The following is a 49,931-nucleotide window of genomic DNA, read 5'->3' as shown; positions in this document are numbered from 1 at the left end:
GCCTCGAGTGCCGCAACTGCCATTCTTCGATAGCCATGGACCTTTCGAAGCAGACCGAACGCGCCGCGGATATCCACACGCGATCTCTCCAGAGCGGGAGGGCGACCTGCATAGACTGCCACAAAGGAATCGCTCACGAATTGCCGAACATGCAAGGCGTCAACCCGGGATGGCAGATGCCAAAGGAACTGGAAGGCGAAGTCCTTCCCAGCGCTTCAGCGGTGGATGACCTGCGGCGGGCGATGGATAAGGCGCACGGCCGGATGACGAGTGTGAACGTATCAGCTAACTGAAGGTGAAGTTGTCGAAGTTCGAACGCGTTCGGCACAAGCGCTGAAATTGGGAAGACCTCGGCGAAGCACCAGCCGGCGGCCATGGTGTGTGTCACACGACCAATAGCCATATCCGGCGGACGATCGAATAGGTGTGCTCATTTGATCTTTCTCCCTTGGCCGCTTTGGGCGCGGCCGAGCGCGTCGGAAAGCTCGTATCGATGACGATCCAGGTGAGCCGCGGCCGCTCCTTCCGCGGCGAAGAGGTATGGGATCAGTCCGAAGACGGTTCTGAAATGGCGCAAGCGAACGACGGTCCGTGGGCCTCTCGGCTGATGCCTTGACGGGCGACAGAAGAGTTATAATGTTCTCTTGGGAACATTATAACTGAACGAAGTTATAATGAGTTAAAGGAAACATTATAACCGGGACCCTTCGAACTATGAGAGATATTGACCTTGCATTCCGGACGATGTTCGCGGAACTCGCCCAGCAAACTCTTGATGCGCAATGGCAATCGGACTTTCCGCTCGAGGGCCGCTTTGTCACCGTACCGGTGAAGGGCAAAGACTATTTCTATTTCGATGTCCCTACTCCCGAGGGCAAGGATAAGCGGAGCTATGTTGGCCCCGCAGCTGATCCGGTGATCGCAGCGCGTGTCAGGCGGCATCGCGAGATCAAGGGCAACATTAAGGAGCGGCGACGATTGGTTTCTACGCTCCTGCGCTCAGGCGGCATGTCGGCTCCCGATCGGTTCGCCGGCGATGTCACGCAGGCGCTCGCGCATGCAGGGTTCTTCCGTCTGCGTGGCTTCCTCGTCGGCTCGGTTGCCTATGGCTGCTACTCGGGCATCCTCGGCGTCCGATTGCCCAGGACGGCAATGCAGACTGGCGATGCTGACCTAGCTATGGATTTTGCGATCTCGCAGGAGGTGGATGACAGCCTGCCGCCGATCTTAGACATACTGCATGGGGTCGATCCGTCCTTCAGAGCCGTCCCGCATCAGGCAGACAAGGCGCGCGTGACGGCGTTCGTCAACAAGACCAATTACCGGGTCGAATTTTTGACGAGCAATCGGGGATCGGACGAGTATATGGGCAAGCCTTCTCCCATGCCTGCCCTCGGTGGTGCGTCGGCGGAAAACCTGCGGTTCCTTGATTTCCTGATCTACGAGCCCTTGCGGACGGTGCTGCTTCATCGGGAAGGCGTGAGCGTAAACGTCCCCGCGCCTGAACGGTACTCCGTCCACAAACTCATTGTCGCATCGAGGCGGCCCACGGACGCGCTTGGGCGGGCGAAGCGGGACAAGGACCTCCTGCAAGCGGCCACGCTTTTCGAAGCCATGATCCAAACCCGACAGGGCGACCTCCTGGCCGACGCATACCAGGAGGCATGGGATCGAGGGGCCTCGTGGCAGGAAGGCCTTGCGGCGGGCATCGCCCTGATGCCTGATCAGGGCAAGGAGACGCTGGCGGGCGCCCTCGGCGTGGAAGTGAGCGATCTCGGCAAACGGTAGCGGCATGACAGCGGAAATAGTAACGTCGGACAGCAGTGCCAAGCTGCAGCAAGCCTGAAAAGATCGCCCATATGCCGAAGGCGCCAAACACCCAGTCCATACTCATCGTAAACGCAAAGATCACGGAGATCGTCACTACTGAGCTTGCTGTGACGTTGATAGCCTGGCTCAGGTTGACCGCAAAGCCACCGCTCCTGGCCGCGTCAATAACGTTAGCGGCACCATCCCAAGCCGGATAGATCATCGCGTGTAGACAGATAGGTTGAGTTTCACCGACCATCCCACCTCGCCCTCCGCAGCGAGCGCAGGCCATGTAGGCTCGTCTGACCCATGCCCTTCCACCTGGATTGGGAGCTTGGTCCTCCCCGGACTTGGTTGGTGATCAACAGGCGCTAGCCAAATAAGACCTGCAACTTGCCTGTTGGTAAGGGCATCCAGTGCTACCTTCCATGGAAAGGTACCGGCGAGGTGGAAATCGCCTTGCTGCCAGCGTCAGAAACCGTTTTGGTTCGCACCGAGGCAAATTGTTCGCGTGTCAACGGCTTTGAAAGTAGATATCCCTGAAGGTGGTCACAGCCAAGCGAGCCCAACATCTCCCGTTGCTCCTCCGTCTCAACGCCCTCGGCGGTGATCTCAAGCCCCCTCGCACGCGCCATGCTGACCATGCCGACAATGATCCCGTTGTTGCCGCTGCGGCTCAACTCATCGACGAACACCTTGTCGATCTTGATGCGGTCGATGCTGACATCCTGCACGCGGCCGAATGACGAATAACCAGTTCCAAAATCATCGATGGCGAAACGTACGCCAGCCTTGCGAAGCGCCGCGATCGTTCTTTCGCATTGACCAGAACCGTCGAGCAGCAGGCTTTCAGTGATCTCGATTTCAAGCCTGCCCGGCTCGATATTGTGCCGTGCCAAAGTGGAAAGAACCCGAAGCGGGTAAGATTCCAGTTTCAGCTCTGCCGCTGACGCATTCACGGAAACTGGGAGATCATTCCAGGCAGAGATCGTCGCACACGCGTCATCCAGGACAATCAATCCCAGGGCCGTGATCAGCCCGGCCTCTTCTGCAACGGGGATGAAGATGTCAGGACCGAGCAGCCCCTTTTTGGGATGCCGCCACCGTACAAGCGCCTCGACGGAGCACATCTCGCCGGTTGTTGCCGAATAGACCGGTTGATAATGGATTTCGATCTGCGTCTTCGTCTCGATGGCGTGACGAAGATCGTTTTCAAGCTCGCGACGCGCCCGCAGCAGTTGGTTCATGTGATCACCGAAGAGCGCGTACCGGTTCCGGCCGGCGGCCTTTGCGTGATAAAGCGCGATGTCGGCCTGTCGCGTCAGCTCCGTCGGGTCTGCCCGGCCGGCCGCGAGCGCTGCGCCGACGCTCGCTCCAATCGTGGCCAGGGCGCCATCCAGGTCGAACGGCTGCTCCATTGCGTGAACCACGTCCTCAGCGGCTTTCACGAGATCCTGCTCCGTGATCTTTCGCAGAAGAGCCGTGAACTCATCGCCACCGATGCGGCCGACGATCGCGTGCGGAAGCACCTCCCGCAGCCTCTCTGCGACCATCTTTATCAGGCGGTCCCCGGCGGGATGGCCGAAGGTGTCGTTGACCGCCTTGAACCGATCGAGGTCGATGAACAGCACGCCGTGAACGTCTGCCGGTAAAGCGGCCTCGAGTTCACGTTCCAGCGCTTTGTTGAAACTGGCGCGGTTTGCCAAGCCCGTCAGCACGTCATGATGAGCCAGGTGCTGCAACTCGGCGCGGCTTGCAGAAAGCCGCTCGGACCGGCGAAACAATAGCAATCCGAGGACGCTCGTCGCCCCAAAGATGCAGAGGACGCCAGCACCGAGGGCCGGCAGAGTTTCGTTCCGGACGGTGGCGCCGGGGCGGAACGGCGTCCAGCAGAAGTAGCCGATCGTCTCGCGCTTTGACGAGATCAGCGGCACATAGGCGTGCTCGCTATCGTCTGCCTGCGGTGTGAAGTGCATGTCTTCAAACTGGTACTGGCTCCCGATACTGCTCGGGAAGCTACCGTCAAGGAAGCGGACCGCCACATGCAGGTTTTCGTCTCCCGGCCGCTGCTCCAGGTCTCCGCTGTCGGACACGATCGGCTTGACGCTGACGATGGCGGGCCTGCCGCCGACCACGGCCAAGTCGCTCTCACCGATCGACAAGACTCGCTCCGTCACGCCGGTGGTGTCATCCGCAAACAACCGCTGCTGCAGTTGTGCGACCAGCGGGAGGTAAGCCGTCCGAAACTCCTCCAGCGTCACCGATCGGTCGTCTGCCGCCACGAAATGATAGATGTCGGTGCCGTCCGCAGCGAGGACAAATGCCGCATCATGCTGGAAATAGGAATGCATCCAGCTGCCCAGGTTGGCGTCCAGCCAATCGACATCGCGCTCCGCAGTCCGTGTGACCGCATCGTCCCAGACCGTCACGCTCTCCTGATCGTGTGCGATCTCCGTACGCATATTGGAGACGATCAGGGTGACGAGATCCTGTTGGCGTTGCGCGGCGGCTGCATCCATTCGGCCGGCCGACCAATACAAGCTGAGAAGGACGAGCGCGCCGAAGACGACCGAAATAGCGAAAGGAAGCAAACCCCAAAGGAAAAGCCTCGACCGGGAGAACATACCTATGCGACCACCGTTCTTGTTATTTCGAATATCGTAAAACAGGAACACTTAATGTCCCTGCAACGGCTATCGTTCCTGAAGTCTTAATCTCCAGCGGCAATCCGCTCGTCGCAGCTCAAGCGTCCTGCCGCGACCTTCAGACCGGAGCTTCGTCGACGGTCTCGTCACCCGGCCGGCTCAGCATTGCCAGCAATTGCTGCCGATCCCGCAGCCCCATCTGAAACAGATCGATCAGATCGGCTGCCAGCTTGGAGGCACGAGCAGTCTCTTTTTGGAGACCTCGCTGAAGGCAGACCTCATCGAAGACGCTCTGCAGCATCTGGAGTTCCTCCGGTTCAACCGGAGACGCAAAGGAATGATGATTCTGGAGCATTGCGGGATACGGTCACCAGCTTTGTTGGACGCGTTATATAAGTTTAAACCGACGCGTTCCTATCAGCGAACCTTCATGGATCATTTATTGTAGATGGAACGAACAGGTGCTCGATGGACAGCATGCGCTGGGTCGGTTCTGATCGCTTTCCCCGGCTTGGTTCTCAGAAAAAATTGTCCGATACTTGCCCGATGTCGGCTATGGCTGGGCATGCGACCGAAATCGAAATGGTCGCCTGGATCAGGGGCAGAATACTGGGTGTCGCGCTAACTGTTAATGACGGTTGAGTTATTTCCAACGCCGGATCTACGATCGGCATTTGCCCCGATTGTGGATGTCGAAGCCGGATAACGCCCTCGATCGCCGCATGTGCGCCTTCGCCGGCGGTTTCGGGTTGACCTCCCGTCGTCAATACTTCTGCCCGGCAGACCGGTCCTGTCATGTGGCGAAAAGCTAACTATCTCAGCTGCTCAATTTTCCCAAGCCGCTTCGGAACCCTGCTCTACGGACAAAAGTCCAGCGTCGTGCGCAGGGCGAGGGTATTTCAAAAAAAGTCCCCTTCGGTCATCGCTCTGAATCCGCTCGCTGAATCGACGATTCCACCGATCGAGCCCTGCAAAGCTGCCGTACATGCACATTGACTCATTTTCCAGATTAGAACAGATACAGAACATATTCGTTTCTCTCAAGCAATAACAGCTCCCGCGAAGAAGGAGACCATGAGCCAATCCGCCTCAACTGCCGTTCTTTCGGAACTGCGCGAACGCATCGCACATCTGGAAGGTGCCGCCAGCCGCCAGAAGACCGTGCTGCCGTTCGGCGTATCCGACATCGATGACTGTCTTCCGGGCGGCGGGCTCGCCTATGGCGCCATCCATGAGGTGGCGGGCGGCGGCAATGGTGCGGTGGATGGGGCAGCGGCCGCACTCTTCGTCGGCGGCATCGCGGCGCGAACGAAGGGCAAGGTGGTCTGGTGTTTCACCCGCGCCGATCTCTTTGCCCCGGCTCTGGCGCAGGTGGGCTTGCATCCCGACCGGGTGATCTATGTCGAGGCGGGCCGCGAGGAGGATGTGCTGGCAAGCTTCGAGGAGGCTCTGCGCTATGGCGGCCTTGGCGCCGTCGTCGCCGAACTGGTGCGCCTGCCGATGGTCGCTTCGCGCCGGCTGCAGCTCGCCGCCGAAAGCTCCGGCACGATCGGACTGGCGATCCGGCGATGGCGCCGGCAGGCGGAAGCATCGGATTTCGGGATGCCGACGGCGGCGGTGACGCGGTGGCGTGTCTCAGTCCTGCCGTCCGAGCCGCTTCCGGTTCCGGGCGTCGGCCGCGGACGCTGGCGCGCGGAGCTGATGCGGGTGAGAGCAGGGGAGCGCGCGGAATTTGTCATAGGTGCATGTGATGGCCAGGGTCGTATCTGTCTTTCTTCCGACACTGCCGACGGATCGGGTGAGGCGCGCCGATCCTTCGCTACCGGCTGACAAGCCGCTGGTGATCGTCGCCAAAAGCGGCTCCAAGCGGTGGATTTCTGCCGCCGACACCGCGGCTCTGAAACTTGGTCTGCATGTCGGCATGCCGGCAGCCAAGGCGCAGGCGCTGGTCCAGGGTCTGATGATCTTCGATGCAGATCCGCATGCCGATGGTGAGACTTTGGAACGCCTGTCGCTCTGGGCGCTGACGCAATATTCGCCGGTCGTCGCCATGGACCCGCCGGACGGGATCGTCATGGACACGGAGGGCGCCGATCATCTGCAGGGCGGCGAGGAACGGATGCTGTTCGGTCTCGTCAATCGCTTCCGTGCCAAGGGACTGGCCGCCCGCGCAGCGATTGCAGATACTTGGGGCGCCGCGCATGCGCTGGCGCGGGCGACCCGTCGCGAGACAATCATCGTGCCTCCCGGAAAGATCGCCGAGGCTGTGGAGCGCTTGCCGGTTTCATCCCTGCGCCTGCCCGCGGAAATCGTCGCCAGCCTGCGCACCCTGGGCTTCGCCACTGTCGGCGAGCTGGCCGCCACGCCGCGCGCGCCGCTGGTGCTGCGCTTTGGCCCGGAAATCACCCGCCGCCTCGATCAGATGTATGGCCGTCTGGCTGAGCCGATCGATCCGATCCGGCCTGCCGAACTCGTCGAAGTCCATCGCTCCTTCGCCGAGCCGATCGGCGCCGCTGAAACCATCGAAAAATACATCACCCGTCTGGTCCGGCTGCTTTGCCTGGAGCTTCAGAAGCGCGGGCTCGGCGTCCGGCGTGTCGATCTCATCGTCCATCGCGTCGACAATACCATTCAGGCCCTGAGGGCAGGGACGGCAAAGCCGGTCCGTGACGCGGCTTGGCTGACGAAGCTGTTCAACGACCGCATCGAAAACATCGAACCCGGTTTCGGTATCGAGAAGCTGACGCTCGCCGCCATCATGGTCGAGCCGCTGGCGGAAAAGCAGAATGCCTCCTCGCTCATCGAGGAGGAAGTCAAGGATGTCACGCCGCTGATCGATATCCTCGGCAATCGCGGCGGCCAGCGGATCTACCGAGCCGCGCCGGTGGCAAGCGATGTGCCGGAACGCAGCGTCCGGCGGGTTGATCCTACAGCCGAAGAGAAGGGAGAGACCTGGCCGTCGCAATGGCAGCGGCCGCCGCGACTGCTCGCCCGGCCGCAGCTGATCGAGGTGATCGCATTGCTGCCGGACCATCCGCCGGTCTCGATCACCTGGCGGGGCAGGCGTCACCGGGTGGCGCGCGCTGACGGGCCGGAGCGGATCTTTGGAGAATGGTGGCTGAGACGATCGGAGTTTCGGGCGGTCAGGGACTATTTCATCGTTGAAAGCGAGAGCGGTGAGCGCTTCTGGATCTTTCGTTTGGGCGACGGCGTCGATGCCGGAACCGGGTCGCACAAGTGGTACCTACATGGGCTTTTCGCATGAGATACGCGGAGTTGCAGGTCACGACGCATTTTTCGTTTCTCCGGGGCGCCTCGTCGGCCGAGGAACTGTTCGCCACCGCCAAGCTCATGGGCATCGAAGCGCTCGGCATCGTCGATCGCAACAGCCTGGCCGGGATCGTCCGGGCGCTGGAAGCGTCACGGGCGACAGGCCTGAGGCTGGTCGTCGGCTGCCGGCTCGATCTGGCGGACGGCATGTCGATCCTGGTCTACCCGACCGACCGCGCCGCCTATTCGCGTTTGACGCGGTTGCTGACTTTGGGAAAGGGCAGGGGCGGCAAAGCGAACTGCATCCTGCATCTCGACGATGTCGCCCATTATGCCGAGGGCCTGATCGGCATCCTCGTGCCGGACATGCCGGACGAGACCTGCGCCATGCAGCTCAGGAAGATGGCAGAGATTTTTGGGGATCGCGCCTATCTGTCGCTGAGCCTGCGCCGGCGGCCGAACGACCAACTGCGGCTTCACACGCTTTCCAACATGGCGGCGCGCTACCGGGTCAGGACAGTCGTTACGAATGACGTGCTGTTCCATGAGCCGCCGCGCCGGCAGCTTCAGGATATCGTCACCTGTGTTCGCGAGAAGACGACCATCGATTCCGTCGGCTTCGATCGCGAACGTTTCGCCGATCGCCATCTGAAGCCGCCGGAGGAGATGGCCCGCCTCTTCCCCCGCTATCCCGAGGCATTGGCGCGCACGATGGAGATCGTAAGGCGCTGTACGTTTTCGCTCGAGGAACTGGTCTACCAGTATCCCGAGGAAGCCCTGATCCCCGGCATGACGGCGCAGCAGTCACTGGAGCATTATACCTGGGAGGGTGTGAAGACCCGCTATCCGGAAGGCCTGCCGGCCCATGTCGAACAGACCATCCGCCATGAGCTCTGCCTGATCGAGACGATGAAATACGCCCCCTATTTCCTGACCGTCTTCTCGATCGTCCGATACGCCCGCTCCCAGAACATTCTCTGCCAGGGCCGCGGTTCTGCCGCCAATTCCGCCGTTTGCTACGTCCTCGGCATCACCTCCATCGATCCGGAAACCAACGACCTGCTGTTCGAACGGTTCGTCAGTCAGGAGCGCGACGAGCCGCCGGATATCGATGTGGATTTTGAACACGAACGGCGCGAGGAGGTCATCCAGTGGATCTACAAGACCTACGGCCATGACAAGGCGGCTCTCTGCTCGACCGTCACCCGCTATCGCACCAAGGGTGCGATCCGCGACGTCGGCAAGGCCTTCGGCTTGTCGGAGGACCTGATCAAGGCGCTGTCCTCCGGCGTCTGGTCCTGGTCGGAAGAGGTCGGCGAAAAGCAGGTCCGCGACCTCGGGCTCAACCCGGAGGATTATCGGCTGGCGCTGACGTTGCAGCTGGCGCAACAACTGATGGGCACGCCTCGGCACCTCGGCCAGCATCCTGGCGGCTTTGTCCTGACCCACGATCGATTGGACCACCTGGCGCCGATCGAGCCTGCAAGCATGCCCGACCGATACGTCATCGAATGGGACAAGGATGACGTCGAAGCCTTGAAGATGATGAAGGTCGACGTGCTGGCGCTCGGCATGCTGACCTGCATGGCGAAGGCCTTCGCGCTGCTGAAGCAGGAGAAGAATATCCCGCTCGACCTGGCGTCCATCCCTCAGGAGGATCCTGCGACCTACGCGATGATCCGCAAGGCCGATACCCTCGGTACCTTCCAGATCGAGAGCCGGGCGCAGATGGCGATGTTGCCGCGCATGAAGCCCGAGACATTTTACGATCTCGTCATCCAGGTGGCGATCGTCCGGCCAGGGCCGATCCAGGGCGACATGGTCCACCCGTATCTGCGCCGACGCGAGGGCAGGGAGCCTGTCGACTATCCGACGCCGGAGCTGGAGGCGGTTTTGAGCAAGACGCTCGGTGTGCCCTTGTTCCAGGAGAGCGCCATGAAGGTGGCGATGGTCTGCGCCGGATTTTCGGCCGGAGAGGCCGATCAGCTGCGCCGGGCGATGGCGACGTTCAAGTTTACGGGCGGAGTGAGCCGGTTCAAGGACAAGCTCGTGTCCGGCATGATCCGCAATGGTTATTCGCCGGAATTCGCCGAGCGGACGTTTGGCCAACTGGAGGGTTTCGGGTCCTATGGTTTTCCCGAAAGCCACGCCGCCTCTTTCGCGCTGATTGCCTATGCTTCGAACTATGTGAAGTGCCATTATCCGGACGTGTTCTGCGCCGCACTTTTGAATGCGCAGCCGATGGGGTTCTACATGCCGGCGCAGATCGTCGCCGATGCCAAAAAGCATGGTGTCGAGGTCCGGCCGGTCTGCACCAACCGGTCCCGGTGGGACTGCACGCTGGAGCCGATCGGCCGTACCGGCAAGCATGCAGTCCGGCTCGGAATGCGGCTTGTGAAAGGTCTTCCGGTCGCCGATGCTGCCCGTATTGTTGCCGCACGGACCGATGAGCCGTTCGTTTCCATCGACGACATGTGGCGCCGCTGCGGTGTGCCGACCGCCTCGCTCGTCAAGATGGCAGAGGCGGATACCTTCCGCTCTTCCCTCGGCCTTGAACGGCGCGATGCGCTCTGGGCGATCGAAGCGCTGCGCGACGAGCCGCTTCCCCTGTTTGCCGCGGCCGCAGAGCGGGAAGCGCGCGCGATCGCCGAGCAGCAGGAGCCGGATGTAATACTCCGGCAGATGACCGAAGGGCACAATGTCGTGGAGGACTACAGCCACACCGGGCTGACCCTGCGTCATCACCCATTGAGTTTCCTGCGCCAGGATCTGGCCTGCAAGAGGATCGTGACCTGCTCGGAAGCGATGACGGCACGAGACGGCCAATGGCTGATGGCGGCCGGCCTGGTGCTGGTGCGGCAGATGCCGGGGTCAGCCAAGGGCGTCGTGTTCGTGACGATCGAGGACGAAACCGGCGTGGCGAATGTCGTGGTCTGGCCGAAACTCTTCGAGCGCTCACGCCGGATTCTGCTCGGATCCAGCATGCTGGCGATCAACAGCAGGATCCAGCGGGAAGGGGAGGTCGTCCACCTGGTCGCCCAGCAGCTGTTCGATCTCTCTGCGGATCTCTCCAGTCTGACGGAACGCGACGGCAACTTTCGGCCGCCGACGGGGCGCGGGGACGAATTTGTTCACGGCGCCCCGGGGATGCCCGATCCGCGTGGAAAACCTCCGGCATCCGTTCGCGCGAAGGACATTTTCGAGCCCGACCGGCACATCGACACATTGAAGATCAAGAGCCGGAATTTTCAATGACGGAAACGGCACTGGAGCCGGATCAAAGCACGCTGACGTTCTCAGCCTTCGATTTTCCGGTCTTCCGGTCCTGGCCCAGATCGTAGCTTACCTTCTGACCTTCCCGCAGAAGATCGCCATACTGCACGGCTGAGACATGCACGAAAACATCCGCTCCGCCGTTCTCAGGGGTGATGAACCCAAAGCCTTTGTCTGTATTGAAAAATTTCACGGTTCCGGTCGGCATGAAAGCTCCTGATCAATGCGCGGCGACTTTCCGCGATTGGAACCTATAGCTGATTTGGCGTCCCATCAATGGCTTGTATATTTGCCGCTAAACATCAATACGCACCTGATCCAGGCGCTGCTCGGCAACTGAGCAAGCTTCAGGCACTTGTCGTCCCTGACGATACCGGTGAGGTTTTTGCCGGTTTGCTGGACAGGCTTGAGCAAGCCGAATGCCGCCTCGCGACAGAACGTTCTATCTCCCGCGGCCACTCACCCAACACGGTTTCCGCCTGAGTTGCCGCTCAAACGATGCGTCGGCTTTGAAGGCAATAAAAAAGGCCGGGGCGAAATCGCACCGACCTTCCTCATCATCGCTTACTCACCAGTGCCAGTACATCCGTGGTCAAAAGTCTCGAAGCGACGGCGGCGATTGCGAGCGGCGAATTCATTTCAGCGCTCATCAGCAATGCCGATGTGCTGGATATAGACAGCCAATGTGTTGAAAAGAAGTTCACAGATACCAGCACGGCTGAATGACACCGGCGGCTTCGCCGTCCGCTCTTTACGACGTGGTCCGGTTCCTGGGTCTGTTGACGTTTCCGTAAGCACTGGCCACGCCTTTGCTTGCTGTCGTTGGCCCTTTTCCCATAGGTTTCCTGCGCCATGTAGTCCCGAGGTAACCAGGCGGGGTTCGATATGGACGAGATCGTCAAACAGCTTCTCCACCTTTCTGCGCGCACCGAAACCCTCATTGCGATCTATGATGGCGATGACCGGCTGCGGTATGCCAACAACGCATTCCGTTCCGCCTATTTCATCGAGCCCGATGAAACTCCTCTATGGCCGGATCTCATGCGACGGAATTTCGAGCTGGGGCGGGGGACGGCCATCCGAGCGAATTTCGAAGACTGGTTGCGATCGACGCAGTCGCGGCGCGGCAAGATCGGCTATCGGGCTTTCGAGACGGATCTGATCGACGGTCGCTGGTTCTGGATGACGGAGACGATCGAGAAGAACGGCTGGATGCTGTGCATCGCGAGCGACATTACCACCTTACGCGCCAAAGGCAGGAGCGTCCGGCAAGATCGCGATCAGGCGATCAAGGCCTCTCAGACGGACGAACTGACCGGCGTCGCCAACCGCCGCTTCGTGATGGCACGTATCGAGGACATGCTGGTAGCCGCGCAACATGGGAACGAAGGATGCCTGGCCGTGTTCGATATCGACAATTTCAAGTACATCAACGATCGGCTCGGCCACCACGCCGGAGATCTCGTCCTGCGCGACTTCGCTCACCGCATTCATCAAAACGTTCGCCGCACCGACTGTTTTGGGCGCGTTGGCGGAGAAGAGTTCATTCTGGTGATGCCGGAAACAGGATCCGAGGAATCTATCGCCATTGTGGAGCGCATGTTGAGCGTGATCCGGTTCTCCCGCCCGCTGCCTGAATCTCCCGACTTCAGCTACACGTGCTCGGCGGGCATCGCCGTCTGCCAGCCGGAAGACAACGTTTCGGATCTTTATCGGCGCGCCGATCAGGCGCTCTATTCAGCCAAAATGAGCGGTCGGGACAGGGTACGTGCGGCCTAAGGATGATCGCCGGTAGGGAAGGCCGCAATGCAGGCGAGAACAAGGACCGTCAACCGGATCAGGCGACCTGCTCGACGTGCAGCGTACCCAATGCCAGTGGCTTGATCAGGGTTTTTGCCGAAATCGACGGATTGAGCCAGTCCGCCCAGGCGCTGCGGTCCAGAATGACGATCTGCCGGTCGTGATAGGGCGAAATGTCGGGACCAGGAGGCATAGTCAGCATGGTGAAGGCCTCTCCGACTTCCGGCGTCTGCCGCCAGATGCCGGCGATGCAGAAGATCGGTTCATCCTTCTTGGTGAACAGCCATTTGTCCTTGCGCTTCTTCGACTTGTCTTCGGGATCCGTAAACTCATAAAAGCCGTCGGCGACAATCAGGCATCGGTTCGACCCGAACTCACGTCCCTCCGAGCGAAAATTATAGACCGGCCGCTTGTTGGGTCCGGGCCAGCTCCAGCGCCGCTGCACCATATCAGCCTCACCAGCGGCGCCGTCAATTGTCCGGATGATCGGCGCGGTATCGGTGATCTTGATGTCCTCCCGCGCCTGGACGTTGGGCACGCCTTCCGAGAACCGGATCTTGATCTTCAGGTCGGCGAAATCCTCGGCGATCGCGGCGGCATCCACCATCAATCTATAATCATTGCACATGTTTCCTCCGTCGCGCCGCGGGTTGCTTCAGTCACGTCACGCCGCTCCAGGTGCGGCAGATGCTCGCCTTGATCTCGCTCGAACCGAACGAGCAGTTCCTCGGCCTCGTTCTTTGGCAATCGCCACCCGGCCGAGCTTGTGACGTTCGGTCTCATCGGAGCGCATCCTGCCACGCTAACAGGTCCTGGCTTACTCCTCAAACCGTGACCATGTTTGCATCTCAATCATGTTCCTGATATGTTCTTCTCGTTATGGACGTGAAGCTATTCGATCCCGAAGCGTCACTTGAAGAACGCCGTCTTGTGATCAGACGTTCCGGTGACGAGATTGAGATGGTGGAATTGCCATGGGGCCTTCAGCCGTCCGAGACGAGCGGCAGCCCCTTCACGGTGGTTCGTGCCGAGGGCAGACGTTTTCCGACGCACCGATGTCTCATTCCCGCTTCCGAATTCCGGCACAGGAGCCGCGGCAAAGGCTATCGCTTCTCTCTCGCCAGCAGCGACTGGTTCTACTTCGCCGGCATCTGGCGGCCCAAGACGCGGGATTGGCCGGAAGCCTATGCGATCCTGACGATCGAATCGAACGCCGATATCGCGCCATTCCATGATCGCCAGATGGCGGTTCTGCCAAGAAAGGACCGCATGGACTGGATTGATCTGATGCGCCGGGAAGAGGAGCTGCTGCGTCCCTTGCCTCCCGGAGCCTTCAAGATCTCGGAGGATCGCGCCGAGCCCGAGGAGGCGAGATTCGCCTTCTGAAGTGGCCGGCACGAGGGATTGCAGACTCAGTCGATGAGGTCCTTGAAGGCGTTCCGCGCCCTTACAATATCTATTTCAGGACCATTGGTGGCACGAAAGGAGGAAGAAATGCCGCTGAACGATGTTCCATGGACTCGACCAGTGACGATCCGGCTGCAATGCGGCCTGGAGCGCACCTTCATCGGCGTCTATGACGCCCTCGACTTTCTCGAGAACGAGTGGCCGTTGCGGCACGGGGAACGCCATGACAGGGCGGTGAAGGCCTGCCAGCGCGCTCTTAACGGCATCGTCCCTGCCGTCATCGCCCGCGAAGCTTTCATGGCGGCTTGCCTGGAGGCCGGGATGCCGGCTGTCATGGCTGCCTGGAAGACGAAGCCAGAAACTCAAGCGGTTCGGACCGCTCGTATGGCGGCCGTGTGATCAGGTACCGGCGACCCCGCCCAAGGCGGGGTCCCTCCCGGGAAACCCGTCCTGATTGCTGTGGTTGCCCATGTCAGGAACGGTCGAAATCTCACCAGCTCGTTCCTCGTCGATCGCCGTTGCTAGATGGTCTGTCGTCCGAGAGCGCTCCTGCAGCAAAGCGATATAGCGCCGGCGCATCTCCTGGATGCTGATTTCTCCCATGACCCAGAGCTCGACGATCGCCATATATTCGGGATCACCGTCGATCGGCGTTGCACGAGCGCGCGCTCGCGCGATGACGCGATCTGCGATCGACCTGCGCGTTTGTTCTGTCGTCACCATTCCCTCCGCCTCTGGCGTTCATGAGTCCCGGCTGATTTAGCAATCCCTTGACACCCGCACCACTTGAAATCGCAAGCTTCGACCACATCTAAGGCTCACTTCCCGTATCGATGGCCTGCTGCTCGACGACCTTCGTCGGCGTTCGAGGCTGTCCGGGTTTGAAGAAAGGGCGCTCCCCAATTGGGTTGAGCGCCCTTTCTGTTTCAGACCGGCGATGTCGGGCATGGAACCGGAAGCTCCCGCGCCGCATTCCGCTTTCTGGACTTCTTTTCGAGAACAGCGATGGCCAGCGACAAGCTTTCGACCTACCGATCCAAACGCGATTTTAAGAAGACGGCCGAGCCGAGCGGCGAGAAACAGATCACCCGCAGCAACCGCCGGCGTTTCGTCATCCAGAAACATGACGCCACCCGGCTGCACTACGACCTGCGGCTCGAGCTTGACGGGGTCTTCAAGAGCTGGGCGGTCACCAAGGGACCGTCGCTCGACCCGCACGACAAGCGACTTGCCGTCGAGGTCGAGGATCATCCGCTCGACTACGGCGATTTCGAAGGCACGATTCCGAAAGGCCAATATGGTGGCGGAACGGTGATGCTCTGGGACCGGGGCTATTGGGAGCCTGAAGGCAAAAAGAGTCCGGAACAGGCTCTCGCGAAAGGCGATTTGAAGTTCACGCTGGACGGCGAGCTGCTCCATGGCAGTTTCGTGCTTGTGCGGATGCGCAATGATCGTGAGCGCGGCAAACGGACCAACTGGCTGCTGATCAAGCATCATGATGATTATTCCGTTGAGGACAACGGCGCGGCGATCCTGGAGGAGAATGCGAAGTCAGTCGCCTCCGGCCGCACGATGGAAATGATCGCTGCCGGCAAGGGGCGAAAGCCCAAGCCGTTCATGGTCGAAGGCGGTAATGTCCAGGCCGATGCGGTCTGGGACAGTAACCAGGGTCTTGCCGCTGCTGAGCGAAAGGCCGCGGCTCGCGATGACGATGAACGGGATACCGTCACGTCTGTCGACCTGCCCGATTTCATCCCGCCGCAGCTCTGCGAGACGCTGGAACGCCCGCCGGCCGGCGCCGGCTGGATCCATGAGATCAAATTCGACGGATACCGTATCCAGATGCGCGTTCTCGACGGCGAAGTCACGTTGAAAACCCGTAAGGGCCTCGACTGGACCGCCAAATATCCCGAGATCGCCGATGCTGCTTCGGGCCTTTCGGATTGCATCATCGATGGTGAGATCTGCGCGCTTGACGAAAACGGTGCGCCGGACTTCGCGGCCCTGCAGGCCGCGCTGTCGGAAGGCAAGACGGGCGATCTCGTCTACTTCGCCTTCGATCTCCTCTATGACGGTGGGGAAGACCTGCGCTCCCAGCCGCTCGTGGAGCGGAAAGCCCGGTTGCAGACGCTGCTTTCGGATGCCGGGAACGATCCCCGCATCCGCTATGTCGAGCACTTCGAGACCGGCGGCGACGCCGTGCTACGCTCGGCCTGTAAACTATCGCTGGAAGGCATCGTCTCGAAACAGGCGGATGCGCCCTATCAGTCGGGACGTACCGAAACCTGGGCGAAATCGAAATGCCGCGCCGGCCATGAAGTGGTGATCGGCGCCTATGCCACGACCAACGGCAAATTCCGCTCGCTGCTCGTGGGCGTCTTCCGCGGCGATCATTTCGTCTATGTCGGCCGCGTCGGCACTGGATATGGGGCGCAGAAGATAGCGAGCCTGCTGCCGAAGCTGAAGGCGTTGGAGACGACGAAGTCGCCATTCACCGGGATCGGCGCCCCGAAAAAGACTGCGGACGTCACCTGGCTGAAGCCGGAGCTGGTCGCGGAAATCGAGTTCGCCGGCTGGACGGCGGACGGCCTTGTTCGTCAGGCCGCCTTCAAGGGCCTGCGCGAGGACAAACCCGCCAAGGAAGTGGAAGCCGAACAGCCTGCGAGCGTCACGAAGGCCGAGGTCCCTGAGCCGGCGGCGCCTGAACCTCCCGAAAAACCCATCCGACGCAAAGGCTCAAAAGTGGATGTCATGGGTGTCTTGATATCGAGCCCGGACAAGCCGCTCTGGCCCGACGCTGATGATGGTCAGCCTGTCACCAAGGAGGAGCTTGCCCATTATTACGAGGCGGTCGGTCCCTGGATGATCGACCATATCAAGGGGCGCCCCTGCTCGATCATCCGGGCGCCGGATGGGATTGCCGGCGAACAGTTCTTCCAGCGGCATGCCATGCCGGGACAGTCGAACCTGCTCGAACTTGTGAAAGTGTTCGGTGACAAGAAAGCGTATCTGCAGATCGACCGCATCGAAGGGCTGGTGGCCGTTGCTCAGACCGCCGCCCTTGAGCTGCATCCCTGGAATTGCGAACCGGGACAGCCCGAGGTTCCCGGCCGCCTCGTCTTCGATCTCGATCCCGGTCCCGACGTGCCGTTCTCGACGGTCGTCGCCGCTGCGCGCGAGATGCGCGACCGTCTGGACGAACTCGGCCTTATCAGTTTCTGCAAGACGACCGGCGGCAAGGGGCTGCATGTGGTGACGCCGCTCGCCGTCAACAGGCGCAAGCCGCTCGCCTGGCCCGAGGCGAAGGGTTTCGCCCACGATGTCTGCCAGCAGATGGCGCGCGAGAACCCGGACCTTTATCTCATCAAGATGACGAAGAGCCTCAGGAACGGGCGCATCTTCCTCGACTACTTGCGCAATGACCGCATGGCAACGGCAGTGGCGCCGCTGTCGCCGCGCGCCAGACCAGGCGCGACCGTGTCCATGCCGCTGACCTGGGCGCAGGTGAAGTCCGATCTCGACCCAAAGCGTTTCACCATCCGCACCGTGCCGGTACTACTGGCGAAGACAAGCGCATGGCAGGACTATCACGATGGTCAACGGTCGCTAGAACAGGCGATCAAGCGGCTGGCGAAGGAGATGAAACACGCGGCCTGATCAGTGCACAGCCATGCTCACCAGCGGGTAAGGATGAACTGTCTTGAACTGCGCGATCATCGCTGTGGCTTGCTGCAGCACACGCTCTGCATTTTGCGCATCGTCGCGCGCCAACTCGTCAGCATTGATGCGAAGCGCCTGCGCCATATTGGCGGAAAGCGCGGCAAAATGCTTGTTACCTTCGACAAAAGCTTCACGCGCTGTGCGCTCGAGGACCCGGGCAACGTCTACAAATACCTCTTCCCGTTCCTCAATGCTGAGGTCATTGCCAATGTTGATTTTCTCTTCCATTCCCGATCTCACTCCGAATAGACGTGCGATAGCGACCGAGCTCATCAAGCCTCGGCCGCGAAAGAGCTAGGGAAGGAAAAATCCGGATTCAAGACCTCAATGGAGCTTGAACTCGCCTTCGACACGGCGCCATTCGTTTGGCCCGATCAGACGCTGATGGGTGTAACGGACGGAATGCAAAGGGCCATCGAGACTCTCCTGCCAAAAGTCCAGGAACTTGTGCATTTCGGGAAAATCGGGAGCCAGATCGTAGTCCTGCCAAACATAGGTCTGCAGCACGGATTCGAAATCAGGAATGCGGTAGAGGATGTGAGCGGTGGTAAGACCGTAGCCGTTGAGCTGACGTTCCAGATCCGATGAAAATCGCATGCTTCATCTCCGTTTCATGACACTCTGAAGGTGGCGCAAAATTTCGCGGCCATCAACGGATTTTCCAACGCTGGACGCCACTTTGTTGTTCCTTTCCAGCATGTTAGCAGCATGAGATCGTGAGTGCTAATTTTTTCGTTTCGCCCTCTTGAAATCGAAAAATCTCAAAACCAGATCATTTCGCGCAAAAAGCTCGAAGAGAGGTTTTGCACCCGCCCGGACTGGTCATCCGGTCCGGCCAGGGGGAACAACGTCATCATTGTTTGTCCATTGGAGGAAAACATGTCGTTCCGACCGCTTCATGATCGCATTCTCGTCCGCCGGGTCGAATCCGAAGAAAAGACCAAAGGCGGCATCATCATCCCCGACACCGCCAAGGAGAAGCCGCAGGAAGGCGAGGTCATCGCCGTGGGTCCCGGTGCCCGCAATGAGGCCGGCCAGATCCAGGCGCTGGACGTCAAGGTCGGCGATCGCATCCTGTTCGGCAAATGGTCCGGCACCGAGATCAAGATCAACGGCGAAGATCTGCTGATTATGAAGGAAAGCGACGTCATGGGCATTGTCGAAGCCCAGGCCGAGCAGAAAAAGGCCGCCTGAACCATTCATCCACGACCATCAGTCAGATAGCTGCCTATTGAGGAGTTAAAGAAATGGCTGCGAAAGAAGTCAAGTTTCACACCGATGCCCGTGAGCGCATGCTGCGTGGGGTCGATGTGCTCGCCAATGCGGTGAAGGTCACCCTCGGCCCGAAGGGCCGCAACGTCGTGATCGACAAGTCCTTCGGCGCGCCGCGCATCACCAAGGATGGCGTATCGGTCGCCAAGGAAATCGAGCTGGAAGACAAGTTCGAAAACATGGGCGCCCAGATGCTGCGCGAAGTGGCATCGAAGACCAACGACCTTGCCGGCGACGGTACGACGACCGCCACCGTTCTGGCCCAGGCGATCGTCAAGGAAGGCGCGAAAGCGGTTGCCTCCGGCATGAACCCGATGGACCTGAAGCGCGGCATTGATCTTGCCGTCGATGCCGTCGTCAAGGAACTGAAGAACAACGCCCGGAAGATCACCAGCAATTCCGAAATCGCCCAGGTCGGCACCATCTCGGCCAATGGCGATTCCGAGATCGGCCGCTATCTCGCCGAAGCCATGGAGAAGGTCGGCAACGAAGGCGTCATCACCGTCGAGGAAGCAAAGACCGCCGAAACCGAACTCGAAGTCGTCGAAGGCATGCAGTTCGACCGCGGCTATCTCAGCCCGTATTTCGTCACCAACCAGGACAAGATGCGGGTCGAGCTGGAAGATCCCTATATCCTGATCCACGAGAAGAAGCTCTCGAACCTGCAGGCGATGCTCCCGGTTCTCGAAGCCGTCGTCCAGTCCGGCAAGCCGCTGCTCATCATCGCCGAGGACGTCGAAGGCGAAGCCCTTGCTACGCTTGTCGTCAACAAGCTGCGCGGCGGCCTCAAGATTGCCGCCGTCAAGGCTCCGGGCTTCGGCGACCGCCGCAAGGCCATGCTGGAAGACATCGCCATCCTGACGGGCGGCACTGTCATTTCCGAAGACCTCGGCATCAAGCTTGAAAATGTCACACTGAACATGCTGGGCCGTGCCAAGAAGGTGGCAATCGAGAAGGAAAACACGACCATCATCGACGGCGTCGGCTCGAAAACGGAAATCAACGGTCGCGTAGCGCAAATCCGCGCGCAGATCGAGGAAACCACTTCCGACTACGACCGCGAAAAGCTGCAGGAACGCCTTGCCAAGCTTGCCGGCGGCGTTGCCGTGATCCGCGTCGGCGGCTCGACCGAAGTCGAAGTCAAGGAAAAGAAGGACCGCGTCGATGATGCCCTTCATGCCACCCGCGCGGCGGTGGAAGAAGGCGTCCTGCCGGGCGGTGGCGTTGCGCTGCTGCGGGCCGTCAAGGCTCTCGACAATCTCGCCACCGCCAACCAGGACCAGAAGGTCGGCGTCGAGATCGTCCGCCGGGCGATCGAAGCTCCCGTGCGCCAGATCGCCGAAAACGCCGGCGCTGAAGGTTCGGTGATCGTCGGCAAGCTGCGCGAGAAGACCGAGTTCTCCTACGGCTGGAACGCACAGAGCGGCGAGTATGGCGATCTTTATGCCCAGGGCGTCATCGACCCGGCCAAGGTCGTCCGTACCGCACTCCAGGATGCCGCTTCGGTCGCCGGCCTGCTGGTCACGACGGAAGCCATGATTGCCGAAAAGCCCAAGAAGGAAGCCGCTCCGGCCCTGCCGGCCGGCGCCGGCATGGACTTCTAAACTGATCGAGGAGGCCCGCAGCGTCCGTCAGGGGCGGGCCTCCCCACCCATTCAACCAAGTTCCATCGGTCAAGATCAATGGAGCCAAGCCATGAGAAAGGAAAACATCAGGAATTCGGTACCGGAGCAAGCCACAGCCGCGATCAGCGCCGCGCATCTGCTTCACCCGGCCAAACATTTCGATCATCCTCGTGACGTGCTTGCCGCCGACGACATCGGCGACGACGAGAAGCGGGCCATTCTTGCCTCGTGGGCATCCGATATCTTTGCCATCGAGTCCATTCCGGCCCTTCGCCTTTATCCCGGCACGGATAAAGCCGTCTCCTACGACGAGATCATCGAAGCACTGAAGACTTTGGATAAAGACGATCAACACTCCGGAGAGCAAGGCTCGCCCGGTTCCTTCAATGTCCACAGGACCCATAGACGGCGACCGCAAATTCGCCGATCTGGCGGCCTTGGCCTGTGCAGCTACCGGAAAGGAGAGCGTCGCCGACAGCCATTCGAGATTTAGACATTCCATCTGACGTGTCGCGTGCCTCTTCGAGGACGCCGACCTGATTTTTACCGACGACTCTTTGCTCGATTGAGGAGGTTTTGCCGATGAAGATCGCTCAGATCGCACCGCTCGCCGAAAGCGTTCCGCCCAAGCTCTATGGAGGAACCGAGCGGATTGTTTCCTATCTCACCGAAGAACTTGTCGCCCAAGGCCATGACGTCACACTTTTTGCCAGCGGCGATTCCGTCACCGATGCCAGACTGGTGCCATGCTCGGACGTTGCGCTGCGGCTCAACCCGGCCGTCAGGGACCAACTGCCGCATCATGTCGTGATGCTGGAGGAGATCCGGCGACGGGCGCACGAATTCGATGTGCTGCATTTCCATATTGATCTCCTGCATTTTCCGCTGATTCGGCATTTTGCCGACCGCACGGTCACGACGCTGCACGGCCGGCTCGACTTGCCGGACCTCGAGCCCTTCTACAAGGCTTTTCCCGACATTCCGTTGGTATCCATCTCCAACGATCAGCGCCGCCCGATGCCGCCGGTCAATTGGTCCGGGACGGTCTATCACGGCCTGCCGGTCGACTTGCTGCCGTTTACGGAAAAGCCCAAAGGCAATTACCTTGCCTTTCTTGGACGGATATCGCCGGAAAAGCGGCCGGACCGCGCCATACAGATCGCTACGAAGGTCGGCATGCCGCTCAAGATCGCAGCCAAGATCGACAATGCCGACAAGGCCTATTGGGAAACTGTGATCGAGCCGATGGTCAAGAGCCATCCGAATGTCGAATTCGTCAGTGAGATCAACGAGCATCAGAAGGCAGCCTTCCTGGGCAATGCCGGCGCGCTCCTTTTCCCGATCGACTGGCCGGAACCATTCGGACTGGTCATGATCGAAGCCATGGCCTGCGGCACGCCCGTTATCGCCTTCCGATGCGGCTCGGTTCCCGAGGTGATCGACGAGGGCGTTTCCGGCGTGCTGGTGGACAGCGTTCAGGAAGCTGTGGAAAACATCGAATGGGCGTTGCGGCTCGATCGTCGCAAGGTCCGGGCCACTTTCGAAAAACGTTTCACAGCCGAACGCATGGCACGGGACTATGTCGACATCTATCGGCAGCTGCCCGGCACCCGGACGAAGGCCGCGCCGCTTCGTCGCGCCAACGGCCAGTCCCTCGATCTCCAAGTGGTAGCTTAGGAAAGCGGAGGCCGTCATGCCGATCGCTTCTGCAGGCAGCAATTCAGTCCCCGAGCCGACAGGCCAGGGGACGCCGATAGCGCAGTTCTTCATTCCCGCTGCCGCATCGCTGCAGGAGCGACGGCCGCGTACCCTGAAGCACGGCGATACCTTCGCCGTCTTCGACCACAATGGCGATGCGCTTTCCAGGCCCGGCAGCCCGGAAGGCCTCTTTCACCGTGATACGCGTTACCTCTCGCATCTCTATCTGACGATCAACAGCAAGCGGCCGATGTTGTTGTCATCGACGCTACGCGACGACAACGCGACACTGACTTGCGATCTCACCAATCCCGATCTCTTCGATGACAAGGGAAAGCTCGTTCTGGAGCATGACCTGATCCATCTGCGCAGATCCCGCTTCCTCTGGAATGCACGGTGTTACGAGCGATTGAGCGCGAGGAACTATGACGAGCAGCCGCGCCACGTGCGCCTCGGGATCGAGTTCGCGTCGGATTTCGCAGATCTTTTCGAAGTGCGGGGAACCGCGAGAGCCAGGAGGGGGCGGCATCTTCCCGCCGTCGTAGAGCAGAACGGTGTCCTTCTCTCTTATATCGGTTTGGACGATCGAAAGCGAACCACCCGGCTTTCCTTCGACCCGCAGCCGAACGAGCTCGGGAGCGGCCATGTCATTTATGATCTCCATCTGGCGCCGCACGAAACCAGATCGCTGTTCATCGAGGTTGCTTGCGACCAGACCCCCGCGGGTCGACCGAGCCACCGTTCCTTTTTCCTGGCCTTGCGGGATGCCCGTCGCGCCTTGCGTGCCTCGTCCTCGCGGGCGGCAACGATCGTCACGTCCAACGAGATCTTCAACGAGGTCGCGCGGCGCAGCGTCTCGGACCTTTACATGCTGATGACCGACAAGCCGGAAGGGCCATATCCTTATGCCGGCATTCCCTGGTTCAGCACGGTCTTCGGCCGCGATGCGCTCATTACCGCGCTTCAGACGCTCTGGCTCGATCCGCAGATCGCCCGCGGCGTACTGGGGCATTTGGCGGCCAACCAGGCCACAGAGGTCGATCCGGCCGCTGACGCCGAGCCCGGAAAAATTTTGCATGAGGTGCGCTATGGCGAGATGGCCGAACTCGGCGAGGTCCCCTTCCGCCGTTATTACGGCAGTATCGACTCGACGCCACTCTTCGTAATGCTGGCTGGCGAATACCTCAGGCGGACCGGCGATCTCGCCACCATCTATCGTCTTCTGCCGCATATAGAGGCGGCGCTGACCTGGATCGACGAACACGGCGACCGCGACGGCGACGGTTTCGTCGAATATGGGCGGCTGACGGAAGAAGGGCTGGTCAACCAGGCCTGGAAAGACAGCCACGACTCCGTCTTCCATGCCGACGGCACATTGGCGAAGGGACCGATCGCGATCGCCGAGGTTCAGGCCTACGTCTACGGCGCCTGGCAGGCGGCGGCCGAGATTTTCCGCGTGCTTGACCGGCCGGAACGTGCCGCGAACCTGCTGGCAAGAGCGGAGGGATTCCGCCGCGCCTTCGACGTCGCTTTCTTCGACAATGAACTCGGCACCTACGTCCTTGCGCTCGACGGAGACAAACGGCCCTGCCGGGTGCGATCCTCCAATGCAGGCCACGCGCTCTTCACCGGCGTAGCCTATCCGGAACGGGCGAAACAGGTTGCCCACACGCTGATGAGAGCGTCGTCGTTCTGCGGCTGGGGCATCCGAACCGTGCCTTCCACGGAGGCGCGTTACAATCCCATGAGCTATCACAACGGCTCGATCTGGCCGCACGACAACGCTCTGATCGCAAGCGGTCTGGCCCGGTATGGCTATCGAGCAGAAGCTGCGCGGATATTCGAGGGCCTGTTTGCGGCCTCAACCTATATCGACTTGCGTCGGCTTCCCGAACTTTTCTGCGGACTGCCGCGCCAACGCGCACAGGGGCCGACTTTCTATCCGGTCGCATGCTCCCCTCAGGCATGGGCTGCTGCGGCTCCGCTTTCGCTGCTGCAATCATGCCTCGGTCTCGATTTCGATCCGCATGGCTTGCAGATCAGCTTCAACGAGCCGGAACTTCCCGCCTTTCTCGACGAGGTTACCTTGCGGCATCTGCAGATCGGCAATGGCTTGGCCGACATTGCTCTTCGCCGCTCCGGTCGCCATGTAATGGTTGACGTGATCGACCGCAGGGGCGATGTCCGGGTGCTCACGACGGCATGAACCGGCTCGGCGATTGCACCGGCTGGCAACCTTGCCGACCAAGCTAATCGGCTTGCTCCTCCTCATCGGCGGTCAGCAGATCGACGAGCGCGGCCACCCTGCCTGCCGGCAGATGCCGCCCTTCGCCTATCAAGGCTTCGTCGTTGTTGGCCCATGCGAATGCCTCGGCGAGTTCAGCCTGCGTCGCACCCGTTGCCACGACCTCAGCAACCAACGTTTCATCGACAGGCCCAAGGACGGCGATGACGTCTCCGGAAGTCATTGTCATATCCGTTGCTCCTTTCTCGACTTATCCATATCTGCTCTCACACGAATCTGGTGACGCAAACGCAAAAATCAATTTTTTACGTCGGATAATTCCGCTCCTCTTGAAATAGCAACCCACTGAATTATATCAATATTGTTCGATTGCCAATGGGGATCGACAAGTCCAGGAGACGCCATGTGCTCTTGGCGTCTCCTTGTATCCATGTTGCTTACAAGGAGGATATGGCTATGAGGACAAACCTCGATTTTTCTCCCCTGTTCCGGTCGAGCATCGGTTTCGACCGAATGTTGAACGCCCTCGAGGCTGCAAGCCGCATCGAGACGATCGACAACTGGCCTCCGTATGACATCGTCAAGTCCGGCGAGGACGACTATCGCATTGCCATGGCAGTGGCGGGCTTCTCGCAAGACGAATTGGCGATTACCCAGGAGCAGAACATGCTCGTGGTCTCGGGTCAGAAGGCGAATGCTGAAGACGTGCAGTATCTGCATCGCGGCATTGCCGGCCGATCGTTCCAGCGCCGGTTCGAGCTCGCCGACCATGTCAAGGTCGTAGGTGCCGGCCTCGTAAATGGTCTGCTGACCATCGATCTCAAGCGCGAAATCCCGGAAGAGATGAAGCCGCGCCAGATCGAGATTTCGACCGACATGGCTCTGCCGAAGGCCGAGATGAAGCAGATCGAGGCCGAGAAACAGGCGGCTTAAGCCTCCCATCAGCGCAACACGCGCGCGAGGCGCCGGGCGATGCTCGGCGCCGGTGGGAAAGCTTTGCCAACTGAACCAACGGAAAGGAGAAGAAACATGAGTGTTCGTGATTTGATTCCCTGGAACCGCAACAATGGCAACCAGGTTCCGAGCATCCTGCGCGATGACGATCGTGATCCCTTCCTGTCGCTTCATCGCGAGGTAAACCGTCTGTTCGATGACGTCTTCCGCGGCTTCGGCTCCAGCCTGCCGTCCTTCGCAAACGGCTCCGCGTTCACTGCCGGCTGGCCGAATGTCGAGATCTCCGACACCGACAAGGAGATCAAGGTGACCGCCGAAGTGCCCGGCCTTGAGGAGAAGGACATCGAGGTCCTGCTCAACGACGGCGTCCTGACGTTGAGGGGCGAAAAGCGTTCTGAGACGGAAGACAAGGATCGCCAGTTCTCCGAACGCTATTACGGCCGATTCGAGCGCCGCATCCCGCTCGGTATCGAGGTCAAGGACGATCAGGTCGATGCGCGCTTCAAGAATGGTGTGCTGACCGTGACCTTGCCGAAGAGCGAAAAGGCGCAGTCGCAGGTCAAGCGCATCGCCATCAAAAGCTGATCGGTCCGATCTACCTGGCGGCCGGCCCTTGGCGGTCGCCAGTGTCCTTCGCCAACAGGGAGGGATGAACGATGGAGACTTCAAGAGAGACACACCACGAAATCACAATGCCGACTTCCGCTTCCCGCGCTTCGAACGACAATCTCCGCGGCCGGCTCTCTTTTGGGCGGTCATTGTTTCCCGAGGATGCCGTTGCTCGCATCTTTAAGCCATCTCCCTCAGTGACGACGTCAGGAACCGCGCGAGCACAAGGATGGCGGCTCGTCTTCGAGCGTCGCAGCGCACCCTTCATCGAGTCTTTGATGGGGGATACGGGCGGCCACGATACGCTCACACAGGTCGAGCTGGAATTTCCCACCCTTCAATCTGCCATTCGCTACGCCGAGCGGCAGGGCCTGAGCTACGTCGTGCAGAGGCGGGGGACGAAGCCGGCCAGGCGGACCAGGCAACCGTTGGTCCTGCGACCGAAGCGGACGTCTCATGCCTTCTCCGACACGACGCTGGAGCGGCTCGGCCTTTCGGCACTTCAGGACAGCTATGACCAGGCGCTCGACGGCGCAGCAACCCGCAATGACCCGTCCGGACCAGAAAGCTGGTCCTCAGCGATGGATGTTGTCAGCGACAGGACGTTGTCGCTCCAGGCCAAACGCTCGATCCTGATGAACTGGGCCTGGACGGAGTACCTGATCGACCAGGCCACCAACGAAGGCATGCCGGAGAACGCGCGTCCCTCGCGCCTCGATGAAGTCGACCAGGCGCTGCTTGCGCTCAAGCGGGAAGTGGAAGCCAGCCAGTCCGTTCCCGTGACCGATCGAAAAGCTGCATGAGGTGCCCCATGGATCCGCATGTCGTTTTCGATTGCCAGAAGATCCTGCCGAACAGATTTGCCCTGGCGCTCGCCGCGGCCGCCCGCAGCCGTGCGCTGAACCGCGGCGTGGAGCCAAGACTTGACCGGCAGGGCGTAAGTGCGAGCGAGCTTGCGTTGCTGGAGATTGCCAGTGGGGCGTTTGTTGAGGATGAACTGGCGCCATACCTGCTCCCATCGCCGGCAGGCGCACCTCTCGCGGCTGCTCCGTCCACCACACCCGAGTTTCGCGGCGACGGGCGTTCAAGCGCTGCCGCCGCACCCGTCTCCTGCCCGCAGGAGGCGGTCCATTGATGATGCCAACCAACCGATGAGGAGAAATGAACGATGCTGAAGTCCCTGCCTTCGAACAATCGGACGGCTTTCGATATCGTCAATATCGTTGCCGGTCTTGGTCTTCTGATCTAACCCTGGCTGCTCGGCTTTACCGCCGAGACCTATGCCGCCTGGAATGGCTGGATCGTCGGCGCGGCCGTCGCCCTGGTCGCCGTCGCCGCGCTCTACGCCTTTTATGAGGTGGAGGAGTGGGTCAACCTCGTGCTCGGTATATGGGCTGTGGTCGCTCCATGGGTCCTCGGCTTCTCAACCGTGACCGCAGCCATGTGGGCGCATGTCATTGCCGGCATTGTCGTCGCAGCGTTGGCTGCCGGCAGCATCTGGTTCAGCCATAACAGTCCACTCTCGACCGCATAAGCTGACGAAGAACGGGTCCGGACCTTCGGACCCGTTCTTTTTATGCCTTTCGTGCCTCGCGCCGGAAAGAAGAAAACCATCAATTCAGGAGCAACCGATGTTCGATCTCGCCCCGAGGCTTCGCACGATTGCCGCGTCCGCAGCCATCGCCGCCGGAGCCGTCCTGTTAACCGTCACCCCCGCCGTCGCGCAGACAGCAGGGCCGGCACCTTCGTCCACCAGCCTTCCGACACTGGCGCCGATGCTTGAGCATGTCACGCCGGCCGTGGTCAATATTGCTGTCGTCTCGCGTTCGTCGGTCGAGAGCAATCCCCTTTACAGCGATCCCAACTTTCGCCGCTTCTTCAATCTGCCGGAGCAGCAACCGCGCGCCAGGATGAGCGCGGGCTCGGGCGTTATCGTCGACGCCGTGAAAGGCTATGTGCTGACCAATCATCATGTCGTCGATGGCGGAACCGAAATCTCCGTCACCCTGAAGGATGGACGTCAGCTGCCCGCAAAACTCATCGGCAGCGACAAGGAGACCGACATCGCGCTGCTGCAGATCAAAGCGAAAAACCTCACGGCGATCCAAATAGGGGATTCCGATGCCCTCAAGGTGGGCGACTATGTCGTCGCTATCGGCAACCCCTTCGGGCTCGGCCAGACGGTGACTTCGGGCATCGTCAGCGCGCTCGGACGGAGCGGCTTGAACATCGAGGGCTATGAGGACTTCATCCAGACCGACGCCTCGATCAATCCCGGCAATTCCGGCGGTGCACTGGTGACGCTCGACGGCAAGCTGGTCGGCGTCAATACAGCGATCCTCAGCCCCGCCGGCGCCAATGTCGGTATTGGCTTTGCAGTCCCCAGCAGCATGGCGGTAACCGTGATGAACCAGTTGATTGCCCACGGCGAGGTTCAGCGCGGTAAGCTGGGCATCGGTATCCAGGATCTCACACCGGATCTGGCAGAAGCCCTCAAGCTCGGTGACCTGCGGGGCGCCCTGATTGCCAATGTCGAACCCGGCTCGTCGGCCGAGCGTGCAGGATTGAAGACCGGCGACGTGGTGACGGCGATCGACGGGCGACCTGTCCACGGCGCCACCGATCTCAGGAACCGCATCGGGCTGACCCCGGCAGGCAGCAAGATCCGGCTGACCGTGAAGCGTGGGGATGACGAGCAGGTTGTTGCCGCCACGATCGCAGCCGAAGATAAGGCCTCAGCAGATCTTTCCGGCACGGCGCTCGATGGTGCTAGAATGCGAGACGCGTTGGATGCCGAATCCGCTGAGGTTGGCGACTCCGGCGTGGTGATCGAAAGCGTGGCCTCTGGCAGCCCCGCAGCCCGTACCGGGCTTCGCGCTGGCGATATGATCGTTGCGGTGAACAGGGTTCCCGTCGGTTCCGTTTCCGACCTGCGACGGGTGATCGACGAGAAGCCCGCTATAGCGGCCCTTGAACTGATCCGCGATGGCGGCCGCTTGCTGGTGGTCGTGCGATAATGGGAGCGGTCGCATGGTGATGGACAGGAAGACACGTTTCGATGTCGGCTAATCCAAACGAGATATTTTCCAAAATAGCGGGAGGTTTGCATGGTCGCGAAATGGAATTGTCAGGGTTTGGCGGCCATGTCGAAGACTGCGGCATTGTCCTGGATCTCACGCAGGCCCTTATAGGAAGCATGCCGCAGGCTTCCGTCCCGCGTCCAGCCGCGGAACTCGATCTCAGCGATCAAGGTCGGCTGGGCGAACACCAGACGCTTGCCTTTAAGCGGCACCACCGGCTTGGTCGTCTTCAGCCGATCGAGCGTCTTCTTCAGATCATCCGCTTGCCTGCCGTTGAAGCCGGTTCCGACGGAACCGACATAGACCCAGTCGTAACCGCGCCGTCCGGCAAGCAGCAAGCTACCCAGGCCGCCACGGGCAGACTCCGATTGCTCGTAGCCGACGATCATGAAGCTCTCCGACTGCACGCATTTGATCTTGAGCCAGTCGCCGGTGCGCCCGCTGCGGTAGGGCCGATCCCGGTGCTTGGCGATGATGCCTTCCAAACCGATCTGGCAGGCGTGTTCGAGCAAGCTGTCGGCATCCAGCGTCAGTTCCTCGGACAGCCGAACGGTGCCGGCTTCTTCCGCCGGCACGACATCCTCGAGCAGGTGACGTCGCACCGACAGCTCTGTCCGTGTTAAATCGTGCCCGTCCAGATAAAGCAGGTCAAAGGCGTAGAGGATGGACTCGGTCGAGATGCGTTTTCCGCCACGGCCACCCAGCGAACGTTGCAGCGCCCCAAAGTCGGAGCGGCCTTGGTCGTCAAGCACGACAGCCTCTCCGTCCAGGATGGCGGTAGTTAAACCAAGTTTTTCAGCCGCATCCGCGATCGCCGGAAATCGGTGCGTCCAGTCGTGGCCGCCGCGGGTGATGATCCGAACGCTTTTCGGCTCGATGTGGATCGCCAACCGATAGCCGTCCCATTTTACCTCGTAAAGCCAGTCAGGCCCGACCGGCACTGTCGGTTTCAGGAGAGCAAGGCAAGGCTCGATGCGCGCCGGCATTTCGTCGAAGGGCAGGCTCGGCTGGTTCGCATCGCGTTTGCGGATCGGACGGGATTGGACGGAGGACGTCGATTCATCGAGCAGAGGGAGGGGTGGTCGGCGGGCGCGCAACATTGCTAATGCCTGCCTGACCGGTTTTCGGCATCCACGGACTTCCGCAGGGCATCCATGATATTGATGACGTTGTTCGGCGCCGCCGGTTCCGCCTTGTCCTTGTTCTTGGGCTTCGCCTTTGACGGCTTCTTCATCTGCTTCTTCTTCGCCTCGATGATGTCGAGAAGTTTGTCCTGGACCGGGTCGGAGACCATCTTCGGGTTCCAGTGCTGCGTCTGCTTCTTGATCAACTGCTGGACAAGCGGCATCATGTCGCCGTCGGCCGGCTCTTCGTCGACCCTTTCGAAATAGGTCTCGGGGTCACGGACCTCGTCGCCGTACCGCAGCGTCCAGAGCACGATACCCCTGCCGCGTGGCTCCAGCATGACAGCTCGCTCGCGGCGCGATATCACCAGCCGCGATATGCCGATCATGTTCTCGGCCGCCATCGCGTCGCGGATAACCGAAAATGCTTCCATGCCGACCGGATCGTCGGGCGAGAGATAATAGGGCGTGTCGAGCCAGATCCATCCGACACTGTCGCGTGGAGAGAAGACCTCGATATCGATCGTCTTGGTGCTGTCGAGCGCGACGTTTTCCAGCTCTTCGTCTTCGAGGATCACATACTCGTCCTCGCCGCGCTGATAACCCTTCACCTCGTCTTCGTCCTTCACCTCCTTGCCGGTGACGGCATCAACATAATGGCTGACGACGCGGTTCCGGGTTTCGCGGTTGAGGGTGTGGAAGCGGACCTTCTCGTTTTCCGAGGTCGCCGGCATCATCTGCACCGGGCAGGTGACGAGAGAGAGCTTGAGATAGCCTTTCCAGTAGGGGGGCAAAGCCATCTTGTCCTCCCGTCAGCTCGCACGACGCTGCGGTTGGCCGCCGGCCGCGCGGGATTTTGGAGCAGAAGCTCGTGCCGCCTTCTGTCTGCCCTTCCCAGCCTTGGCGCCGGCGACGGCGCGCTTCGTCTTGGCGGGGGCAGTCAAACCGGCGCTTTCGCGTAGCGCCTGCAGTAGGTCGCTGGGTTTGGACGCGGCCAGCGCTTTCTTCTTCGGTAGCGTACGGCCTTCGATCTTCGCCTTCACCAGCTCCGCGACCGCCTCTTCATAGCGATCGTCGAACTGCTTCGGATCGAATTCGCCCTTCTTGGTGTTGATGATATGCTTGGCGAGTTCAAGCATCTCGCCTTCGATCTTCAGGTCCGGCATCTCGTCGAAGGCTTTTTCCGAAGACCGGACCTCATAGTCGTAATTGAGGGTGGAGGCGATCAGACCTTTATCATGCGGGCGGATGAGGACGGTGCGCAGGCGACGGAAGAGCACGGTCTTGGCGATCGCCGCGACCTTGGCTTTTCTCATGCCGTCCCGGAGAAGCTTGTAGGCGTCGCCGCCCATCTTGTCTGGTGCGAGATAGTAGGACTTGTCGAAATAGACATCGTCGACTTCGTCACAGGGAATGAAGGCCTCGACCCTCAACGTCTTGTCGCTTTGAGGAATGGCGGCCGCCACCTCTTCCGGCTCGAGCACGACATAGCGGCCGTCCTCGATCTCGAACCCTTTGACCTGCTCGTCGCGCTCGACCGCATCGCCGGTTTCGCTGTCGACGAACTCGCGGCGGACGCGGTTGCCAGTCGCTTTGTTAATGGTGTGAAATGCGATCCGCTCCGACGTCGAGGCTGCCGTGTAGAGTGCCACCGGAAAGGCGACCTCTCCGAACTTGATGAAGCCTTTCCAATTCGCTCTCGGGGCAACCATGGTACTCGCACTCGCACGCAACCAATGCGAGTCAACCGAATCAGTGGTCGATTGTTCCGAGTCGAAACGAATCTAAATTCAAAGACTTACGGCGGCCGTGGCTCGCGTTCTGCGAGTCACGAACATGCTTTTGATTCGACGCATCTTTTTTGGTCGACATGCGTTTCTGATTTGCATGACAACCAGAAAGGATTGCGGCATGACCAAGAGAGATCTCATCGATACCGGCACCGACAAACGTTATGTCCGCCGAGACGAGAAGGGACAGTTCAAGGAAAGTGCCGACGTCGGCCGTTCCCTCTCGGCGGATCGTCGCCACAAGGCGAAACATGAAGCCAAGCCAGGTGAAGGCGATCGCGGCGATCGCCATAGTAGGAACTGAGAGGCGGTCGACCGGCCACGTGAAATGCGATGCGGAACCTTTGACTTAGCTTTTCCATCTGGCTAGCGTTCATCGCAGCCCATATAACCGAACCATTAGAACGGGACATTGACTCTTTGCCTCCTCTGACAGAAAAGCAGGTATCCAGATGAGGAAGATCCATGGCCGATGATGAAACTCAGACACCGCCGGATATAACGCCAACGGCTGAAGCTGAGCCAACGACCATAGCCGCTGCCAAAAGGGCTTCACGCGCGAGAAAGACAGGCGCCGCTAAGCCCCGTGCGGCAACATCCGCAGCGGCAAAATCGAAGAGACGCGGACTGACTGCTGAAGAAAAACAGCAGAAGATCGACCAGATCGAGGCGCAGGTTTCCGGTGGAGCCACGCTGAAGGATGCTGTCAAGACTGCGGGGATTTCCGACCAAACTTACTATCAGTGGAAGAAGGCCCTCATGCAGCCGGCTGTCCAGGATCTCACTGGAACAGCAGCCTCGGATGACGAAGAATGGGCCGAGTTCGTTGCGCTCGAGGAAGAAAACCGGCGGCTGAGAAAGCTTCTTTCCGAGAAGCTTCGAACAGAAAATGCCGAGCTCCGCAGGCGGCTTGGTTTGAAATGACGGAAGCCCGCATCGGCTTTGAACTTACGGCCATCCCTTTGGCCCTATCGGAACGAAACTAGCCCGATCATTCCCCCGATTTATTTAGTTCGAGTGGTTATAGATGAGAACTCCACGACGCAACTTCGTGGTTGAATATAAGACGAACCGTCGGCCAAAGGCGGGTCCAGCTTCAATCTGGGGCAACCTCGATTTGCAGGCCGTCGCGCGAGCGGTTGAAATAGACGGAGCTTTGCCTGCGATCGCACAAGAGGATGCGATCGCGGCGGAGACCCAGTCCAACGTCATCGAAGACGTTGGGCACGACGTCCTTAGCGGATCGACAACGCTTGCCGAAAACGCGCAGTCGCCCACCGATGCCGAAAGGATTAACATCGCCGAAAGTAGTTTGACAGAAGGTGAGCCGTCCCTCGCGCCAGCGGAAGAACCCAGACCTCGGCGCAGAGCCCGGAGATGGTCAGAACCCGTGGTAAATGTTGCCGATCAGAGTGGCGGCAAAGATCTGGCAAACTCTGAGGACGAACTCGCAGCTTTGGAGGCCGAGAACCGGCATCTGAAACATCTCCTGGGCGTGAGGCTACGCGAGGAGAACAAAAGACTCCACGCTATGCTGCGTCGGTTCGGCGGAAGCTCTTAAGGTTTCTCACGAGCTTTCCACCTAGATCAGGTTGTTCTGTCCGTCATCCGCCAAGCAATACGCACCTTGCCCAAAGTTTTGGAGAGCGCTAGCATTGGGTGCGCGGCCGTTTGCCTTCTGATGTTCATCTCAATCCCGACGATCTGGCTCTGCTGGAACGTGTTTTCGCCCAAGTCATACCCGAGCACGACACGCATCCCGACGAGCTCGCCATGCTCCTCGTATGCTTGTTTCAGGACGGGGTCCGCTCCGAGGCGGAGCTTCTGACCGCCGCGGAAAAGTGGTTTCGCTGATTTAGCTGAAGTCACATATCCTGCCGGTCTGGTAGAGGATGATCGGTTCGCTTTCCTCGCCAACGGCGGGATCCCCCTCACGCTTACAGACGACGACGCCGGCATGGAAGAGTGAGAGGTCACGAGCTTCTTCGACGGCGGAGACCTCATTGACCGCGGGACGAGGATTGAACGCCCTGATCGGTTGATCCAGGGTGTCAAGATCGAAGGCGAGCACAAAAACGACGTGAAGGCTCCTGGCATCGGCTTGCCTCAGGGCGATCCTCTCTGAGTTCGGTCGATATCTTGCTCCAGACCCTTCTTCAGCTTGGAACGGGTGTCAGTTTCGAGCTTCTCTTTCACACGCGCGATCTCGTCGTCGGCTACGTCGATCGGCTTGCCGCTGTCGTCCGGCAAGCCCTCGCCCGATTGGGCAATCGTTTCATCCTTGGGGCGGTCGTTCAGACCGTTGGTGATCTTGGACATGGCGTTCTCCCTTCGGAAGGAGAACTGGCAGGTTGGCCATTTGTGCCCGCACGTGGGGAAAAGAACCTGCTCCGAGGAGATATGGAAGGCGTGCCGCTCTTCAGAAGCGGTTCGGGGGCGGTGGTGGATGTGAAGAGAGGAAGAGGAGGGAAGGGAGATTTCGTGACGGATTGAGAGGGTTGGAGAGAGGCTCCGGCCGGTCCGTCATGGAGAAACGACATGGCTCAGGCCACATCGAAAATCACCCTCAGTGCAGCCCGGGATATTCCCTTCAACAAGCTCGTGCTCAGCCAGTTGAACGTCCGCAAGATCAAGGCGGGCGTCTCGATCGAGGATCTGGCGGAAGACATCGCCCATCGCGGGCTGCTGACCAGCCTCAACGTCCGCCCCGAACTCGACGGCGATGGCAACGAGACGGGCATTTACCGCATCCCCGCTGGCGGTCGCCGCTATCGAGCCCTTGAGCGGCTGGTTGCGCAGAAGCGGCTGGCAAAAACCGCCGGCGTTCCCTGCATCGTCAGCAAGGGCGAAACGCTGGAAGTCGAGGACTCGCTCGCCGAAAACGTCCAGCGCGTGCCCTTGCATCCGCTCGATCAGTTCCGCGCTTTCCAGACCTTGCGCGAGCAGGGGCTCGGTGAGGAGGAGATCGCAGCACGCTTCTTCGTCTCGGTTGCGACAGTCAGGCAGCGGCTGCGGTTGGCGTCCGTGTCGCCCCGGCTTCTCGATCTTTATGCCGAGGACGAGATGACGCTCGAACAGATCATGGCGTTTTCGATCACCAACGACCATGTTCGCCAGGAGCAAGTCTGGGACACGATCTCGCGCTCGCATAGCCGCGAGCCCTATTACATCCGCCGGCTGCTGACCGAAACTGCAATCCGCGCCAGCGATCGGCGTGCCGTCTATGTCGGCATCGAGGCTTACGAAGCTGCGGGCGGTGTAACCATGCGCGACCTGTTCGACCAGGATCACGGTGGCTGGCTGCAGGATCCGGCGCTGCTTGAGCAGCTTGTGATGGAAAAGCTCAAGGCTGACGCCGAAGAAATCCAGACGACTGAAGGCTGGAAATGGGTCGAAGCGGCCTTCGATTTTCCCTACGGCCACACGTCCGGCCTGCGCCGCTTCTACGGCGAGCAGGCCGAAATGACGGAAGACGAACTGGCCCGCTATGACGCCACCCGCGCCGAATACGACAAGCTCGACGCGGAATATGCGGAGGCGAGCGAGTACTCGGAGGCGACCGAACAGAAGCTGGAGGAGCTCGGTGCCGAGCTCGACCGGCTCAACGACCGGCCATACATGTTCGATCCAGAGGAGATGGCCCGAGGTGGGGCCTTCATCTCGCTCGGCGTGGGTGGCGAGCTCAAGATCGAGCGAGGCTTCGTGCGGCCCGAGGATGAACCGAAGGATGAGACCGATCCCTCGGCTGATGCCGGCGATGGTGCCGATCATGGCAGTGATCTTCCGGCAACCGGGATCGCCAGCGGCGAGGACACCCAACCGGACGACGAGGACGAAACCATTAAACCGCTTCCCGACCGCCTGGTTCTCGACCTCACGGCGGCGCGCACGGTCGCTTTGCGCAATGCCTTGGCCAACGATCCCGTCATCGCCTTTGTCGCTGTCTTGCACGCCTTCGTCCTGAAGACCTTCTACGTCTACGGATCGGACTCGTGCCTGGAGGTGACGGTGCAGAGCGCTCGCTTCAGCCAGACGCCCGGGCTCGGCGATACGGTCTGGGCGAAGGAGATCGATCAGCGACATGAAGCCTGGGGCCAGGATCTCCCCAAAGATCCGAACGTTCTCTGGGATTTCCTGATCAAGCTCGACGGTGTCAGCCGGCAGGCGCTGTTTGCCCATTGCGCCTCGCTGTCGGTCAACGCGGTGATCGAGCCCTGGAACAAGCGGACCCGGGCGATCGCCCACGCCGATCAGCTTGCCCGCTCGATCGGCTTCGACATGGTGGAAGCCGGCTGGACGCCGACCGCCGACAACTATCTCGGCCGCGTCACCAAGACGCGCATCCTGCAGGCGGTCCGAGAAGCCAAGGGTGACCAGGCGGTGGAGCTGATCGGCCATCTCAAGAAGACCGACATGGCGCGCGAGGCCGAGCGGCTTATGACAGGCTGCGGCTGGTTGCCTGAACCGCTTCGGACGACGAGCGACGAGGGCGTCAACGAACGCGGCGCTGTCGCCGATGACGGCTCCGTCGGATCCGATGAGAGCGAGACCGCCTCGGAACTCTCCGACATGCCGGCCTTCCTGCGCGACGAGTCGGAAACGTCAGACGATGATGCCGGCGACACCGAAGGTGAAATCGACGGCGAGCATCTCGCCGCCGCCGAATAGGTTCACCAGCATCACATCAGCTTGACCCGATCGCTGTTGCGGTCGGGTCTTCTTGCAAACAGCCCGGCCACCGTGCCGGGTTTTTCCGTTTCAGGAGGTACCCATGCCTGACTTCACTATCGAGACCACCTACCATCTGCCGATCTTCCGGCGCCGCACTTACGCGGCCGATACATTGGACGCGGCCTGCCGTGCCGCCATCGAAGATGACAGTTGGGATATCGCCGAGAAGGACTTCGATTCCTCCGGTCCAGTTCATGTCACCGGTATCTGGGATGGTGCACATGCGGCCTATGCAGGTCCGCCGGTTCAGATCCCGCAGCAATTCGACGAACCTGTCCAGCGCCGGGCGCGTCATTTCGAGATCTTGCTCGGGTTGTTGAAGATCCTGTTCGATGACGTCCGTGCGGCCCGGCCACCATCGGACGATTGGCTCGCCCGATCTGCCTGGGCGATTGCCCGAGGAGAAGCCATTCTCGCCGGAGAACCGGATCCCGAAGACCCGGTCGATCTACCCAAGCCTTCGCACGTCCTGATCAGGCTACAGGAGGAAGGTGTGCGTGACGCAATCGCGGCAGTGCTCGAGGTGGACCCGAGTTTTCGGGATCTAACACCCGAGGCCGTGATCGACGACGAGGTCCATGCCGCGTGCGTTTCCATCGCCACCACGATGGATTTTACCGATGTGGTAGGACGCGCCGAATTCCAGGCCGCGCTCTCGGCGATTAGGTCCGCGCACCGCCGGCTAACGTCCGATTGATCCTTCTTCTTTCCCAGACATCCCTCAACCTCGCCCGGCCGCCGCGCCGGGTTCTCGTTGTCAAGGAGACATTCAATGAGCACTCCTGCTTCCACCACTCAAACCGTTGCTTCCGGTTTTAAGGTCGACATCTCGCGCGGCGAGCGGATCGGCCGCGTTTCGTCCGAATGGTTCTCGCGACCCGACGACGAACGCTTCCTGTCACTCACCGATCTCTATGATACCGTTCGATCCCGCGCTGAGCGCGCCCATGCTCGAACGATCGAAAGTGCTGCGATCCGTGTCGAAGCAACGCGCGACAATGCGGAGCGGCTTGAGCTTCTCGTTCCAGGTCAGCGTCAAGCGATCGCACCGACGCACTGGAGCTACGGCCAGCTTTGCAGCCTGGTTGGCGCACCGGCCACCTATATGCGGCAACTGCCGGCGCCGCTTGCAGCGATCAACCTGCAGCATGGCCTGCTCAATCACCGTGCCGAGCTGGTAAAAACGCTCGAGATGGACGATGGCCGACTGAAACTGCGCGCAGTGACGGGACCCGAATACGGCCGCATCTGGGACCATGAACTGGTCTCAGCGGTGATGAAGATCGCCGGCAATGGGACCGGTGACACGATGTGGAAAGTGCCGGGCGTCCTGGACTGGGCGACGATGACGCACAACCCGTTTGTCGACATCACAAAGGACACGACGACACTTTATGCCAGCGACCGTGATGTCTTCCTATTCCTGGTCGATGATACCCACCCGATCGAAGCAGGGCGACTGCCGAACGGCGAGCCCGACCTCTATTTCCGGGGCTTCTATGCCTGGAACTCGGAGGTAGGCTCGAAGACACTCGGCATCGCCTCCTTTTATCTCCGCGCGGTCTGCGCCAATCGAAATTTGTGGGGCACGGAAAACTTCGAGGAGATCACCATCCGCCATTCGAAGTTCGCCGCCCAGCGCTTTGCGCATGAGGCAGCACCCGCGCTGACCAGCTTTGCCAATTCGTCGCCCGCTCCGTTCATCGCCGGAATCAAGGCGGCGCGCGAGCGGATCGTCGCGCGCAAGGACGATGAGCGCGAAACCTTCCTGCGTCGGCGCGGCTTCTCGAAAGGCGAGACCGGCAAGGTGATCGAAATGGTTTTGTCGGAGGAGGGGAGGCCGCCGGAATCGATCTTCGATTTCGTACAGGGCGTCACCGCGCTGGCGCGCACCAAGACCAACCAGGACATGCGTCTCGAACTCGAAGGCAAGGCGAAGAAGCTGCTGGAGAGCGCCTCCTGACATGTTCATGCGCGCCTGGCTCAGACCCGGCCGCGCCCACAAACCCCATCGCAGTCATCCCAGAGCCCGGTCAAGCACCGGGCTTCCTTTTGTCTGGAGAACTCCAATGCCTATTCCCGATCATGCCCGCGCAAACTTCGACACGCTGCTGCGCGCCGCAGCCGATGCCAATCTTGTTCTCATGGAATGCCTCGATGCCGCTACACGCGAGCCGCGTTACGTGCTCTGCGCCGTCGGCCGCAGTGACGGCGAATACGTCTTCACGCCATTCGGCCATCTCGCCGACGGCAATCCTTACGACGCGTATCTGCCGCCCGATCCAAAGGATCCCGCTGGCTTCATCGTAGGCCCGACGATCTAGGCGCCGACGATCGCCGGCAGACTTCAATCTGCGATCACTTTCCACACCCTCACGCCGCAAGTTCTCCTCCTCCCGAAATTCGGAAGAGGGCACTTGGGCAGACCCATTCCCCCTTTCTTTCGGAGCCTCGACCGATGAATATCATCTCGCATTCTCAAACTGTTCCCACCTCTCCACGTCTTGAGACCAAAACCCGCGCTGAAGCACTTATAGATGCTGCCGGCCAGATCACGTTGCTTCTGGAGCAAGGTAAAGTCGTCACTACAACTGACCTGCGACAGATCATGATCGAGGCCTTCGGCGGCAGCGACGCCGAGGGCCTCTGGCTCTGGAAGGATGCCTACGAAGCGACCGAAATCGCCCAGGTCTTGTTTCTGCGCAAATTCCGCGCGGTCGTATCCCGAACCCAGTCTCCCCAATCGACGCTCGCGATGCTGACAAAAGTGGCAAACCTGGTGCCTATCCATGGCCGACGGTCCGAGGAGAGCCAGGCCCTGCAGCAATTCTCGACTCCGATCCCTCTTGCCTACGTCGCATCTCGTGCTGCCTGCATCACGGCTGCTGACACGGTTCTCGAACCGTCGGCTGGAACCGGCCTCCTGGCGATCTTTGCGCAACTCGCAGGCGCCCGGCTGGCGCTTAACGAATATGCGGCTGTCCGGCACTCGCTGCTGCAGCGGCTTTTCCCCGGCGTTCCGATATCGCAACACGATGCCGCGCATATCGACGATTACCTCGACCGTTCCATTCGACCGAGCGTGGTGCTCATGAACCCACCATTTTCTGCGGGCATTCATGTCGAAGGTCGCGTCGCCGACGCCGCTTGGCGGCATCTGTCCTCCGCATTCGCTCGTCTGGCCCCCGGCGGCCGGCTCGTCGCGATCACTGGCGCGAGCATTTCTCCCGACAATCCGGGATGGCGCGACGATTTCGTTCGGCTGCAGGGGCAGGGCACGGTGCTGTTCACCGCGGCGATCGACCGCAGCATCTACGCCAGACATGGAACGACGATGGAAACGCGTCTGATCGTGATCGACAAGATCCCGCCAGGTGATCCTTCGAAACTGGTGACCTCGACTGGCACAGCGCACGATCTGGAAACGCTGCTCACGTGGATCACTGGTCTTCCACCACGCTCGCACGCGACGGCGCCGGACTCCAACGGTATCCTGCGCGCGGTCACGATGCGTCCGGCAGCGGTTGCCACACCGTCGCATCGCCCCGCAGTCGGCGGACAGACACAGCCCGCAGCAATCGTCCGTTCGATACCTGTTGATGATGAGATCATTGAACTCTCCTACGAGTTGAGGGACGCTCAGCCGAAGGATGAGGCCAACGCTGCTGACGGCATCTACGAGCCCTACCGGCTGCAGTCGATCCACATCCCCGACGCGAAGCCGCATCCCGACAGGCTGGTCGAATCTGTTGCGATGGCATCTGTGGCTCCGCCAAAGCCATGCTATCGTCCACATCTGCCGAAGCGCATCGTCACCAGCGGCGATCTTTCTGACGCCCAGCTCGAAAGCGTCATCTATGCCGGCGAAGCTCATTCCGGCTATCTTGCCGGCCACTGGAGCATCGATGCCTCTTTCGACAATCTCAAGGCGGTCGCATCCGATGCAGAACATGCCGTTCGCTTCCGTCGTGGCTGGTTCCTAGGCGACGGAACAGGCGCCGGCAAGGGTCGCCAGGCCGCCGGGATCATTCTCGACAACTGGCTGAAGGGTCGCCGTCGGCATGTCTGGATATCAAAATCCGACAAGCTGATCGAGGACGCCCAGCGCGACTGGAGCGCGCTGGGTCAAGAGAAGCTCCTGGTCACACCTCTGTCCCGTTTTCGACAGGGAAAGCCGATCAAGCTGGAAGAAGGTATTCTCTTCACGACCTTTGCAACGCTGCGCAGCGATGAGCGCGAGGGCAAGCGGTCACGGGTCCAGCAGATTGTCGATTGGTTAGGTCAAGAGGCGGGAAGCGGCGAGGCCGCGACCAGGGATCCAAAGAGCTTCGATGGTGTCATCGTCTTCGATGAAGGCCATGCCATGGCCAATGCCGCCGGTGGCAAAACCGAGCGCGGCGACAAAGCGGCGTCACAGCAGGGCAGGGCCGGTCTTCGCCTGCAGCGCGCTCTGCCGGATGCTCGTGTCGTCTACGTCTCGGCGACCGGCGCATCGGAAGTCGAATCCCTTGCCTATGCCGAGCGCCTCGGTCTCTGGGGCAGCAGCGACTTTCCCTTTCCCACACGCTCCGAGTTCATTGCCGCGATCAAGGACGGCGGTGTTGCCGCGATGGAAGTGCTGGCCCGCGACTTGAAGGCAATGGGTCTCTACGCGTCGCGTTTGCTCTCCTTCGAAGGTGTCGAATACGAAATTCTCGAACACGAGCTCACCGAGGAACAGGTCCGGATCTACGACTCCTATGCCGAGGCGTTCCAGGTCATCCACAACCATCTCGACGCAGCGATGGAGGCTTCCGGTATAACCGGCAAGACCGGAACGTTGAACAAAAATGCCAAGGCCGCCGCCCGCTCGGCCTTCGAAAGCTCCAAGCAGCGCTTCTTCAATCATCTCCTGACCTCGATGAAGACGCCGGCTCTTCTCAAAGCGACTGCAGCAGACCTGGAGGACGGTCATGCCGCCATCGTCCAGCTCGTCTCGACGGGGGCAGCGCTGACCGAGCGCCGGCTAGCACAGATCCCGACCGAGGAATGGGGCGATCTGCAGGTCGACGTGACGCCGCGGGAATATGTCATCGATTACCTCATGCATTCCTTCCCGGCGCAGCTCTTCGAGGAATTTTCCGACGCCGACGGCAATCTCAGTTCCCGACCGGTTCATGACGCGAACGGCAACCCTGTCATCTGCCGGGAGGCAGAACGCCGACGTGACGAGCTGATCGAAACTTTGGGCAGCCTGCCGGCGATCCCGACGGCGCTCGACCAGATCGTCCAGCACTTCGGAACCGGGAAGGTGGCTGAGATCACCGGCCGCTTGCGTCGCGTCGTTCGCCGCGAGGATAGCACCTCTATCGCGCGCTATGCGGTACAGAACCGGCCGGGCAGCGCCAATCTCGACGAAGCCCGCGCCTTCATGGACGACGAGAAAGGCATTCTCGTCTTCAGTGACGCGGGCGGCACAGGACGATCCTATCATGCCGATCTCGCTGCCAAAAATCAGCGCCTGCGCTTGCATAACCTTCTGGAAGCCGGATGGCGCGCCGACGTGGCGATCCAGGGCCTCGGGCGCAGTCATCGCACCAACCAGAAGCAGCCGCCGCGCTTCCGGATGATCGCCACCAACGTCAAGGCGGAAAGGCGCTTCCTCTCGACCATCGCCCGGCGTCTCGACACGCTCGGCGCCATCACCCGTGGTCAACGCCAGACCGGCGGGCAGGGCATGTTCCGGTCCGAAGACAATCTCGAATCGCAATATGCCCGCGACGCGCTGCGGCAATTCTACGGACTGCTGCATGCCGGCAGGATCGAAGGCTGCTCGCTCGACAGATTCGAAAACATCACCGGCCTGTCGCTGACGTCGGAAGAGGGCGGATTGAAGGATGAGCTGCCGCCGATCCAGACCTTCCTCAATCGCATGCTGGCACTGACGATCGCCATGCAGAACGTGCTGTTCGAAGCCTTCGAGCAACTGCTCGCCGCCCGCATCGAGGGTGCGATCGCCGCCGGGATCTATGACAAGGGCCTGGAGACGATCACCGCCGACAGCATGACGGTCACCGAGCGCCGGCTGATTTACACCCATCCCGTCACCGGCGCGCAGTCGCACTTGCTGACGATCGAACGCCGGGATCGCAATGCACCGATGCGGTTCGAGGAGGTTCAAAGCCTCGTCGGGCAGGATCCACGCGCCAGGCTGATGATCAACGGCAAGTCGGGCCGGCCGGCGGTGATGGTCCCGACGCGCTCGATCATGCTGGACGACGGCTCTATTCAGCCGCGCGTGTCGCTGATCCGGCCGATGGACGAGCTGCGCTTCGAAGTCCGGCAGCTCGAAGAGACCAACTGGGAGGAGACTGACGAACAAGCATTCGGCCTCGCGTGGAATACCGAGGTCACGGCGGTGCCGGAATTTTCGACATCGACGATGCACATCGTCAGCGGGTTGTTGCTGCCGATCTGGAAATTGCTGCCGCAGGATTTCTGCCGGGTGCGGCGGCTGCAGACCGATGACGGCGAGCGGATCGTCGGCCGGGTCATCGCGCCGGATCGGCTCGCCGGTCTTTGCCGCAACTTCGGGATCGATCAGAGGCAAGTGCTGAGCGCCGACCAGGCTTGGGCATCGTTGGTCGACGGATCCTCTATCGTCGGCCTCGTCGGCGACATGACGCTGCGCCGCGTGCGCGTCATGAACGAATACCGCGTCGAACTGACCGGCTTCACGGATGGCATGCGCGACTGGTTGCGCTCGATGGGATTGTTCTCCGAGATGATCAATTGGAAGCTGCGCTTTTTCATGCCTGTCACAGATGAGGGTGCGGCGATCCTGTCGAAGCTCATTGAGCGTCATCGCCTCGTCGATGTCGCGCGCAGGTCATGAGGGAGGTCTGCCATGCTTTCCGCCTCTGATCTGGCGGACCGTCTCGCGCAGGACGCGGAGGCGGTCTGCCGCCACTATCTTCCCGCCGGCCGTCGGGCCGGCAATTACTGGTTGGTCGGCGATGTCGACAACAACAAGGGCCAGTCTCTTTACGTGCATCTGACCGGCCCGCGCGCCGGCCGATGGACCGACGCGGCGACCGGTCAGTTTGGGGACCTGCTCGATCTCGTCCGCGAGACCTGTGGCCTCGTGGACTTCCGGGACGTTGCCGACGAGGCGCGTCATTTCCTGAGCCTGCCCCAACCCGAACCGGTGTCGGACCTCAGGGGCGACGTAAGTGACGCCTCTCCGGTCGAGCGGCCGGCGACAGAGCGGGCACGACGGCTGTTTCGAATAACGCAGCCGTTGGCGGGTACGCTCGCCGACATCTATCTGCGCGAACGCGGCATTCTGCGGGCGTCCGCCCATGGGGCGATCCGTTTCCACCCGTCGTGCTACTATCGCGATCGCGTCACCGGCCGGACGAGCAGCTATCCGGCGCTTATTGCCGCTGTCACCAACGACGCCGGAGCGATCACCGGCGTCCACCGCACGTATTTGTCCTCGGGGCTCGACCCGAACGGAGTCGGCAAGGCCAAGCTGGACGATCCCCGCCGTGCGCTCGGCGGACTGCTCGGCAATGGCGTTCGCTTCCGCTTTCCGGTGGATGCACCTATCCCGGTGATCGCAGCAGGCGAGGGTCTCGAAACCATGCTGTCCCTCTCACACGTGATGCCCGGCATGCCGATAGTGGCCGCTCTGACGGCCAATCACCTTGCGGCCTTCCGATTCCCGTCCGGATGCCAGCGCCTCTACATCGCCGCCGACGCGGATGCGGCTGGCCGGCATGGGATCGAGGGATTGAGCCGCAGGGCACAGGAGGAGGGAATCCTGCCGCTGGTGCTGTCGCCCGAGCTTGGCGACTTCAACGAGGATCTGCGTTGGCTGGGTCCGGACCGGCTGACCGCAAGCCTCAAGGCTCAACTCACTCCGGAAGACGCGATGGCCTTCTTGCCCGCCTGAAGCTGGGCGCAAAGGCTGGGGGAGGGCTGGCTGCGGCACTGGCGAAGGGCGGTCCATTGGTCTCATTCCGGATTGGCGCGCGCCCGCGGGCCTGCCGAGAGGCGACCCTTACCACGCGGGCCTCCGGGCCTTCAGCGGGTCGGGCGGGTTTCTTCCCCTACCGGGCCATCGCATCGGCTCCTCCGAAAACCGGTTCCCACTTTTCGGGCCGATGCGATGGCCCGTCATTCCTCGCGAACCAAGAAACCCTCCCTCAGCCGCCCGGCGCTTCGCTGGGCCGCTGCGCTTCGCTTGCGGTTCCGGCCTCGGCCCGCGTGACCGGGTTCGCCGTCAGGCCGCGAGAGGCGCGGCCCACGAAACGGAGACCATCATGGACCTTATCCTTCCCCCCGACGACGGCTTGGAGCCCAACCACGCGTCCTCCCCGACCGACCGCTTCATCTACGAAATGCAGGTCTTCGGCTATCGTCCCTTCCAGGACGAGCCCGACCCGCGGCCATTGCCGGAGGAACCGCAAGTCCAATCTGGCATCACCGCGATCTTCGACGCCTTCGCGGAAATGCTCGGCGACACTCGGCTGGAACCCGATCTCGAAGACCTGTTCTGGTCGATTCCTAATCTCTTCCATCGCGCCGGCGAGCGCATCCAGCGCGAACTCGATCGCAACGAGGAAGCGCAGCGCACCGGCCAGCGCGAACAGGACGGCTCGGAGGTGAAGAGCGTCGAACTCGAACGCCTCATCGCCGAGGGCATCACGCTCCTGGAGCGCAGAAATAGCTTCGAGTTCATGCGCGACTACGCGGCCGACCTGTTCGAGGCGCAGACCGGTTCATTCTGGCGGCCACGCACCGGCTCCAAAGTCAACCATGCCAACATGACGGCGGCGATGATCGACAGCCGTGACTTCCTCTCCGCTCGCCGCCGCACCGAGACCGAGGTGATGATCCCTGCCGGCACGAAGATCGCGTTCGCCGGCGGCATGGACTACAACGATCACGAGCGGATCTGGGCGAAGCTCGATCAGGCGCATGCGAAGCATCCTGACATGGTGCTGCTGCACGGCGGCTCGCCGAAGGGCGCCGAACGGATTGCTGCATGCTGGGCGGAAGCCCGCAAGGTGACGCAGATCATCTTCAAGCCCAACTGGACCAGGCATGCCAAGGCCGCCCCCTTCCGGCGCAACGACGAGATGCTGTCGGTCATGCCCGTCGGATTGATCGTTTTTCCCGGAAACGGCATCACCGGTAATCTTGCCGACAAGGCGCGTCGCCTCGGCATCCCGGTCTGGCAGGCTTCAGGAGAGGGCGCATGAGCGCCGTCTTCCCGGATACATGGAAAAGATGGAAAACATGGGAAAAATGGATTATATGGGAATCGAAGTGGAGATCTTTGCGATGAAGCAGTTCACGACAGGCGACTTGAACAAGCAGATCGGCGATATTACCGACGCGGCAAGCCGCGAACCGGTCATGCTCACCCGCCACAAGAAACCCCGCTTTGTGCTGATGAGTTACGAGCACTACGAGCGCATGCGCACGGGCGGCGACCCCCGCCGCGCCTATCATGTCTCCGATATGCCCGCCGAGCATGCGGAACTGTTCGACGAGGCGATCGATCGGCTGGCGCGCGGCGAAGGCTACGACGATGAGCCATGAATTCCGGCCCGGCGAAGTCATCTCCTATCCATATCTCTGGGCCTGGCAGCAGCAGCGCGGCGAGACCGAAGGCCGAAAACAGCGCCCGGTCTGCGTCGTCATCGCCATCCGAAGTGCCTCCGACGGGAACACGCACCTTGCCCTTCTCGGCGTCACCACGCAGCCGCCGCAGACGGGCCGGGCCGCTCTGGAGATCCCGGAGATCGAGCGCAAGCGCGCGGGCTTAAGCGATCTGAAGCAGTGCTGGATCATGGCCGACGAATACAATTACGACATCGTCGAACGCTCCTGGTACCTCGAGCCGGACCAGGACATTCTTGGCCGCTTCAGCAAATCCTTCATGGTGAAGATCGCCAGACTGTTTGCAGAGGCGCGCGGCCGAACAGGCCGGGTCAACCGCCTCGATTGAGCGGCGATCGAAACGGTTGTCATCCGGCACATCTCCGGCGACTGCATCGTCGAAGGCCGCCCTCACGAGGCAACTCTCCGACTGCCAGGTGTTTTCGGCTGGTCTCATTTTTCTGACCATCGCCGAGGCGGGAGCGACGCCCGGCAATCAAACCGGTGTTGTGACCTCACTTCAACCGAGCTGTAGTCGCGCCACAGCGTACGGCAATTCGAGCGCCACACCGACCGAAGCCATTTCTGCCAATGACGATGGGAGCAGGACGGTGCTGATCCCTTGCATCGCGTCCGATGTTTGGCGGCCAGCGTCCGCTGACCCGAACACTACCGACGCAAGTGACGAGCGCGGCACTCGGCCGGTCCGCAAAGGGCAACCACGGCGAGGTCTCCTGCTGACGTCGCGATCAAGGACCATTCCCGTTCTTTATGTCGCCTTTCTAATGGACCGGCCGCGATCAGCGTCAACCCGCAAGGGGTTCCCCTTCGCTACGCTGCGGTGACGCCTGCGGCGCGGCCCCTTCTTCGGGCGCCATCGGGAATGGTCCCGATGCAACGAAGGAGACAATCCCATGGCTACCACGATCGCAACCCTCACCGAAAAAACCGACGGCACTCTCGAAGGGGTCTTCGCCACCATCCGGGTCAACGCCCCGATCGCCCTCATCCCCAACGCCAGCAAGGCGAGCGAAGAAGCCCCGGACTACCGCATCATCCATCGCAAGACCGGCTTTGAGATCGGCGCGGGCTGGAACCGCATCTCCCGCCAGACCGGCGAAGAATACATCTCCACGAAGCTCGAAGCGCCCGAAATCGGCGTGATCTTCGGCAACGTCGCCCCAGCACCCGGCGGCGAGCCCGGCAAGAAGGTCATCCTCTGGAACAGCCCGGCCTGAACCGGACCGCCGGCTCCTAACTCGGGGCCGGCGTCTCTTTGATGCCGTTATTACCAGAACACGAAGCCCGGCCTCTCTCGGTGAGAGCCGGGCTTTCTTTTTTGCTGCTAGTGTCGCCTTACTTGTTCAACGCATCTTTGAGCGCTTTGGCCGGCGTGAATGCCAGTTTTTTCGCGGCGGCGACCTTGATCGTTGCCCCAGTTGCCGGGTTGCGCGCTTCGCGCGCCGGCGTTTCCTTCACCTTGAACTTGCCGAAGCCGGGCAAGCTAGTCTCGTTGCCGGCGACCGCGGTTTCGGTGATCGAGGCGATGACGGCCTCGACGATGGCCTTTCCCTGCGCCTTCGTCAGGCTGTGCTCGGTGGCGATCTTGTCGGCGATTTCGTTGGTAGTGGTCATTGGAAGTCTCCCGCATGGTGAGTGATCTGGATTCCCTGCCACCGGTGAATTCCGTTGTCATCGACGTGTCCGGCAAAAACTGTCTCCCCGCCTGGATTTCCACAGCTACCAGGCTTTGCGGCTCATCCTTTCCGATGAAATCCGGAGCCGAAAGCTGCGCTGAGCATGCTGCTGCGTCTGGGTGCCATACGGAGAGGGAATGTCTGCTCAGTCCGTCCGATCCTGCCATGACGGCATGGAGGTCTCAAGGACGAGCGGTGCCCCCAATTTTGTCTCCGCTCCGGTTCCCTCCGCTCCAACAAATCGGCTCCCCCACTCGCCGCCTCCGGCGGTCGCCTTCAGCGATCCTTGACCCCTCCATCCCGTCATGACCGGGCGCGTCGTCTTTCACAAACGTCAAGGAGATAACGACGATGCTGCTCGAACAACACATTGAAGAACTTCGGCTGGAACTGTGCGACGCAATCGGTCCGGTCGAGCGTCGTGAGATCGAAGTCGAACTGGAAATGGCATGCGCCGAGCTTGCCGTGATCATCGCTGAACAGGAGGGTGCGGTCGACGCCGAGCCGCCTTTCTGAGGCGGCTTTTCGTCTTCGCTATCGTCGCTCGCATCACGCCTCAAGGGCTGTCGCTGGCCTCCGTGCCGCGATAACCGCGTCGCCTCTTGGTTTTCTCCAGACGCGCCATCGCATCTTCGGCTGCTCGGCTCTCGTCGAACGTTTCCATTTTCTCCTGGCCATTTGTGCCGATCCGCCCCCAATGCCGGATCAGCGAGGCGCCGCCGAACAGCGTCGGCTGAACCGACAGGCAATAATAGCGCCGCATGTTCTGCGATGGATTGATGCGGCGGAGATGGAGGGGTTTCTTGTCAGATGTCGTCGTCATGTGCGGATTTTCACCGCTCCGGCAAGCATCGTCCAACGACTTATCTGAATCGGTCGGCTACGACCGATTCACACGGTTGATGCTTCAGCCACAGCAGGGATGGCGTACCGTCGCGCTAATCTCTCGGCGATGAGCGTTTCCCCATCGACGTGCCGTTGTGCTTCACGGTTTGCGATTACTTTGTTCACCAAAGGAGATCGGGCGGGCCGCCTGTGGCGGACAGCTCTATGCGTGCGCTCACCGAATCCCTGAAGGGCTTCGGCCTTGGGTGACGATCCTCCCGCAGTCCTTGGTACCGGGCGAGAATCTTTGGCCGCTTTTACGTGAGGTGATGCCGGCAAGGCCGGCTGGCCGCCGGAAGCGGACACGGCGCCTGGCGGCGCCGTGGTTTGCTTCTTCTCTGACTGTCGGATTGTGCACCCGCCACTCCGGCGTCAAGGACGAGCGGTTCCCCCAATTTTCAGCCGGCGCCCAAGGGACGGCGCCAGAAAATCGGCTCCCCCGCTCGCCGCGGAGCGGCCGCGTGCCGCGGTCCCTGACCCCTCGCGTCTACGGTGCGGCCCTCCTTTCGTCAGATACGAAAGGAGATGGCATGAAAGAGGCCGCGGCCGTTGAGAGAACGGATCACTGACATGCAGGTGAAGATCGAGGGACAGTCACACTTCCGGCCTTTGGGCTTACCTTATTGGGGTTTTGCAGATCTCAACA

The 49,931-nt window shown here is 60.9% G+C and carries 48 protein-coding genes and 2 pseudogenes; 35 read left to right on the top strand and 15 right to left on the bottom strand.

Annotated elements, in window-relative coordinates; genetic code table 11:
* Window positions 1–293 (top strand): NapC/NirT family cytochrome c (locus ABK249_RS30070; RefSeq protein WP_348864728.1); only part of this gene is annotated, 293 nt, incomplete at its 5' end.
* A gap of 421 nt (window positions 294–714) precedes the next feature.
* Entirely contained in the window at window positions 715–1,788 is a 1,074-nt protein-coding gene (locus ABK249_RS30065; protein ID WP_210057274.1) for a nucleotidyltransferase family protein, read from the top strand.
* A gap of 19 nt (window positions 1,789–1,807) precedes the next feature.
* Here the strand turns inward: ABK249_RS30065 and ABK249_RS30060 are convergent.
* From ABK249_RS30060 to ABK249_RS30050, 3 genes and pseudogenes are all read right to left on the bottom strand, one after another.
* A pseudogene (locus tag ABK249_RS30060) lies at window positions 1,808–2,032 on the bottom strand (DUF308 domain-containing protein); the annotation flags it as partial.
* Between the two features lie 196 nt (window positions 2,033–2,228).
* Window positions 2,229–4,328: a putative bifunctional diguanylate cyclase/phosphodiesterase gene (locus tag ABK249_RS30055; RefSeq protein WP_320443067.1), complete on the bottom strand. Its 2,100-nt coding sequence runs from the start codon at window positions 4,326–4,328 to the stop codon at window positions 2,229–2,231.
* 244 nt (window positions 4,329–4,572) lie between these two features.
* The gene (locus tag ABK249_RS30050) at window positions 4,573–4,755 is read right to left on the bottom strand and encodes a hypothetical protein (protein WP_210057277.1); all 183 of its coding nucleotides are present in this window, start codon (window positions 4,753–4,755) and stop codon (window positions 4,573–4,575) included.
* Window positions 4,756–5,528: 773 nt separating this feature from the next.
* On the opposite strand from ABK249_RS30050, the gene ABK249_RS30045 reads away from it, so the two are divergent.
* Genes ABK249_RS30045 through ABK249_RS30035 form a run of 3 tightly spaced genes read left to right on the top strand, consistent with a single transcriptional unit; the run spans window position 5,529 to window position 10,979 of the window.
* Window positions 5,529–6,284, top strand: a complete 756-nt coding sequence (locus ABK249_RS30045; protein ID WP_210057279.1) for an ImuA family protein — start codon at window positions 5,529–5,531, stop codon at window positions 6,282–6,284.
* The gene (locus ABK249_RS30040; RefSeq protein WP_210057281.1) at window positions 6,205–7,719 is read left to right on the top strand and encodes a Y-family DNA polymerase; all 1,515 of its coding nucleotides are present in this window, start codon (window positions 6,205–6,207) and stop codon (window positions 7,717–7,719) included. Before ABK249_RS30045 ends, ABK249_RS30040 begins: the two co-directional genes overlap by 80 nt.
* Entirely contained in the window at window positions 7,716–10,979 is a 3,264-nt protein-coding gene (locus ABK249_RS30035; protein WP_210057283.1) for an error-prone DNA polymerase, read from the top strand. The genes ABK249_RS30040 and ABK249_RS30035 overlap by 4 nt, the downstream gene beginning before the upstream one ends.
* A 22-nt stretch (window positions 10,980–11,001) precedes the next feature.
* Here ABK249_RS30035 and ABK249_RS30030 read toward each other — a convergent pair whose 3' ends face one another.
* A complete protein-coding gene (locus ABK249_RS30030; protein ID WP_113501754.1) occupies window positions 11,002–11,205 on the bottom strand; it encodes a cold-shock protein in 204 nt (67 codons plus the stop codon).
* Window positions 11,206–11,585: 380 nt separating this feature from the next.
* On the opposite strand from ABK249_RS30030, the gene ABK249_RS30025 reads away from it, so the two are divergent.
* Together ABK249_RS30025 and ABK249_RS30020 are read left to right on the top strand one after the other, a co-directional pair.
* Window positions 11,586–11,723 carry a hypothetical protein gene (locus ABK249_RS30025; RefSeq protein WP_210057286.1) on the top strand — a complete coding sequence of 46 codons (138 nt, stop codon included), beginning with the start codon at window positions 11,586–11,588 and terminating at the stop codon, window positions 11,721–11,723.
* A 159-nt stretch (window positions 11,724–11,882) separates the two neighbouring features.
* Window positions 11,883–12,776 carry a GGDEF domain-containing protein gene (locus ABK249_RS30020; protein WP_210057305.1) on the top strand — a complete coding sequence of 298 codons (894 nt, stop codon included), beginning with the start codon at window positions 11,883–11,885 and terminating at the stop codon, window positions 12,774–12,776.
* A gap of 58 nt (window positions 12,777–12,834) precedes the next feature.
* Here the strand turns inward: ABK249_RS30020 and ABK249_RS30015 are convergent, their stop codons facing one another.
* The gene (locus ABK249_RS30015) at window positions 12,835–13,425 is read right to left on the bottom strand and encodes an SOS response-associated peptidase (RefSeq protein ID WP_210057307.1); all 591 of its coding nucleotides are present in this window, start codon (window positions 13,423–13,425) and stop codon (window positions 12,835–12,837) included.
* 251 nt (window positions 13,426–13,676) lie between these two features.
* On the opposite strand from ABK249_RS30015, the gene ABK249_RS30010 reads away from it, so the two are divergent.
* Together ABK249_RS30010 and ABK249_RS30005 are read left to right on the top strand one after the other, a co-directional pair.
* Window positions 13,677–14,183, top strand: a complete 507-nt coding sequence (locus ABK249_RS30010; protein ID WP_210057309.1) for an SOS response-associated peptidase family protein — start codon at window positions 13,677–13,679, stop codon at window positions 14,181–14,183.
* A gap of 108 nt (window positions 14,184–14,291) precedes the next feature.
* The gene (locus ABK249_RS30005) at window positions 14,292–14,603 is read left to right on the top strand and encodes a DUF982 domain-containing protein (protein ID WP_210057311.1); all 312 of its coding nucleotides are present in this window, start codon (window positions 14,292–14,294) and stop codon (window positions 14,601–14,603) included.
* On the opposite strand, the gene ABK249_RS30000 is transcribed toward ABK249_RS30005, so the two are convergent.
* Window positions 14,604–14,927 carry a hypothetical protein gene (locus tag ABK249_RS30000; RefSeq protein ID WP_280107562.1) on the bottom strand — a complete coding sequence of 108 codons (324 nt, stop codon included), beginning with the start codon at window positions 14,925–14,927 and terminating at the stop codon, window positions 14,604–14,606.
* 282 nt (window positions 14,928–15,209) lie between these two features.
* Between ABK249_RS30000 and ligD (ABK249_RS29995) the strand changes: the two genes are divergently transcribed.
* Window positions 15,210–17,861: a DNA ligase D gene (gene ligD, locus ABK249_RS29995; protein WP_210057315.1), complete on the top strand. Its 2,652-nt coding sequence runs from the start codon at window positions 15,210–15,212 to the stop codon at window positions 17,859–17,861.
* On the opposite strand, the gene ABK249_RS29990 is transcribed toward ligD (ABK249_RS29995), so the two are convergent.
* Both ABK249_RS29990 and ABK249_RS29985 read right to left on the bottom strand, forming a co-directional pair.
* Window positions 17,862–18,152, bottom strand: coding sequence for a hypothetical protein (locus ABK249_RS29990; protein WP_210057318.1), 291 nt, complete (start codon window positions 18,150–18,152; stop codon window positions 17,862–17,864).
* 96 nt (window positions 18,153–18,248) lie between these two features.
* The gene (locus tag ABK249_RS29985) at window positions 18,249–18,521 is read right to left on the bottom strand and encodes an usg protein (protein ID WP_113501746.1); all 273 of its coding nucleotides are present in this window, start codon (window positions 18,519–18,521) and stop codon (window positions 18,249–18,251) included.
* A 282-nt stretch (window positions 18,522–18,803) separates the two neighbouring features.
* Here ABK249_RS29985 and groES point away from each other — a divergent pair, with 282 nt between their 5' ends.
* The 5 genes from groES (at window position 18,804) to ABK249_RS29960 (ending at window position 24,725) form a co-directional block, all read left to right on the top strand.
* On the top strand, window positions 18,804–19,118 hold the full coding sequence (gene groES / locus ABK249_RS29980) for a co-chaperone GroES (RefSeq protein WP_112706434.1): 315 nt from the start codon (window positions 18,804–18,806) through the stop codon (window positions 19,116–19,118).
* A 53-nt stretch (window positions 19,119–19,171) separates the two neighbouring features.
* Entirely contained in the window at window positions 19,172–20,800 is a 1,629-nt protein-coding gene (groL, locus tag ABK249_RS29975) for a chaperonin GroEL (protein WP_112706433.1), read from the top strand.
* 91 nt (window positions 20,801–20,891) lie between these two features.
* Entirely contained in the window at window positions 20,892–21,314 is a 423-nt protein-coding gene (locus tag ABK249_RS29970) for a hypothetical protein (RefSeq protein ID WP_112706432.1), read from the top strand.
* Between the two features lie 89 nt (window positions 21,315–21,403).
* Window positions 21,404–22,498 (top strand): glycosyltransferase family 4 protein, encoded by a 1,095-nt coding sequence (locus ABK249_RS29965; RefSeq protein WP_112706431.1) that lies wholly within the window; start codon window positions 21,404–21,406, stop codon window positions 22,496–22,498.
* A 16-nt stretch (window positions 22,499–22,514) separates the two neighbouring features.
* The gene (locus tag ABK249_RS29960; protein ID WP_210057320.1) at window positions 22,515–24,725 is read left to right on the top strand and encodes an amylo-alpha-1,6-glucosidase; all 2,211 of its coding nucleotides are present in this window, start codon (window positions 22,515–22,517) and stop codon (window positions 24,723–24,725) included.
* A gap of 43 nt (window positions 24,726–24,768) precedes the next feature.
* Here the strand turns inward: ABK249_RS29960 and ABK249_RS29955 are convergent, their stop codons facing one another.
* Window positions 24,769–24,993 (bottom strand): hypothetical protein, encoded by a 225-nt coding sequence (locus ABK249_RS29955; RefSeq protein WP_112706429.1) that lies wholly within the window; start codon window positions 24,991–24,993, stop codon window positions 24,769–24,771.
* A gap of 227 nt (window positions 24,994–25,220) precedes the next feature.
* Between ABK249_RS29955 and ABK249_RS29950 the strand changes: the two genes are divergently transcribed.
* The 6 genes and pseudogenes from ABK249_RS29950 (at window position 25,221) to ABK249_RS29925 (ending at window position 29,344) form a co-directional block, all read left to right on the top strand.
* Window positions 25,221–25,697, top strand: a complete 477-nt coding sequence (locus tag ABK249_RS29950; RefSeq protein WP_112706428.1) for an Hsp20 family protein — start codon at window positions 25,221–25,223, stop codon at window positions 25,695–25,697.
* A 96-nt stretch (window positions 25,698–25,793) separates the two neighbouring features.
* Window positions 25,794–26,303 carry an Hsp20/alpha crystallin family protein gene (locus ABK249_RS29945; protein ID WP_112706427.1) on the top strand — a complete coding sequence of 170 codons (510 nt, stop codon included), beginning with the start codon at window positions 25,794–25,796 and terminating at the stop codon, window positions 26,301–26,303.
* 71 nt (window positions 26,304–26,374) lie between these two features.
* Window positions 26,375–27,130 carry an NADH dehydrogenase ubiquinone Fe-S protein 4 gene (locus ABK249_RS29940; protein ID WP_112706426.1) on the top strand — a complete coding sequence of 252 codons (756 nt, stop codon included), beginning with the start codon at window positions 26,375–26,377 and terminating at the stop codon, window positions 27,128–27,130.
* 8 nt (window positions 27,131–27,138) lie between these two features.
* Window positions 27,139–27,462: a DNA-directed RNA polymerase subunit omega gene (locus ABK249_RS29935; protein ID WP_112706437.1), complete on the top strand. Its 324-nt coding sequence runs from the start codon at window positions 27,139–27,141 to the stop codon at window positions 27,460–27,462.
* A gap of 33 nt (window positions 27,463–27,495) precedes the next feature.
* Window positions 27,496–27,861 (top strand): annotated as a pseudogene (locus ABK249_RS29930) (SPW repeat protein).
* A gap of 97 nt (window positions 27,862–27,958) precedes the next feature.
* Complete coding sequence (locus ABK249_RS29925; RefSeq protein WP_112706424.1) at window positions 27,959–29,344, top strand: DegQ family serine endoprotease; 1,386 nt, start codon at window positions 27,959–27,961, stop codon at window positions 29,342–29,344.
* Window positions 29,345–29,454: 110 nt separating this feature from the next.
* Here ABK249_RS29925 and ligD (ABK249_RS29920) read toward each other — a convergent pair whose 3' ends face one another.
* Genes ligD (ABK249_RS29920) through ku (ABK249_RS29910) form a run of 3 tightly spaced genes read right to left on the bottom strand, consistent with a single transcriptional unit; the run spans window position 29,455 to window position 32,243 of the window.
* Window positions 29,455–30,507 (bottom strand): non-homologous end-joining DNA ligase, encoded by a 1,053-nt coding sequence (ligD, locus tag ABK249_RS29920; RefSeq protein ID WP_112706423.1) that lies wholly within the window; start codon window positions 30,505–30,507, stop codon window positions 29,455–29,457.
* 2 nt (window positions 30,508–30,509) lie between these two features.
* Window positions 30,510–31,331, bottom strand: coding sequence for a non-homologous end joining protein Ku (gene ku, locus ABK249_RS29915; protein ID WP_210057323.1), 822 nt, complete (start codon window positions 31,329–31,331; stop codon window positions 30,510–30,512).
* 12 nt (window positions 31,332–31,343) lie between these two features.
* Entirely contained in the window at window positions 31,344–32,243 is a 900-nt protein-coding gene (ku, locus tag ABK249_RS29910; protein ID WP_210057325.1) for a non-homologous end joining protein Ku, read from the bottom strand.
* Between the two features lie 199 nt (window positions 32,244–32,442).
* Here ku (ABK249_RS29910) and ABK249_RS29905 point away from each other — a divergent pair, with 199 nt between their 5' ends.
* The 3 genes from ABK249_RS29905 (at window position 32,443) to ABK249_RS29895 (ending at window position 34,175) form a co-directional block, all read left to right on the top strand.
* Window positions 32,443–32,625 carry a hypothetical protein gene (locus ABK249_RS29905; RefSeq protein ID WP_210057327.1) on the top strand — a complete coding sequence of 61 codons (183 nt, stop codon included), beginning with the start codon at window positions 32,443–32,445 and terminating at the stop codon, window positions 32,623–32,625.
* Window positions 32,626–32,786: 161 nt separating this feature from the next.
* The gene (locus ABK249_RS29900; protein ID WP_210057329.1) at window positions 32,787–33,245 is read left to right on the top strand and encodes a transposase; all 459 of its coding nucleotides are present in this window, start codon (window positions 32,787–32,789) and stop codon (window positions 33,243–33,245) included.
* 735 nt (window positions 33,246–33,980) lie between these two features.
* Window positions 33,981–34,175 (top strand): hypothetical protein, encoded by a 195-nt coding sequence (locus tag ABK249_RS29895; RefSeq protein WP_210057331.1) that lies wholly within the window; start codon window positions 33,981–33,983, stop codon window positions 34,173–34,175.
* A gap of 252 nt (window positions 34,176–34,427) precedes the next feature.
* On the opposite strand, the gene ABK249_RS29890 is transcribed toward ABK249_RS29895, so the two are convergent.
* Window positions 34,428–34,640 carry a hypothetical protein gene (locus tag ABK249_RS29890; RefSeq protein WP_210057333.1) on the bottom strand — a complete coding sequence of 71 codons (213 nt, stop codon included), beginning with the start codon at window positions 34,638–34,640 and terminating at the stop codon, window positions 34,428–34,430.
* Between the two features lie 219 nt (window positions 34,641–34,859).
* Between ABK249_RS29890 and ABK249_RS29885 the strand changes: the two genes are divergently transcribed.
* From ABK249_RS29885 to ABK249_RS29840, 10 genes are all read left to right on the top strand, one after another.
* Complete coding sequence (locus tag ABK249_RS29885) at window positions 34,860–36,989, top strand: ParB/RepB/Spo0J family partition protein (RefSeq protein WP_210057335.1); 2,130 nt, start codon at window positions 34,860–34,862, stop codon at window positions 36,987–36,989.
* Between the two features lie 103 nt (window positions 36,990–37,092).
* On the top strand, window positions 37,093–37,749 hold the full coding sequence (locus tag ABK249_RS29880) for a hypothetical protein (protein WP_210057336.1): 657 nt from the start codon (window positions 37,093–37,095) through the stop codon (window positions 37,747–37,749).
* Window positions 37,750–37,824: 75 nt separating this feature from the next.
* Window positions 37,825–39,015 (top strand): DUF932 domain-containing protein, encoded by a 1,191-nt coding sequence (locus ABK249_RS29875; RefSeq protein WP_210057338.1) that lies wholly within the window; start codon window positions 37,825–37,827, stop codon window positions 39,013–39,015.
* 106 nt (window positions 39,016–39,121) lie between these two features.
* Entirely contained in the window at window positions 39,122–39,376 is a 255-nt protein-coding gene (locus ABK249_RS29870) for a DUF6117 family protein (protein WP_210057340.1), read from the top strand.
* Between the two features lie 134 nt (window positions 39,377–39,510).
* Complete coding sequence (locus ABK249_RS29865; RefSeq protein WP_210057342.1) at window positions 39,511–43,926, top strand: bifunctional class I SAM-dependent methyltransferase/DEAD/DEAH box helicase; 4,416 nt, start codon at window positions 39,511–39,513, stop codon at window positions 43,924–43,926.
* A gap of 12 nt (window positions 43,927–43,938) precedes the next feature.
* On the top strand, window positions 43,939–44,988 hold the full coding sequence (locus tag ABK249_RS29860; protein WP_210057344.1) for a DUF7146 domain-containing protein: 1,050 nt from the start codon (window positions 43,939–43,941) through the stop codon (window positions 44,986–44,988).
* Window positions 44,989–45,358: 370 nt separating this feature from the next.
* Entirely contained in the window at window positions 45,359–46,300 is a 942-nt protein-coding gene (locus ABK249_RS29855; protein ID WP_210057346.1) for a DUF2493 domain-containing protein, read from the top strand.
* An 82-nt stretch (window positions 46,301–46,382) separates the two neighbouring features.
* Window positions 46,383–46,643 carry a type II toxin-antitoxin system Phd/YefM family antitoxin gene (locus tag ABK249_RS29850; protein ID WP_210057363.1) on the top strand — a complete coding sequence of 87 codons (261 nt, stop codon included), beginning with the start codon at window positions 46,383–46,385 and terminating at the stop codon, window positions 46,641–46,643.
* Window positions 46,633–47,052 (top strand): hypothetical protein, encoded by a 420-nt coding sequence (locus ABK249_RS29845; protein ID WP_210057347.1) that lies wholly within the window; start codon window positions 46,633–46,635, stop codon window positions 47,050–47,052. Before ABK249_RS29850 ends, ABK249_RS29845 begins: the two co-directional genes overlap by 11 nt.
* Before the next feature lie 565 nt (window positions 47,053–47,617).
* Window positions 47,618–47,941, top strand: coding sequence for a DUF736 domain-containing protein (locus tag ABK249_RS29840; RefSeq protein ID WP_037115718.1), 324 nt, complete (start codon window positions 47,618–47,620; stop codon window positions 47,939–47,941).
* A 118-nt stretch (window positions 47,942–48,059) separates the two neighbouring features.
* Here the strand turns inward: ABK249_RS29840 and ABK249_RS29835 are convergent, their stop codons facing one another.
* Window positions 48,060–48,338, bottom strand: a complete 279-nt coding sequence (locus tag ABK249_RS29835) for an HU family DNA-binding protein (protein WP_210057350.1) — start codon at window positions 48,336–48,338, stop codon at window positions 48,060–48,062.
* A 413-nt stretch (window positions 48,339–48,751) separates the two neighbouring features.
* Between ABK249_RS29835 and ABK249_RS29830 the strand changes: the two genes are divergently transcribed.
* The gene (locus ABK249_RS29830; protein ID WP_210057352.1) at window positions 48,752–48,916 is read left to right on the top strand and encodes a hypothetical protein; all 165 of its coding nucleotides are present in this window, start codon (window positions 48,752–48,754) and stop codon (window positions 48,914–48,916) included.
* A gap of 40 nt (window positions 48,917–48,956) precedes the next feature.
* Here ABK249_RS29830 and ABK249_RS29825 read toward each other — a convergent pair whose 3' ends face one another.
* Window positions 48,957–49,223, bottom strand: coding sequence for a WGR domain-containing protein (locus ABK249_RS29825; protein ID WP_210057354.1), 267 nt, complete (start codon window positions 49,221–49,223; stop codon window positions 48,957–48,959).
* Between the last annotated feature and the right edge of the window lie 708 nt (window positions 49,224–49,931).

Source organism: Neorhizobium phenanthreniclasticum, from assembly GCF_040066075.1.
GTDB lineage: Bacteria > Pseudomonadota > Alphaproteobacteria > Rhizobiales > Rhizobiaceae > Neorhizobium > Neorhizobium petrolearium.
The sequence above is the reverse complement of the archived record's forward strand: the minus strand, read 5'-3'. Positions and strand labels throughout refer to the sequence as shown.

What these genes read in the sequence shown, in the direction of transcription:
- ABK249_RS30045 (WP_210057279.1), top strand. Translation starts at nt 5,529, where the DNA reads ATGAGCCAATCCGCCTCAACTGCCGTTCTTTCGGAACTGCGCGAACGC.
- ligD (WP_112706423.1), bottom strand. Translation starts at nt 30,507, where the DNA reads ATGTTGCGCGCCCGCCGACCACCCCTCCCTCTGCTCGATGAATCGACG.
- ABK249_RS29840 (WP_037115718.1), top strand. Translation starts at nt 47,618, where the DNA reads ATGGCTACCACGATCGCAACCCTCACCGAAAAAACCGACGGCACTCTC.
- ABK249_RS30030 (WP_113501754.1), bottom strand. Translation starts at nt 11,205, where the DNA reads ATGCCGACCGGAACCGTGAAATTTTTCAATACAGACAAAGGCTTTGGG.
- ABK249_RS30065 (WP_210057274.1), top strand. Translation starts at nt 715, where the DNA reads ATGAGAGATATTGACCTTGCATTCCGGACGATGTTCGCGGAACTCGCC.
- ku (WP_210057325.1), bottom strand. Translation starts at nt 32,243, where the DNA reads ATGGTTGCCCCGAGAGCGAATTGGAAAGGCTTCATCAAGTTCGGAGAG.
- ABK249_RS29925 (WP_112706424.1), top strand. Translation starts at nt 27,959, where the DNA reads ATGTTCGATCTCGCCCCGAGGCTTCGCACGATTGCCGCGTCCGCAGCC.
- ABK249_RS30040 (WP_210057281.1), top strand. Translation starts at nt 6,205, where the DNA reads ATGGCCAGGGTCGTATCTGTCTTTCTTCCGACACTGCCGACGGATCGG.
- ABK249_RS29890 (WP_210057333.1), bottom strand. Translation starts at nt 34,640, where the DNA reads ATGTCCAAGATCACCAACGGTCTGAACGACCGCCCCAAGGATGAAACG.
- ABK249_RS29870 (WP_210057340.1), top strand. Translation starts at nt 39,122, where the DNA reads ATGCCTATTCCCGATCATGCCCGCGCAAACTTCGACACGCTGCTGCGC.
- ABK249_RS29865 (WP_210057342.1), top strand. Translation starts at nt 39,511, where the DNA reads ATGAATATCATCTCGCATTCTCAAACTGTTCCCACCTCTCCACGTCTT.
- ABK249_RS29970 (WP_112706432.1), top strand. Translation starts at nt 20,892, where the DNA reads ATGAGAAAGGAAAACATCAGGAATTCGGTACCGGAGCAAGCCACAGCC.
- ABK249_RS29985 (WP_113501746.1), bottom strand. Translation starts at nt 18,521, where the DNA reads ATGCGATTTTCATCGGATCTGGAACGTCAGCTCAACGGCTACGGTCTT.
- ABK249_RS30000 (WP_280107562.1), bottom strand. Translation starts at nt 14,927, where the DNA reads ATGGTGACGACAGAACAAACGCGCAGGTCGATCGCAGATCGCGTCATC.
- ABK249_RS29960 (WP_210057320.1), top strand. Translation starts at nt 22,515, where the DNA reads ATGCCGATCGCTTCTGCAGGCAGCAATTCAGTCCCCGAGCCGACAGGC.
- ABK249_RS29845 (WP_210057347.1), top strand. Translation starts at nt 46,633, where the DNA reads ATGAGCCATGAATTCCGGCCCGGCGAAGTCATCTCCTATCCATATCTC.
- ABK249_RS30050 (WP_210057277.1), bottom strand. Translation starts at nt 4,755, where the DNA reads ATGCTGCAGAGCGTCTTCGATGAGGTCTGCCTTCAGCGAGGTCTCCAA.
- ABK249_RS29860 (WP_210057344.1), top strand. Translation starts at nt 43,939, where the DNA reads ATGCTTTCCGCCTCTGATCTGGCGGACCGTCTCGCGCAGGACGCGGAG.
- ABK249_RS29940 (WP_112706426.1), top strand. Translation starts at nt 26,375, where the DNA reads ATGGAGACTTCAAGAGAGACACACCACGAAATCACAATGCCGACTTCC.
- ABK249_RS30005 (WP_210057311.1), top strand. Translation starts at nt 14,292, where the DNA reads ATGCCGCTGAACGATGTTCCATGGACTCGACCAGTGACGATCCGGCTG.
- ABK249_RS29945 (WP_112706427.1), top strand. Translation starts at nt 25,794, where the DNA reads ATGAGTGTTCGTGATTTGATTCCCTGGAACCGCAACAATGGCAACCAG.
- groES (WP_112706434.1), top strand. Translation starts at nt 18,804, where the DNA reads ATGTCGTTCCGACCGCTTCATGATCGCATTCTCGTCCGCCGGGTCGAA.
- groL (WP_112706433.1), top strand. Translation starts at nt 19,172, where the DNA reads ATGGCTGCGAAAGAAGTCAAGTTTCACACCGATGCCCGTGAGCGCATG.
- ABK249_RS29905 (WP_210057327.1), top strand. Translation starts at nt 32,443, where the DNA reads ATGACCAAGAGAGATCTCATCGATACCGGCACCGACAAACGTTATGTC.
- ABK249_RS29965 (WP_112706431.1), top strand. Translation starts at nt 21,404, where the DNA reads ATGAAGATCGCTCAGATCGCACCGCTCGCCGAAAGCGTTCCGCCCAAG.
- ligD (WP_210057315.1), top strand. Translation starts at nt 15,210, where the DNA reads ATGGCCAGCGACAAGCTTTCGACCTACCGATCCAAACGCGATTTTAAG.
- ABK249_RS29835 (WP_210057350.1), bottom strand. Translation starts at nt 48,338, where the DNA reads ATGACCACTACCAACGAAATCGCCGACAAGATCGCCACCGAGCACAGC.
- ABK249_RS29880 (WP_210057336.1), top strand. Translation starts at nt 37,093, where the DNA reads ATGCCTGACTTCACTATCGAGACCACCTACCATCTGCCGATCTTCCGG.
- ABK249_RS29990 (WP_210057318.1), bottom strand. Translation starts at nt 18,152, where the DNA reads ATGGAAGAGAAAATCAACATTGGCAATGACCTCAGCATTGAGGAACGG.
- ABK249_RS29825 (WP_210057354.1), bottom strand. Translation starts at nt 49,223, where the DNA reads ATGACGACGACATCTGACAAGAAACCCCTCCATCTCCGCCGCATCAAT.
- ABK249_RS30015 (WP_210057307.1), bottom strand. Translation starts at nt 13,425, where the DNA reads ATGTGCAATGATTATAGATTGATGGTGGATGCCGCCGCGATCGCCGAG.
- ABK249_RS30010 (WP_210057309.1), top strand. Translation starts at nt 13,677, where the DNA reads ATGGACGTGAAGCTATTCGATCCCGAAGCGTCACTTGAAGAACGCCGT.
- ABK249_RS29830 (WP_210057352.1), top strand. Translation starts at nt 48,752, where the DNA reads ATGCTGCTCGAACAACACATTGAAGAACTTCGGCTGGAACTGTGCGAC.
- ku (WP_210057323.1), bottom strand. Translation starts at nt 31,331, where the DNA reads ATGGCTTTGCCCCCCTACTGGAAAGGCTATCTCAAGCTCTCTCTCGTC.
- ABK249_RS29935 (WP_112706437.1), top strand. Translation starts at nt 27,139, where the DNA reads ATGGATCCGCATGTCGTTTTCGATTGCCAGAAGATCCTGCCGAACAGA.
- ABK249_RS29885 (WP_210057335.1), top strand. Translation starts at nt 34,860, where the DNA reads ATGGCTCAGGCCACATCGAAAATCACCCTCAGTGCAGCCCGGGATATT.
- ABK249_RS29955 (WP_112706429.1), bottom strand. Translation starts at nt 24,993, where the DNA reads ATGACAATGACTTCCGGAGACGTCATCGCCGTCCTTGGGCCTGTCGAT.
- ABK249_RS30035 (WP_210057283.1), top strand. Translation starts at nt 7,716, where the DNA reads ATGAGATACGCGGAGTTGCAGGTCACGACGCATTTTTCGTTTCTCCGG.
- ABK249_RS30020 (WP_210057305.1), top strand. Translation starts at nt 11,883, where the DNA reads ATGGACGAGATCGTCAAACAGCTTCTCCACCTTTCTGCGCGCACCGAA.
- ABK249_RS29900 (WP_210057329.1), top strand. Translation starts at nt 32,787, where the DNA reads ATGGCCGATGATGAAACTCAGACACCGCCGGATATAACGCCAACGGCT.
- ABK249_RS29875 (WP_210057338.1), top strand. Translation starts at nt 37,825, where the DNA reads ATGAGCACTCCTGCTTCCACCACTCAAACCGTTGCTTCCGGTTTTAAG.
- ABK249_RS29850 (WP_210057363.1), top strand. Translation starts at nt 46,383, where the DNA reads ATGAAGCAGTTCACGACAGGCGACTTGAACAAGCAGATCGGCGATATT.
- ABK249_RS30055 (WP_320443067.1), bottom strand. Translation starts at nt 4,328, where the DNA reads ATGGATGCAGCCGCCGCGCAACGCCAACAGGATCTCGTCACCCTGATC.
- ABK249_RS29950 (WP_112706428.1), top strand. Translation starts at nt 25,221, where the DNA reads ATGAGGACAAACCTCGATTTTTCTCCCCTGTTCCGGTCGAGCATCGGT.
- ABK249_RS29855 (WP_210057346.1), top strand. Translation starts at nt 45,359, where the DNA reads ATGGACCTTATCCTTCCCCCCGACGACGGCTTGGAGCCCAACCACGCG.